The organism is Actinophytocola sp. NPDC049390, from assembly GCF_044466355.1.
Taxonomy (GTDB): domain Bacteria; phylum Actinomycetota; class Actinomycetes; order Mycobacteriales; family Pseudonocardiaceae; genus Actinophytocola.
The window spans coordinates 160,681-206,738 of record NZ_JBITMQ010000018.1; the positions used below are offsets into that span (position 1 = coordinate 160,681).

The window sequence follows — 46,058 nt, forward strand, 5'->3', positions numbered from 1 at the left end:
AGACCGCCGCGTCCAGTTTCGCGATGTTGGCGCGCCCGTTCACCTTCGCGCAGAACGGGGTCCGGTACACCGGGGGTGTGTCCGGGAGGCGGTAGCACTCCGGTGGCGGCGGCGCGGCGACGGACGGCGCGGTGGCCGACGGCGCGCCCCGGTCCGGCTGTCCCGGCTCCTCGGGCGCCGGCGACGGGACCCGCTCCGGCGTCCTCGGCGGCGCCCCGACCGGGACGACCGCGAGCTCGGCGGTCTCGGCGGGGTCGAGCACGCAGGTCAGGCCGGCGACGGGTGGCTCGGTCGGCGTGCCGTCCGCGGCGTACCCGGTGATCGCGACGGTCAGGTCGCCCGCGGCGAACGTCACCTGGCCCGCCGAGGGCGGGGTCACCGGCGGGGCGGTGACGGTGCCGCCCAGCACCACGGGGTCGGCGAGCGGCACCGGGTCGGACACCGCCGACCACCTCTCGGGGTGCACGTCGAGCCTGGTCACGGCCGTGACGCTGGCCGCGCCCGGCAGGCCGGCGAGCGCCGTGGCCGGGACCGTCACCGCAAGACCGACGTCGACGGGTTCGACCGGCGCACCGACCACGCCCGCGGCCGGGAGCGTCGCGGTGACCCGCAGCGTGACCGGGCCCGCCTCGCCGCACACGTAGTCGAGCGAGGTGTCGATCACCTGCGGTTCGCCGTGCAGCGGTTCCCGTTGCGCCCCGGCGTTGCCGGGCACGACCACGAGCGAGATCGCCACGCCCGCGATGACCAGCGCCCGTCGGTTCCGCCTCATGTACCCGCCTTTCGGGAGTGTGCGGGGCCTGCCCGGGTGGTTCACCGAGCAGGCCCCGCCGTTCTACGCGCCGGTCACCGTCATGCCGGGAGCACGATCAGCCCGGGGTCGACGACGAAGGTGCCCGCGAACCCGGCCGCCTCGCCCTGGCTGATCAGCCCGAGGCAGTCGTTGGCCGGGTCGACGTAGCTGACCGTCAGCGTCTGGTCCGCCAGTACTTCCAGTTCGTTCGTGTCGTTGTCGAAGGTGGCGTTCACGTAACCGGTGACCGTCGCCTCGCAGGACGGGCCCGAGATGTCCGCATCGATGTTGATGATGCGGCCGGTCGTGAGGCCGCCGCTGTGCGTGTCGCCGTGCAGCTCCCACGTGCCCTGGTGCGTCACCGTGAACGTGAGACCGAACGGGCCGGAGCAGTTGTTGAACTGCGTGCTGCCGGGCGGGAGCGTGGCGATCGGGTCCGGTACGGCGGGGCCGAGGTTCGCCGTACCCGCCGCCGACGCCGAATCGCAGGTCAGCTGGATTCCGGAGGCCGTGGTCAGTACCGTCACGCCTGCCTGGCCGGTGAAGTTCCCGCCCGTGCCACCGTCGTCCCGCGCGACGTTCCACGTCGCGGGCAGCGCCGAGGCGGTCCCAGCGATGACGGTCGTCGCGACCAGAGCCACCCCGGTGGCAATGGCGCCAATCAATCGTCCGCGCATGTGCTCGTTCCTTTCCGTGGGGATTACTACGGAAGGCAATTTCGGCTTTTCGAAGCCCTCGCACAAAAGACGTTACCTGCCAGTAACAGCTATCGCAATTGCCTGCCATAAAGGATCATGTCTATTTTTCTCCATTCTTCTGAATGAACAGTCCGGGTCAATTTTCTTGTCACTTCGTGATAATTCAGCGGGGCGCCATGTCGGTTATCACCCAATGTCCGCCCTCGCGTTTGGCGGTCACGGACAACTGCGCTGCCGCGGCGTTCGTGGTGTTCGTGTCGACACGGGTCGCGGACTGGTCGAGGAACACCAGCAGCCGGGCCCGGTCACCGTCCAGCGACTGCACGGCCGAATGGACGACACGGGTGGTGAGCACGAGTTTCTGGCCGGGCGCCTTGTCCCGCACCTCGGCGAACAACCTGTCGTAGGTCTCGAGCGCCTCGCCGCGGAGCACCGCGTCGGCGGCCTGCTCGGTCACCTCGGTCTTGTCGTAGGAATACGAGAAGATCTGGTTGAGCGCGCTCGTGACCGCGGCGCTCACCTCCGCGGTGCGGCCCGTGTCGACCAGCGCGCTGTTCTGCGCGGCACCGGCGGAACGCAGGTCGTTCGCGGCGACGAGCGCCCACGTCCCGGCACCGGTCAGCAGCGCGGCGAGCACGCCGAGCGCCACCACGACCCGGCGCGGCCGGAAGAACCCGGTCGGCTCCGGCGGACCGGGCTCCTCCTCCGGCGGGTCGACCTCGGTGTCGACCACGTCCTCCTCGTCGAGCTGTGCGGTCATCGTTCCCCCAACGGCACCTGGTCCAGGGCGGACAGCTTCCACTCACCGTCCACACGCGACATCCCGGCGACGAACCGGTTGCGTTTCGACGCGGGCGGCGAACCGTCCTTGGCGGTCGAGATCTCCACGGACACCAGCAACTTCGCCGCCCCGGCCCGGGTGTCCAGCTCGCTGACGGCCGCGTCGAGCACCCGGCCGGTGGCGACCGTGGCGTTGTCCGTCAATTGCCTGCGGACCGTGGCGTCGGTGGCGGCGAGCTCGTCGCGCAGCGCGCCGGTCGAGACCGCGAGCCACTTGTCGATGCCGCCGTCGACGTCGTGGTAGTCCAACGTGGTCAGCGTGGCCACGTGCGTGCGGCCCGCGGCCAGCACCTCGTCGCGGGCGGTGGCGTAGGCCAGCGAGTCGTCCCGCGACGCCTGCCACCAGGTCCAGCCACCCCACCCGGCGAACGCGAGCGCCAGCACGACGACACCGAGCATCACCTTCACTTGCCGAGCCACAACAACTCCTCCAGGTCGGAGACCAGCGCGAGGTCCGGCGCGCCGAGCGGGCCGGGCAGCCGGGCACCGCCACCGGGCACCGCGGGGGTCGGCACCCCGTTGTCCGGCACGTTCTGCGAGCCGCGGACCAGCCGTGGGTCGCCGTACGGGAGCGTGCACGCGGTCGAGAGGTCCAGCGGCGCGGGCGTGACGTCCTCGCCCGGCCGGTGCGGCGTGTCGTACCCGGACACGCACGGCATCGGGTCCCCGAAGTTGAGGACGATCGACAGGTTCCCGCTCTCCGGCGTGATCGACGTCGAGGTGGCGGCGACCGCCTTCGGCACGTTCACGAACAGCTGTCGCATGCCCGCGATCCGCGACTCGAAGATCTCCGACGTGGTCACCAGGTTCGCCACCAGCACCGACAGGCCCGGGTTGGTGTCGGTCAGCAGCGCGGACAGCTGGGTGGCGGCGGCGGGCGCGGCGCCGATCAGCTCACGCAGGTCGCCGTCGGCGTTCGCCAGCTCGTCCGCGAACAGCTTCGCGTTGCCCGCGAACGACCGCCAGGCGTCCGACGAGTCCAGCTGTGTGCGCAGCACGATCGCGCCGTCGTCGATCAGCTTCGTGGTCTGCGGCAGGTGCCTGCCCGCCTCGTCGGTGAACGAGATGGTCGAGTCGACCAGCAGGCTCAGGCTCGGACCGGTGTCGTTCATCGCCGTGTACAGCTCGTCGACCACCACGCGCAGCGACTCGGTCGGCACCGACCGGTTGAAGTCGGACAGGTTGCCGAGCAGCGTGGTGACCGGCATCGGCACGGTCGTCGACTCCTTCGGGATCACCGCCCCGTCCTCGAGGTACGGCCCGCCGTCACCGCGTGGCTGCAGGTCGACGTACTGCTCACCGATCGCGGACCGGTTCGCCACCACGGCCGAGCTGTCGACCGGGACACGGGGCGCGTCCTCGTCGAGCAGGAGGTCGGCCTCCATGCCGTCGTCGGTGAGCCGTAGCTCGCCGACCCGGCCGATCGCCACGCCGCGGTAGGTGACCTCGCTGTTGGTGAACAGGCCGCCGCCGTCGTCGAGCTGCAGCCGCACGGTGTATGTGCCACTGCCGAAGAGCCGGTCGAGCCCGGCGTAGTTGGCGCCGACGAACGCGACCGCCGCCAGCGCGAGCACCACGAACGCGAGCACCTGCACCCGCACCGTTCTCGTCAGCATCAGTTGCCCCCTTCCGGGATCGGCAGGGGCGGGAGCGGATCCGTGAACTCCGGATAGACCTGCATGGAGAAGAAGACGTTGATGTAGTCGCCCTTCGTCGCGTCGAGGACCGCGTCGGTGAACGGGAACGTGGGCAGGATCTCCAGTGCCCGAGGCAGGTCCTGGCCCGCGTCGGCGAGCCGGTTGAGCACCGGGGCGAGCGCCGTCAGGTCGGCGACCATGTCGTCGCGGCTGCGTTCGATCGTGTCGACGGCGACGTCCGAGAGCGTGTCGAGCGACTGCAGCATGGTGACGAGCGCGCTGCGCTGCTCGGTCAGCGCCCGCAGACCGGGCGTGAGGTCGGTGAGCGCGCCGCGGATCTGCTCGTTGCGGCCCGCGAGCGTGGCCGACAGCTGGTTGAGCCCGTCGAGCGCGGTCGTGATGTCCCCGCGGTGCGCGTCGAGGTGCGTCACCAGTTCGTCCACGTTGGCCAGGAAGGCCTTGATCTCCGGTTCGTTGCCGGACAACGCCTTGCTCAGCTCCTGGTTGATGGTCCGCAGCTGGCCGATGCCGCCGCCGTTGAGCAGCAGCGACAGCGCGCCGAAGACCTCCTCGACCTCGGTGTGCCGGTTCGTGCGGTCGGCGGTGATCACCGCGCCGTCGGCCAGCTTCTCCTGGTTGGTGCTGCCCACCGGGGCCGCCAGCTCGACGAACTTCTCGCCCAGCAGGCTCGACTGGCGCAGGCTCGCGGTCGCGTCGGACGGCAGCCGGACGTCACCGTTGACGGCGACCACGACCTGCGGCGTCCACCGGTCCGCACCGCCCAGTTCGATCGACTCGACCCGGCCGACGACCACGTCGTTGACCTTCACCGCGGCGTGCGGCACGAGGTCGAGCACGTCGGCGAACTCGACGGTGACGCGGTACGGGTGGTCGCCGAGGTCCGCGCCGCCGGGCAGCGGCAGGTCGTAGATGCCGCTCGTGCCGGTCGAGGTGCACCCGGCGAGCGCGAGCACCGCGGCACACGCGGCGAGGATGCGTTTCATGCCGCCCCCTCGCAGGCTCCGGGGCGCCGCGGTGCTCGGTCATTCGCTCCGCAAGCTCTGCTCATCGCGGACCCTCCAACGGCACGCCGTCCGTGAACGGCAGCGGTACGGCAGGTGCCTGCGGGTCGGCCAGGTACTCCAGCAGCAGCCCGCGGCCCTCCAGCGTGCCCGTCACCGGGTTGAACGCCTCCACCACGTTCGTCGCCGCGATCGGCACCACGTCGAGTGCCTCGGCGACCGACGCGCGGTTGTCCACCAGCAGCTGCGTCGTCCGCGCCAGCTTGTCCACATTGGACTTGATGGCGGCGCGGTTGTCGCGGATGAACGCCTGGATGTCGGCCAGCGCCCCCGCGAGCGTGTTCAGCGCGGTGGACAGCTCGTCGCGGTCGGCCGACAGGGTCCGCCACACCTGGTCGAGCTGGTTGTTCACGCCGCGGACCTGCTGGTCGTTGGTGGCGAGCATGGTCGTGAACTTCTGCAGCTCGTCGACCGTGCCGAACAGGTCACCCGCGGAGCCGGACAGCGTGCGCGCGGCCTCGGCGAAGTTGCGGACGCTCTCGTTGAACGCCTTGCCGTTGCCCTCCAGGTTCGCCGCACCCGTGTCGAGCAGCTCCGACAACGCGCCGTCCGAGTTCGCTCCGTCCGGGCCCAGCGCCGTGACCAGCGTGTTCAGGCTCGCGTACAGCTCGTCCAGCTCGACCGGGGTCGCGGTACGTTCCTCCGGGATCACGGCGCCGTCGGCGATCACCGGGCCGCCGCGGCTCAGGTCGGTGAGCTGCACGTACCGGTCGGACACGACGCTCGGCGCGACCACCACCGCCTTGGTGTCCGGGGACACGCCGACCTCGTCGTCCACGGTGAACACGACCTCGACCCGGGCCCCGCGCGGGGTCACCGACTCCACCGCGCCGACCCGCACACCGAGCACCTGCACGTCCGAGCCCGCGTACACGCCCACCGCACGGGAGAAGTACGCGGTGATCCGTTTCTGGTCGTCGCCGCCGAACACCCACCACAGCACGCCCGCGGTGACCACGCCGACCACCAGGCTCAGCGCGACGATCCGGCCGATGCGGCGACCCATCCTCGTCTCGGTCACCGGGGCCCCCCTTCCGGCAGCGGCGGCGGGAGGCACGGTTCGCGGTTCTCCGGAACCAGCCCGCAGACGTAGGTGTCGATCCAGCGCCCGCTGCCGGTCGTGTTGTTGATCAGCCGGAAGTACGGGCCCGCGAGCTTCAGGCCGCGGTCGAGCTGGTCGCCGTACTTCGTGAGCACGTCCGTGACCACGTCGAGCTGTTCGAGCGCCGGCGCGAGCTGCTCCTGGTTGTCCGCCACCAGACCGGACAGCTCCCGCGCGAGGTCCGTGGTGCCGGTGAGCAGCTTGTGGATCGCGTCCCGCCGGTTCGACAGCTCGGTCAGCAGCAGCTCCCCGTCGTCGAGGAGCTTGTCGAACTCCTCATTGGTGCCGGCGAGCGTCGAGGTGATCCGGCGGGTGTTGCCGAGCAGCTCGGCGAGCTGGTCGTCACGCGAGGAGATGGTGTGGGACAACGCGGTCAGACCGTCCAGTGCGGACTTCACGTGCTCCGGCGAGTCGGCGAACGTGTCGGAGATGGTGCGGAAGCTCTGCGCGAGCAGGTCGGTGTCGATGGCGCCCGCGGTGTCGGCGAGCCCCTCGAACGCCTGCGTCACGTCGTAGGGCGTGACCGTGCGGTCCAGCCCGATCCGCACGTCCGGGTCCTGCTCGCTGTCACCGGTCGGGTGCAGGGCGAGGAACTTGCGGCCCAGCAACGTCTTGATCTTGATGGCGGCGGTGCTGTGGTCGCCGACCCACGTGTCCTCGACGCGGAAGGTCACCAGCACCCGGTCCACATCCAGCCCGACGTCGGTCACCTCGCCGACCTTGATGCCCGCCACCCGCACCTCGTCGTCCGGGCGCAGCCCCGCGGCCTCGGAGAACTCCGCCTCGTACGTGGTGCCGTTGATGCCGGGCAGGTCGGGCCAGAAGTACACGAGCGCGGCGAGTCCGAGCAGCACCACGGTGCCGATGACACCGATCGGCCCCGGTCTGCGTTCACGGAAGGACTTCACGAGTCACACCTCGGCGCGTCGTTCTCGTAGTTCTGCTTCGGGAACTGCGGCACGACCGCCTCGCACAGGTAGAAGTTGAGCCACGACCCGTACGACGCGGTGCGGCCGACGGCCTCGAACTTGGCGGGGGTCGCGGTGAGGAACCGCTCCAGGTCCTCCTGCCCGGTGACCAGGTTCGACGCGAGCATCCCCAGCCCGGAGACGCTCTCCTTGAGCGGTTCCCGGGCCTGGTCGAGCAGCCCGGCCGTGGCGCCGGTCAGCTCGGCCATGCCCTCGATCGCGTCTCCGATCGCGGCCCGGTCGCCCGCGAGGCCCGACACCAGCCGCTGCAACGTGCCGACCAATGTGGACAGTGCGTCGCCCTGGCCGTTGATGTTGGCGAGCACCGAGTTCAGGTTCCTGATCACGTCGCCGATGACCTTGTCGCGGTTGGCGAGCGTGGTGGTGAGCGAACCGGTGTGCGCGAGCAGCGAGTCGACCGTGCCGCCCTCGCCCTGCAGGACCTGGACGATCTCGCCGGACAGCTCGTTGACGTCCTCCGGCGACAGCGCCTGGAACAGCGGCTTGAATCCGTTGAACAGGTCGGTCAGGTCGAGCGCCGGCCGGGTCCGGTCGAGCGGGATCTCGGCGCCTTCCGCCAGGAGCGCGCCGGAGAGCTTCTCGCCGCGTTCGAGCGCGATGTACCGCTGGCCGACCATGTTGCGGTACTTGATGGTCGCGGTGACGTCGGCGGGCAGCGCCTTGGACCTGTCGACCGAGAACGTGACGAGAGCCAGGTGACCGTCCACAACGGACATGCTGTCGACCTGGCCGACGCGGACGCCGTGGATGCGCACGTCGTCGCCCGGGTTGAGTGACGTGACGTCGGTGAACCGGGCCGAGTAGCTCAGCGTGTCACCGATGTTCGTGTTGCCGATCGACACGGCGAGCACGGCGGTCGCGACGCCGGTCACCAACACGAAGATCAGGCCCTTGATCAGTGGGGCGGCGAGTTTCCTCATCGCAGCGTCACCTCCGTGCCGCGGTAGAGCGGTCCGACGAGCACGCTGGACCAGCCCGGTACCTCACCGACCACCGGCGCCAGCAGCGTGCCGATCAGTTCCCGTTCCTGCGGCGAGTTCGGCAGCCCCAGGTCGCCGCCCGCCAGCAGCGGGTGTCCCGCGTCGCCGACGGGTGCGGCGACGACACCGCCCGTCGGCGCGACCCCGCTCGGGTAGCAGCGCGGACCGCCCGTCGCGTCGTACACCGGGTCGTCGCGCCCGGGCACGTACTTGCCGGGGTCCGGGGTGACGATCAGTTCGACGTGCATGCCCGGCTCCGCCGTGCCCTTGCCGAGCACCTTGTCCATTGAGGACGTGAGGTCGGTGAGCGCCTCCAGCGTGCACGGGAAGCTCGGCGAGTACTCGGCGGCGAGCTCCAGCGGCGCCCTGCTCGACGCGGCCAGCCTGATGAGGTTGTCCTTGTTGTTGCGCAGGAACAGCGTCACGTCCTGCGAGGACCGCGTGACCTGCGCGTACAGGTCGGTCAGCTGGACGCGCTGGTCGGCGACCGTGTTGAGGGTGACCGACGAGTCGGTGAGCGAGTCCAGCAGGTCGGGCGCGATGTCGCCGTACAGCTCGGTGACCTCCGCCAGGTCACGCAGGTCCTCGGTGAGCGTCGGCAGGTTGGGGTTGAACTCCTCCAGGTACGCGGCGGTGCTGACCATCGCCTGGCCCAGCTCCTCGCCGCGACCCTCCAGCGCCGTCGCGATCGCGGTGAGCGTGGTGGCGAGCTTCTCCGGCTGCACCGCCTTCAGCACCGGCATGAGGTCGTCGAACACGCGCTCCAGCTCGATCGCGTTCCGCGACCGGTCCTGGCGGATCACGTCGCCCTCGGCGAGCGGCGCCGCGTTCGAGCCGTCCGGAATGGACAGTTGCACGTACCGCTCACCGAACAGCGTCTTCGGGATCAGCAACGCCGTGACGTCCTTCGGAAGACGTTGCAGCGCCTCGGGTCTCATCGCCAGCTCGACCCGCGCGCCGTCCTGCCCGGCGTGCACCGCCCGGACGTCGCCGACGACCACGCCGCGCGCCTTGACCTCGGACGCCTTGTTGAGCTGGTTGCCGATCCGGTCGGCCTCGAGCGTCACGAGCACGTCGTCGGAGAACTCCTCCTGGTACACCTGCACGGCAAGCCAGGCGAGCACGGCCATGACGAGCAGGAACACGAGCCCCGCCGATCTCCTGACCACCTTGTTGGTCATGGCCGCTCCTCGCAGGCTCCGAGCGGCCACGGTGCCCGTTGATTCGCTCCGCAAGCTCCGCTCATCCCGCCACCTGCACCGTCGTGGTGGCGCCCCACAGCGCGAGGCTCAGGAACAGGTCGATCACGTTGACCGCGACCAGTGACGTGCGGACGGAACGACCGACCGCGACACCCACACCGGCGGGCCCACCGGTGGCGCGGAACCCGTAGTAGCAGTGCGCCAGCACCACGACCACGCTGAACACCAGCACCTTGCCGAACGAGTAGAGCACGTCGATCGGCGGTAAGAAGAGGTGGAAGTAGTGGTCATAGGTGCCCGCGGACTGGCCGAAGAACCAGATCGTCACCTGCCTGGACGCGATGTAGGAGGTCAGCAGGCCGATCGCGTACAGCGGGATGATCGCGAGGAACCCGGCGATGATCCGGGTGGTGACGAGGTACGGGATGCTCGGCACCCCCATGACCTCGAGCGCGTCGATCTCCTCGGAGATCCGCATGGCGCCCAGCTGTGCCGTGAACCCGCAGCCGACCGTGGCCGACAGCGCGATGCCGGCGACGAGCGGCGCGATCTCGCGGGTGTTGAAGTAGGCGGAGATGAACCCGGCGAGCGCGGGCGTGCCGACCTGGTTGAGCGCCGAGTAGCCCTGCAGGCCGACGACGACGCCGGTGAACGCGGTCATGCCGACCATCACGCCGATCGTGCCGCCGATGACCGCGAGCGCCCCGGAGCCGAAGCTGACCTCGGCCATCAGCCGCATGATCTCCCGGCCGTAGCGCCGGATCGCACGCGGGACCCATGCGATCGCCTTGAGGAAGAAGAAGATCTGGTCGCCGAGGACGTCGAGGAACGTGAACCGGCGGTCGACCGCCGTGAGCACCCGGTTCGGGGCCTTGGGTCTGTCGTCCAGGAGCGCCATGACTCACGCCCCCTTCGGCGGCACGACCTGCAGGTACAGCGTCGTGAGGATCAGGTTGAGCAGGAACAGGAGCAGGAACGTGATCACCACGGACTGGTTGACCGCGTCCCCGACGCCCTTCGGGCCGCGGCCCGGGTTGAGGCCGCGGTAGGAGGCGACCACACCGGCGACGAACCCGAAGATCACGGCCTTGATCTCGGAGATCCACAGGTCCGGCAGCTGTGCCAGCGCGGAGAAGCTCGCCAGGTAGGCACCCGGCGTGCCACCCTGCATGATCACGTTGAAGAAGTAGCCGCCGAGCACGCCGACCACGGACACGAGGCCGTTGAGGAACGCGGCGACCCCCATCGCGGCGAGCACCCGCGGCACGATCAGGCGCTGGACCGGGTTGACGCCCAGCACCTCCATCGCGTCGATCTCCTCGCGGATCGTGCGGGAGCCGAGGTCGGCGCACATGGCCGAACCGCCCGCCCCGGCGATGAGCAGCGCGGTCACCACCGGGCTGGCCTGCTGGATGATCGCGAGCACGCTCGCCGCACCAGTGAACGACTGCGCGCCGATCTGCTGGGTCAGCGAGCCGAGGTGCAGCGCGATGACCGCGCCGAACGGGATCGACACGAGTGCCGCGGGCAGCAGCGAGACGCTGGCGATGAACCAGAACTGGCCGATGAACTCGCGGAACTGGAAGGGCCGCTTCGGGATGCAGCGGACGACGTCGAGCCCGAGCGCGTAGAGCCTGCCGGTCTCCCGCATCGCGGCGGCGCCGGGGAAGGTGCTCCTCGTGCTCATCTCGTCGGTGTCCCGATGCCGTAGCGGAGCCGGTCCTCGACGTCCAGGCTGGACAGGATGCCGTGCCGCGCGGCGGGCGGCAGCGTGTGGATGATGCGCATGACGCGGTCCTTGCGGCGGCGCACCGCCTCCCGGTACGGCAGGCCGGGCGTCGGCCGCAGCTGCGGCACCACCCCGCGAACGTCCTCTGTGGACCCGTCGTGGTGCCCGGCGTCGGCGTGCGCCCGTTCCGCGGCCATCGTGGCCTCGTCCTTCTCCTCCGACATGCCGATCGGCCCGATGCGCGACCCGTTGAGGAACTGCTTGACCGCGGGCACCTCGCTCGTGAGCAGCACCTCGCGAGGTCCGAACATGACCAGCTCGCGGCGGAACAGCATGCCGATGTTGTCGGGCACGGTCCGCGCGAGGTTGATGTTGTGGGAGACGATCATGATGGTGGCGTCGACCTGCGCGTTGAGGTCGATGAGCAACTGGGAGATGTAGGAGGTGCGGACCGGGTCGAGCCCCGAGTCGGGCTCGTCGACCAGGATGATCTGGGGGTCCAGCACGAGCGCGCGGGCGAGCCCCGCGCGTTTGCGCATACCGCCGGAGATCTCACCGGGGAGTTTGCGTTCCGCACCCGCGAGACCGACCATGTCCATCTTGCCGAGGACGATGCCCTTGATTTCGGTCTCGCTCTTCTTGGTGTGCTCACGCAACGGGAAGGCGATGTTGTCGTAGAGGTTCATGGAACCGAACAACGCGCCGTCCTGGAACAGCACCCCGAATAACTTGCGGGTTTCGTAGAGCTGGTGTTCGGAACACCTGACCAGGTCGATCCCGTTGATGAGGATCTTACCCGAATCGGGTTTGAGCAACCCGATCAGGCACTTCAGGAAGACGGATTTCCCGGTACCCGACGGGCCGAGCATGACGCTCACCTCACCGGCGGGCAGCGTGAGCGTGACGTCGTGCCAGATCCGCTGGTTCCCGAAGGACTTGGAGAGGTCCTCGACCACGACCTCGACTCCCAACACACACCTCCATTGGTGCCAAGGCCGCTTATCTACTGGCGAGTACGCTAACGACGGCCACTCTGACAGGCAACAATCCGCTGATTTTTCTGATCGCCGTGACAATTACCGGCGGCGGATTTGTGGAGATGTGAGCGAAAACCTGACTACTCCGCCATTCGGCCCATTCCGATGAGCGAAACGGCGTTCATGCGGTCCACCTTACGGTCGCGGAGGAGATCGAGGAAGCGGGTACGCACCTGCGGAAGGAGGCTTTCCGGCAGCCCGTTCAGACGAATCCGCATGGCCGATCCCATGACGATTGCCCACGAGGTGGTGTCGTCGAGCGGCATGCTGTGTTCGAAGGTGACAACGCGGACGTCGTCGAGCCCGAGCCCGGTGAGCCAGTCGCGGAGCTTGCCGGGGGTGCTGATCCGCTCCGCGGGCCCACGCCCGAGCCGCGGCTTGGGGTCCCCGCCCGCCGCGACGACGGCGTCGCCGAGGATCTCGGGCACGGGCGAGATGGCGTGCTCGTCCCAGGTGGTGACGACGAACCGGCCGCCGGGCTTGACGAGGCTCGCGAGGCGCGCGGCGGCGGTGTCCATCTCCGGCAGGAAGAAGACCCCGAACACGCACTGGACGACGTCGTAGCCGGTGGTGGCCCACCCCGTGGCGTCGGCGTGGGTGAAGGTCAGCTGGGGCAGGTCACGCGCGTTCGCCCGCCCCTGCTCCAGGAGCCGTTCGGCGAGGTCGATGGCGTCGACGTGCCCGCCGGCCCCGACCGCACGGGCGGCGGGGATGGCGGAGGCCCCGGCACCACAACAGACGTCGAGCACCCGGTCCCCGGGCCGCAGCCCCGCCTCGGCGACGGTCGCCGCCCCGATCGGGTTCCAGAGCACCGGCCCCAGCACCGCGAACTCGTCCTGCCCGGCGTCGAACACGTCCCCAAGATCGCTCATACCCAGAACCTACGCGCACCGGGCGCTCGATGCCCTGCCAGAACAGCGGGCGCGACCTGGTCAGGCGCGTCGCTTGGGTCCTCAGTGGGCGAAGTGGCGCGTGCCCGTCAGGTAGACCGGCACGCCCGCCGCCTCCGCGGCCGCGATCACCTCGGCGTCGCGGACCGAGCCGCCCGGCTGGACGATCGCGCGGATGCCCGCCTCCATCAGCAGCTCCGGGCCGTCGGGGAACGGGAAGAACGCGTCCGACGCCGCCACCGAACCACGTGCGCGGTCACCGGCGCGTGCCACCGCCAGCTTGGCCGCGTCCACCCGGTTGACCTGGCCCATGCCGACACCGACCGTGGCGCCGTCCGCCGCGAGCACGATCGCGTTCGACTTGACCGCGCGGCACGTGCGCCACGCGAACGCCAGGTCGGCCAGCGTGGCGTCGTCGACCGGGGCGCCGGTCGCGAGGGTCCACTTCGCCGGGTCGTCGCCGGGTGCGTCGATGACGTCCTGCTGCTGCATCAGCAGACCGCCCGAGACGGGACGGAACTCGGGGCCACCGCGCGACGGTGGCTCGGCGACGAGGATCCGGATGTTCTTCTTGCGCGACAACACCTCCACCGCACCGTCCGCGAAGGACGGAGCGACGATGACCTCGGTGAACACCTCCGCCACCTGCTCGGCCATCTCGACCGACACCTCGCGGTTCGCCGCGATCACGCCACCGTAGGCGGACACCGGGTCGCACGCGTGCGCCTTGCGGTGCGCATCCGCGATGTCCGAAGTGGACACCGCGATGCCGCACGGGTTGTTGTGCTTGATGATCGCGACACACGGTGCCTCGTGGTCGTACGCGGACCGCCACGCGGCGTCCGAGTCGAGGTAGTTGTTGTACGACATCTCCTTGCCGTGCAACTGTTCCGCGGTCGCGAGCCCCGGGCGGCCGGACGTGTACAGCGCCGCCTTCTGGTGCGGGTTCTCCCCGTACCGCAGCACGTCGCGCCGTTGCCAGCTCGCACCGACCCAGGTCGGGAAGACGTCGTCGGCGGGCGCCAGCACGGACCCCATCCACGACGCCACCGCGATGTCGTAGGACGCCGTGTGGCGGTACGCGTCCGCGGCGAGGCCCTGCCGGTCGGCGAGCGTGAAACCGCCGCCCCGCACCGACTCCAGCACCCACTCGTAGCGCGCCGGGTCCACGACCACGGCCACGCTCGCGTGGTTCTTCGCCGCCGCGCGGACCATCGCCGGGCCCCCGATGTCGATCTGCTCGACGCACTCGTCCGGCGACGCACCCGACGCCACGGTCCGCGCGAACGGGTACAGGTTCACCACCAGCAGGTCGAACGGCTCGATGCCCAGCTCCTCCAGCTGCGCCACGTGCGACGGCAGCCGCACGTCCGCCAGCAGACCGGCGTGCACGCGCGGGTGCAGGGTCTTCACCCGCCCGTCGAACGACTCGGGGAACCCGGTCACCTGCTCGACGGGCGTCACCGGCACCCCGGCGTCCGCGATCACCTTCGCCGTGCCGCCGGTCGACACGATCTCCACGCCGGCCGCGTGCAGGCCCGCGGCCAGCTCCAGCAGACCCGACTTGTCCGAAACCCCGATGAGGGCCCGGCGAACCGGGCGCCGCTCGTCAGTCACGGGATGCTCACCTTTCGTCCGTGCACCGTGTACCCCTGGCGGGTCAGCAATGCGATCACGTCGACCAGCAGCCGACGCTCGACAACCTTGATGCGCTCGTGCAGCGCGTCGACGTCCTCGCCCGGCGTCACGCTCACCGCCTCCTGCGCGACGATCGGTCCGGTGTCCACACCCGCGTCGACGAGGTGCACCGTGCAGCCGGTGACCCGCACGCCGTACGCGACGGCGTCGGCGACCGCGTGCGCGCCCGGGAAGGCGGGCAGCAGCGCGGGATGGGTGTTGATCACCCGGCCGCCGAACGCGGCGAGGAACTCCGGTCCGAGGATCTTCATGAACCCGGCCGACACGACCAGGTCCGGCTCGTGGGCGGCGACCGCCTTGGTCAGCGCGCGGTCCCACGCGGTGCGGTCCGGGTGGTCCTTCAGCCGCACCACGAACCCCGGCACGCCCGCCCGCTCGGCCCGCGCCAGCCCTTCGATGCCCGGCCGGTCCGCGCCGACCGCGACCACACGCACGGGGAGGTCGGCCGCGTCGAGCACGGCCTGGAGGAGGGTGCCGGAACCGGAGACCAGCACGACGAGCCGCGCGGGCACGTCCGGTCTCACCGAGATGGACTCGCTCAGCGGTGGCTCCCAGTCATACCCGCAGCTTAGGCGGCCCGTGATCGCCGCCGAAAACCGGTCGCCCGGCACGTCCGGGGGACGTTGGGGAGTGGGCTGGCGCGGAGCGCGCCGTACCGGCTCCACCACGCGCTGGAGCTGTGGAACTTCGTCGCGGACAACGGCGCGACCGCGCTAGCCCTGCCCGGCGTGGCGGATCGCCGCGGTCGCGAGGAACGCGTCGAAGTAGGCGTCGGTGAACACCAGCGACACGACCGCGGCCCGGCTGCGGACGCCGAGCTTGGCGCGGATCGCGCGGACGTGGTCGTGCACGGTGTGCGGGGAGAGGAACAGTTCGGCCGCGATCTCGGCGTCCGACAACCCTCGGCACAGCAGCCTGGTCACCTCGATCTCGCGGACCGACAGGCCCGAGCCAGCGACCCGGGCGCCGAGCAGCTCGGCGGGGGTGGCCGCCGTCAGGGTGACCGCGACCCGGCCGGGCGCCAGCTCGATGCCGTGCGCGGAGATCCACCGGCCGTCGGCCGTGCGGATGACCGTCGAGAACCCGGGGTCGGCGGTCGCGAGCACCGCCAGGTGGTCGACGTGCCGGTACTGGCGGACGTCGGTGTCCGTCAGCTCCTGCCCCAGGCCGAGACCGTCGAGCCTGGCCTCGACGACCCGGCCGTCCTCGACGAGCAGCATCCCGCGCGTGGCCGGGCCCGCGACGCCGCGGTCCAGCGCCGCCACGACGCTGCCGCGCAGCACGGCCCCCGCGGTGGCGGCGACCGAGTCGAGCAGGGCCTCGTCGTCCGCCGTGAACATCCCCCCGCCCCGCCACAGCGACACGCCACCCCAGGTCACGGCCCCGTCGGGCAGGACGGCACGTACTTCGTCGGTGAACCCGAACGGCTCGACGACGCGGTCGAGCAGCGCGGGGTTCGTGTTCTTCAGGCGCAGCGCGCGGGCGGGTGCCCGGGTCGTGGCCATCCGCCGGAAGCTGTCGGTGTCGCCCGACAGCTCGACCTCGAAGAACGGGTGACAGCTCGCCGCCGGGAGCGCGGTGACCGCACCCGACCAGAACAGCCCGGTGTGCGGGTTCATGAGCAGCAGCGCCCCGGCGGACGCGCCCGGCACGGCCGCCATGACGGCGTCCAGGACGCGCGCCGCGGTGTCGGCCGGGTCGGCGCCGCTCGCACGGCCGACGGCGGTCCGCAGCCGGCGCGACAACGTGTCGACGTGCGCGAACGTCATCGGGTAATGCTAAGTCCGAATCCCCGGTTCCGGGGATGGTCGCCGGCCGGTCGTCGTCGCCATGCTCGGCGGCATGACACGACTCGCCCCCGCCGACACCCCCGTCTACAACCACGTCGACATGCTCTGCCGCATCCTGCTGTCCGGGGCCGACACGGGCGGGGCGTTCTCGCTCGTCGAGGAGCGCGCCGCGCTCGGCGCGATGACCCCGCGGCACGTCCACGCCCGCGAGGCCGAGACGTTCATCGTGCTCGACGGCGCGCTGGAGGGCTGGTGCGAGGGACGGACGACGCTGGTCGAGGCGGGCACGCTGATCCACCTGCCCGCGAGCAGGGAACACGCCTTCCGGATCGCGTCCGCGTCCGCGCACTTCTACACGCTGATCACCCCGGCCGGGTTCGAGAGCTTCTTCCGGGACTCGGGTGTCCTGCTGGCACAGCCGTTCGACGGTGACGTGCCGGTGCCTGGGCCGATGACGCCGGAGGCGGCCGCCCGGTTGCAGGAGCTGCTCGAACCGCTCGGCTGCACGATCACCGGGCCGCCGCCGTTCCCCCTCCCGGGCGACGACGCCTGACGGTCGTCAGTCGCGTGCGGCCTCGCCGGGCTCTTCGACCGCGTCGCCCGGGTCGGGCGGTTCCGCCGGGTCTTCTTCGGGTGCCTCGTCCGGTTCGGCGTCGGTTTCCTCTTCTGTTTCCTCGTTCGTGGCCTCCGCCGGGCTCGGGCCGGCTTCCCCGGTCGCCGCGGGTTCCGGATCGTCGTCGATCAGGCCGGGCAGCCGTGCCGCGGCCGGGCGTGGACCGCCGAACCACACGACCACCGCCGCCGGGACGGCCGTCCACAGCACCAGGGCGACCGACAGCGCCGCCGCCCGCATGCTGACCGGGTCGAACGGGCCGCGGCCCACGTGGCCGCCCGCGCTGCCGCCCAGCACCGCGAACGCGACGGCCACGACCCCCGACGCGACCGCGACCGCACGCAGCCTGGCCAGCGGGTCCTCGTCGACGTGCCGCAGTCGCCTGCCCACCAGGACACCCACCGCGAGCGGCAGGACGAACAACACGGGCCACCACGCGGCCGCGCCCTCGGGCAGTGCGGCGAGCAGCGGCAGCGCGGGCACCGGGCCGCCACCGAACTCCAGCGGGGACACCGAGACCGTGCCGATCGAGAACCCCGGCCCGGCCAGGAACGCGGTGGCGCCGATCATCGCGTTCGGGAGGTAGCCGAGCGACAGCAGCAGCACGCCGATCGCGTCGCCCGCGCCCTCCGGGAACAGGTCGCGAGCCGTCGGGACGGACGTGACCAGGCCGAACGTCAGCAGTGCGCCGCCGGCCGCCAGCAGCAACACGACCGCGAGCACGCCCGCGCGGAGACCGGCGACGGCGGCCTCGTCGGCGCGGAGGACCAGCACGTCGAGCAGGCCGCAGCGGCGTGCCACCCCGGCGGTGGCCGCCAGGGCGGACACCAGTGCCGGGTAGTACAGAGCGGACAGCGGGTCGGCGGTGACGTCGCCGCGGGACGACAGCCCGGCGAACAGCATGCCCGCGATCCCGTGTGCCGCCGCGACCAGCGCGATCAGCTTTCCCGCCTGGCCCGGTCTGCGCAGGTCCAGCCGTGCCGCCGCGGTGGCGGCGGCCTTCGCGGTGATCGCGGCGACGCCGATGGTCAGCAGCAGCGGCAGCACACCCAGTTCCAGCCCGAGGATCCGCACCGGCACCTGGTGCGCGGCGAGCCAGCCCGGCAGCGCGGCGCCGAGCACGCCACCGGGCGCGAACTGCCCGTTCGTGGCGATGCCGGTGACCAGCGCGAGCAGCACGGCGAGCGCGAGGTAGCCGGCGAGGACCGGGCCGAGCGCGGCCAGGACGAGGACGCGGACCCTGGCCAGGGACGGCATCTCGGCGGTCCTGGTGTCGGCGGGCAGGTGGGTGGCCGCACCCGGCTCTTTGGGTATGTCGAGGTCGGGGGCCATGGCGCCACTGTCACATGTGGACATGATCGGGTGGGCGCGCCACGCCGCCCGGTACCAGATCAGGTGACGGGCCCGGACACGACGATGGGGTGGCCGCCGGTTGGCGACCACCCCATCGAAAGAGCGTCTTGGCTCAGCCCTGCTGCGGGTACCCACCCGGCGGGGTGCCGGGCTGACCGGGCTGTTGGCCGGGCTGACCGAACTGGCCCTGCTGCGGCGCGAACGTGGTCTGCTGACCGGGAGGCGCACCGAACTGGCCGGGCTGGCCCGGCTGCTGCGGCGGCGGCGCCGGGAACTGGCCGGACGGCGGGAACCCGCCGGGCTGGCCGTACGGGTTCGGTGCCGGCATCTTGAGGATGCCCGCGTCGAACAGGTACGCGGCGACCGCGGCGATGCCCTGCAGGATGCCGAAGATCATCAGCAGGATCGTGCCGGTGCCCACGTCCGGGTCCGTGGAGAACGTGAAGAACAGGACCGTGAACATCGCTGCGACGGAGAACGCGGCGGGCGCGAGGCCCGGCTTCTTGTTGTCGCCCGGCAGCACCGCGGGCAGCGAGAACAGGCCGCCGAGCAGGAACAGCGCGGGCACCGTCGAACCGTTGGAGAAGAACCCGCTGTCCCCGCCGTCGAAGGCGTCCGCGAAGCCGACGAAGAAGTTGATCGCTCCGAGGCCGAGGACGGCCAGGTGGAGGATGGCCCCGAGGCCGAGTTTCATGCCGCCACCGGGCGGAGGCCCGTAGGGACCGGGTTGGTGCTGCTGCGGCCCTTGGCCCGGGAAACCACCCGGAGCTCCGCCTGGGAAGGTCATCGCGTTGCTCTCCTCAGCTCACTAGACGCGATTGATGTGGGACATTCTTCAACTCAGACCTTCCGACGGCCTTGAGAACGAGGCGGTTCCCCCGAATACCAGACCATCGTGGGGCCGGACGCTACACCAGCGTCCGGCCCCACGGTCAGTCGAGTCGCTGCGAGGTGTCTCAGGCCTTCGCGGCCACGAGCTGTCGTGCCAGCTCAGCCGTCTCGGACGGCGTCTTGCCGACCTTCACCCCGGCCGCCTCCAGCGCTTCCTTCTTGGCGTGCGCGGTGCCCGACGAACCGGACACGATCGCACCGGCGTGGCCCATCGTCTTGCCCTCGGGGGCGGTGAAGCCCGCGACGTAGCCGACGACCGGCTTGGTGACGTGCTCGGCGATGTAGGCCGCGGCGCGCTCCTCGGCGTCGCCGCCGATCTCGCCGATCATCACGATGACCTCGGTCTGCGGGTCGGACTCGAACGCGGCGAGCGCGTCGATGTGCGTGGTGCCGATGATCGGGTCACCGCCGATGCCGACCGCCGTCGAGAAACCGATGTCGGACAGCTCGTACATCATCTGGTAGGTCAGCGTGCCGGACTTCGACACCAGGCCGATGCGGCCGGGGCCGGTGATGTCGGCGGGGATGATGCCCGCGTTCGACTTGCCGGGGCTGATCACGCCGGGGCAGTTCGGGCCGACGATCCGGGTCTTGTTGCCGGTGGCGCAGGCGTGCGCCCAGAACGCGGCGGTGTCGTGCACCGGGATGCCCTCGGTGATCACGACGGCGAGCGGGATGCCCGCGTCGATGGCCTCGATGGCCGCGTCCTTCGCGAACTTCGGCGGCACGAACAGCACGGACACGTCCGCGCCGGTCTCGGCCATGGCCTCGGCGACCGTGCCGAACACCGGCAGGGTCAGGCCCTCCCTGACGTCGGAGAAGTCGGCCTTCTGGCCTGCCTTGCGGGCGTTGACGCCACCGACGACGTTCGCGCCGGAGGCGAGCATGCGGCGGGTGTGCTTGGTGCCCTCGGCGCCGGTCATGCCCTGGACGATGATCTTGCTGTCCTCGTTGAGAAAGATAGCCATGTCTGACTCAGGCCCCCTTCGAGGCAAGCTCAGCGGCCTTGCGCGCCGCGTTGTCCATGGTGTCGACCTGCTGGAGACCGGGCAGCGCGGCCTCGGTGAGGATGCGGCGGCCCTCCTCGGCGTTGTTGCCGTCCAGGCGCACCACGATCGGCTTGTTGACGGGCTCGCCGCGGGACTCCAGCAGTTGGAAGGCCTGCACGATGCCGTTGGCGACCGCGTCGCACGCGGTGATGCCGCCGAAGACGTTGACGAAGACCGACTTCACGTCGCCGTCGCCGAGGATGATCTCCAGGCCGTTGGCCATGACCTCGGCGGACGCGCCGCCGCCGATGTCGAGGAAGTTGGCGGGCTTCATGCCGCCGAACTCCTCGCCCGCGTAGGCGACCACGTCGAGGGTGGACATGACGAGACCGGCGCCGTTGCCGATGATGCCGACCTCGCCGTCGAGCTTGACGTAGTTGAGGTCCTTGGCCTTGGCCGCCGCCTCCAGCGGGTCCTCGGCGGCGATGTCGACGAGGTCGGCGTGGCCGGGGTGGCGGAAGGACGCGTTGTCGTCGAGCGTGACCTTGCCGTCCAGCGCGATGATCTTGTCCTGCGGGTCGCGGACCAGCGGGTTCACCTCGACGAGCGTGGCGTCCTCGCTGACGAAGGTCTCCCACAGCTTCACGACGACCTCGGCGGCCTGGTCGCGGATCGCCTCGGGGAAGTTGCCCGCGGTCAGGATCTCCGTGGCCTTGTCGAGGTCGACGCCCTTGAGCGCGTCGACGGGCACCTTGGCGAGCGCCTCGGGCCGCTCGACGGCCAGCTGCTCGATGTCCATGCCGCCCTCGGCGGACGCCATGGCGAGGAAGGTGCGGTTCGCGCGGTCGAGCAGGAAGGAGAAGTAGTACTCCTCCGCGATGTCCGACGCGGGCGTGACCAGGACGCGGCGCACGACGTGGCCCTTGATGTCCAGGCCCAGGATCCCCTCGGCCTTGGCCTTCGTGTCCTCGGGGTCGTCGGCGAGCTTGACGCCGCCCGCCTTGCCGCGGCCGCCGGTCTTCACCTGCGCCTTGACCACGACACGCTGACCGAGGTCGGCCGCGATGCGACTGGCGTCGTCGGCGGTGTCGGCGACGTCCCCGGGCAGAACCGGGACGCCGTGGGCCCCAAAGAGGTCCTTCGCCTGGTACTCGTACAGATCCACTACGACGGTCTCCTGTATCTCCGGCTCGGCTTGGGGAACGGCTGCGCAGAAGACCCTAGCGACCTGCGACGAAAGGGAGACGGGCGGCTTCCGTGAAGTCCCTCACTCAGTGCGGTCGGTCATAGCCATGACCGCGGCCGCGACGAGGGCGACCAGACAGGCGAGGGACAACCACGTGCCCTGGCCCGCGGTGGCGCCCTCGGCCCGGTCTCCGGTCATGGGCAGTTCGAGCAGGTGCACCCCGACCACCGCGGCACCGCCGAGCAACAGTGCGGCGGCCCGGCGCGGCCGCGAGAACGCCGCGACGGCGGCCGCCCCGGCGACGGCGGCGAACCCGATGAGCAGCCCCCACGAGGCGAACCGGAACTCGGAGAAGATCCCGGGCGCGGTGTAGTCGGGCGCGGCGATCATCGGTGCGGCGAACGCCCCGACCGCGAGCAGGACCGCCGCGCCGGCCGGGATGGCGATCCGCGTGTGCAGTGTCCGCTCGGTGAGGTCGACGTCGTCCCGTTCGGCTCCACCGGCCACCGCGGCGGTGACGGCGGCGATCCCGGCGAGCGCGATCGCGACGACGGCGAACCACGTCCCGGCGCCGACGCGCGCGTCGGCGGTGACGATCGGCACGTCGAAGGGGGTGTCGAGCAGTGTGGTGCCGGTGAACGCGGCGTCGAGGCTGGCGAACCCGACCACCACGATCGCCGCGAGCGAGACGACGAACGCGGGCCGCACGGCCCCCGCCCACCGCGTGAACAGGGCGGCACCGAGCACGACGGCGACGATCCCGGCGGGAATCAGCTGCCGGTTGGCGTAGCTCTCCAGCTGCGCCCCGCCCTCGACCACGACCAGTGCGCCGAGCGCGGCCGCGATCGCGGTGATTCCGGTGAGCACGCCGAGCACCCCGGTGCCGAGGTGCAGCGGGCTCGTCGCCAGCTCGAGGTCACCGTCGCGCTGGTCGAGCCGTGCCCGGTCACCCCGCACGACGAAGAGGACGGCGACGAGCACGGCCAGCGGCAGGAGCGTCCACAGCCCACCCCCGCGCTCGGCGTGCAACCAGTCGATCGAGGCGACGGCGAACACCTGCGGCAGGGCCAGCCAGGCGAGCGCGAGGAACAGCCCGAGCCCCATCCCGCGGGCGAGCGGCGGCCGTGAACTGCCCGCGACGGCCACACCGCCGACGAGCAGTGTCAGCGCGAGCAGGATGCCGCCGTACCGGACCAGGGTCGGACTGTCGACGAGGCCCTGCCCGACGAGGAAGGCGTTGTCGGACCGGAACGGCGGGAAGAACAGACCCGCGATGCTGACGGTGGCCGCCGCCAGTGCCCAGCCGATGGCCGCGCCGCGCCCGGCGGTGGACACACTCCGATCGAGCGCGGCGAAGTAGTCGGACGTCGGATCGGCCCCGGCCCGCCCGGCGGCGAGCACCCCGGCCACGAGCGCGACGAGATGCCCGCCGAGGAGCAGGTAGCTGCCGAACCCGGGCGCGAGCGTGCCGAGCGAGGTGGGCACGAGCACCTCGGGCCGCCCGGCCTGCACGGCGTCGAGGATGAACTGGCCGTCGACCAGGGCCAGCCCGGGCGCGAGCAGGGCGGCCCCGCCGAGCACACCGGCACCCACGATGGCCCGCCCGAACAGGACGAAGAGCACCGCCACCACGGGTGGCGCGAACGCGAGAACGCCGAGCAGGAAACCGCTGCCGAACCCGGGCGGCGGAGCGTCGTCGACAAGCCCCTGCCCGACCCCGACGACGGTGAGCACCGCACCGGCCAGCGCAACCAGCAAGGCGATCCGCAGCCGAAGCGGAGCAGCACCCCAGCCAAGCCGATCGACGTCCTGTGGTTCCCCACGCTCACGGCCTCCGGCCGAACCGAGCGTCGATCGAGTCCGCGCAGTCATTGTGTGAAGACGCTAGCAAGGCCCGCGGCCACGCACATGCCGCGCCCACGGTCGATCGGCGGGCGGCACGCCCAGGCAGAACCGTCGACCCCGCCGACCGCAGCCACACGTCCGCTCGCCGACCGGGCTGAACGATCAGGTCCGACCGAGCGAGGCAGCCCAAGCAGGCAGCGCAACCCACCCCGGCCGGACAAGCCGAGCACCTCGCGCAAGCCGAGCCACCCCACGCAACCGAAGCAAGCAGCGCAACCCGACCCATCCGCAGACCGAGCCAGTCAGCAAGCGGGCAGCGCAACCCGAGCCACCTGTCAGATCGGCCCACCGGGGGTGCCGACCCACCCCGGGCAAGCCCAGCCACCCGGCAGACCGAGCCAGCCCGCGAGCGGGCAGCGCAACCCAAGCCACCTGCCAGACCGGCCCACCCGGCAAACCCAGCCACCCGGCAAACCAAGCCAGCCAGCAAGCGGGCAGCGCAACCCAAGCCACCCGGGCGAGGGGAGCCCCTCGCGCAAGACGAGCCGCCCAGGGAACCCAAGCAAGCAGCGCAAGCCGAGCCACCCGGCAAACCGGCCCACCGCGCAGACCAGCAAGCAGCACAACCCAAGCCACCCGGGCAAACCGAGCTAGCAGCACGACCCGAGCCACCCCGGCAGACCGAACCACCCCGCCAGCCGACCAACCCCGCAGACCAGCAAGCAGCACAACCCAAGCCACCCAGGCAACCCAAGCCACCCGGGCAAGCCGGGCAACCTGCGCAAGCCGAGCCACCCGCACAAGCCAAGCCACCCGCACAAGCCAAGCCACCCGCACAAGCCAAGCCACCCGCACAAGCCAAGCCACCCGCGCAAGCCGAGCCACCTGGGCAACCCAGGCAGCCAGCGCAAGCCGCACCACCCGGGCAACCCAGGCAGCCAGCGCAAGCCGCACCACCCGGCAGACCGAGCCAGCAAGCAAGCTGGCAGCGCAACCCGAGCCACCCAGGCAGGCGCGCCATTCAGGCAGGACGGTCAGCCAGGCAGGGCGAGCAAGCCCGCGGCACAGACCAGACCGGAACCAGGCCCGGTGGCTCCCGAGGCCGGACGAGCGCAGGCCATGCGATCCCGCCTGGGCGGGCGGTCACACGGCAACCGGCTCGAGCGGAGCCGGTCATCCCGGGGTCGGGTCGGTTGCCGTGTGACCTCAAACCGAGGGGCGGACGTCCGCCCGGAGGTTGCCGACGTTGGGAAGCGGTCGGCTCTGGCCTGGGCGAGGCCCACCGCCCGCCAGCCTGCCGCCGGTGCTGTGCCCGCCACCTCTTGCCGGTTCCCCTCGGGGGTGCGCGCGTTGACGTTCTGTCCCTTTGTTCCCTTCTGTTGGGGCCGTGCGGACGGGGCTGGCCCGGGCTTGAGTTCGGTTACGAAGGGCGGCGTTGGAGGTTCGCGGACCCGGTTGGTTGTGTGGATATTTCGTGTCTTGGATCACACTGGGTTCGTAACTTATGGTTCACCTTCGGTCATTGCCGCTGGTTACCGGCGGTGTGCGCGCCACCCGTTTGGCCGACTCGGTTCGCGGAAGTTGCCCTCAGCGGTGCCCCTTCGTTATCGTCCCCCGGTCCGTTGTCACGGTCCGGTCACGAATTGGGCAGGACGGCAACCGAGAGGTTTAGTTGCCGAACAGCCGGGATCCCCCGCCCGGCGCCCACGCCGACAGCTCGGCCCCAACGAGCCAGGCGCATGTCGAGTCCGGACTCCCCGAAGACGGAAGGGCAGGCCTTGTCTCGACACCGCTCCCCCAGCGGCGACACACGGGAGTGCGCAGCGCTTGATGCTGCGCTTGCTGAACGCGACAGTTCCGCACGGATCCGTTCCGCTCAGCACCGCATGAACCCACCCTCGTCCGCCCTCCGTGGACGTGTGGTTGTCGCCGCGGTGGCCGTCGGTGCGTTCGCCGCCGCCGCTGCTGGTCAGACGCTCCAGGCGGCCGGGCAGTCCTCCCCGTCCGACGACATCGCACCCCTCGCCGACAGCAAGAACGCCTCCGCCCAGCTCGGCGGTGGCATCGGTGGCAGCTCATCCGCCGCCGCGCCAGAAGTCCTGATGGTGGCCAAGACGTCCGCCGCCCCGGTCGAGGCACAGAAGATCGCCTCCACCAACCAGATCGTGCAGGCCCGCGCCGCCGCCATCGCCGCGGCCAAGGCCGAGGCCGAGCGGCCCAAGTTCGTGCGGCCCGCCGACGGCTCCTTCACCTCCGGGTTCGGCGCCCGCTGGGGCACCACCCACTACGGCATCGACATCGCCAACAGCATCGGCACGCCGATCGTGTCCGCGGCCGACGGCGTGGTCATCGAGGCCGGCCCGGCCAGCGGCTTCGGCCTCTGGGTCCGCATCCTCCACGACGACGGCACGGTCACCGTCTACGGCCACATGCAGGACTACTCGGTCCGCGAGGGCGAGCGGGTCAAGGCGGGCGACCAGATCGCGCGCATGGGCAACCGCGGCCAGTCCACCGGACCACACCTGCACTTCGAGGTCTGGGACGCCGACGGCATCAAGATCAACCCGCGGACCTGGCTCCTCGAGCACGGCGTCTCTCTCTGACCCGGACCGGTGCCTGACGCCAGCCGGCGTCGCCACCGTGTGCGCGCACACGGCACGCCACCGCGCAGTCAGCCACTCAGAGGCGCCGGACGAAGAACGCTCCCGCGACGCGCCAGACGGTGCACATGCCGCCCCCTCTGTGACGAGCCGCGGCGCAGCCCGCGCAGCTTCCTCGACGCCCCTCCGGCCGGTGGAGGTCGAGCAGCGCCCGCCATGCGGCGACGAGCACGCGCAGCTCCTCCGAGTGCTCGGCACGCCGGTCGACCCCGTCCAGGTACCTGCCGATGTTCTCGGCGAGCACGCCGAACAACACCTCGTCCACATCTAGGACTCCCTGTCTCACCGAGCGGGACCTGGGTGGCCCCGCGTGGTGAGTAGTCAACCGGATGGCACCGACAGTTTCGCACATCCGTTCGACCGCGAGAAGCGGGATTCACTCGAAAGTGGATCAGAGTTTCTGGATGGGGAGGCTGCCGATCAGCATCAGGCGGACCGTGCCCGCGGTGCCGAAGTCGATCGTGGCGGTCGCGCGGGGGCCGACGCCGTCCGTGGCGACCACGGTGCCGAGGCCGTACTTGTCGTGGGTGACGCGGTCGCCGACGTCCAGCGAGAGCGCGGGGGTGTCCTTCCAGCCCTTCGCGGGCCCGAACGAGGACGTCGACGGCGAACGCTCACCGCCGAACGACCGGCGGCCCCAGCTCGAGGTGGGCGCGCTGGGCGCGCGCCGCCGCTCCGGCTGCACGCGCCGCCAGTCGACGAGGTCGGCCGGGATCTCGCCCAGGAACCGCGACTCCGGGTTCTCCATCGGCTGGCCCCAGGCGGACCGCACGATCGCCCGCGACAGGTACAGGCGCCGCTGCGCACGCGTGATGCCCACGTACGCCAGGCGCCGCTCCTCGGCCAGCTCGGTCGGGTCGCCGAGCGCCCGCATGTGCGGGAACACGCCGTCCTCCCAGCCGGTGCAGAACACGACCGGGTACTCGAGGCCCTTGGCGGTGTGCAGCGTCATCAGCGTGACCACGCCGGTGGCCTCGCTGTCCTCGTCCGGGATCTGGTCGGCGTCCGCCACGAGCGACACCCGCTCCAGGAACGCGGCGAGCGAACCCGGTTCGACGAGGCCGTCATCAGTGTTTCCGTTCGCTGAGGCGTCGGGGTCCTCCGGGGGCAGCTCGTGGGCGAACTCGCGGGCCACCGTGACCAGCTCGGTCAGGTTCTCCACCCGCGTCTCGTCCTGCGGGTCCTCCGAGGCCTCCAGCTCGGCGCGGTAGCCGGTGCGCTCCAGCACCGACTCCAGGATGTCCGCCGTCTCGTGCCCGTCCGTGACGAGCCCGCGCAGGTCGTCCATCAGCTCCACGAACCCCGCGATCGCGTTGCGCGACCGAGGGTTGAGCATGGGGACCTTGTCGTCCACCGCGTCACGCAGGGCCTCGTTGAACGAGATCCGCTGCCTGTCGGCGTGCGCGGACACGCACGCCTCGGCCCGGTCGCCGATGCCCCGCTTGGGCACGTTCAGGATCCGCCGCAGGCTGACCGCGTCCTCCGGGTTGGCGAGCACCCGCAGGTAGGCCAGCGCGTCACGGACCTCCTTGCGCTCGTAGAACCGCACGCCGCCGACCACCCGGTACGGCAGCCCCATGCGGACGAAGATCTCCTCGAACACGCGGGACTGGTTGTTGGTGCGGTAGAAGACGGCGACGTCGCTGTACTTGATCTCGCCGTCATCCATCAGCTTGTCGATCTCGCCCGCCACGAACGCGGCCTCATCGTGGTCGTTGTCGCCGACGTAGCCGACGATCTTCTCGCCGTCGCCCAGCGCGGTCCACAGCCGCTTGTCACGCCGGTTGGGGTTGCGGGAGATGACCGCGTTGGCCGCGGACAGGATCGTCTGCGTGGAGCGGTAGTTCTGCTCCAGCATGATCGTGGTGGCCTGCGGGTAGTCCCGCTCGAACTCCACGATGTTGCGGATGGTCGCGCCGCGGAACGCGTAGATCGACTGGTCCGCGTCGCCGACCACGCACAGCTCACCGGGCTCCACGCCGTCCGACGACGTGCCCACCAGCTCGCGGACCAGCGTGTACTGGGCGTGGTTGGTGTCCTGGTACTCGTCGACGAGCACGTGCCGGAACCGGCGGCGGTAGTACTCGGCGACGCCCGGGAACGTCTGCAGCAGCTCGACCGTGCGCATGATCAGGTCGTCGAAGTCGAACGCGTTGGCCAGCTGGAGGCGGCGCTGGTACTCGACGTACACCTCGGCCGTGCGGCGCTCGAAGTCGTTGGCCGCCTTGTCCTTCGCGGTCTCCGGGTCGACCAGCTCGTTCTTCAGGTTCGAGATGGCCGCGGCGAGCCCGCGCGGGGTGTAGCGCTTCGGGTCGATGTCCAGGTCGCGGGACACGAGCGTGATCAGCCTGCGTGTGTCGTCCGCGTCGTAGACCGAGAAGCTCGACTTCATGCCCAGCGTGGTGGCCTCGCGGCGCAGCACCCGCACGCACATGGAGTGGAACGTCGACACCCACATGGCGTTGGCGCGCCTGCCCACCAGCTCGACCACGCGCTCGCGCATCTCGGCGGCGGCCTTGTTGGTGAACGTGATCGCCATGATCTGGCCGGGGTGCACGTCCCGCTCGGCCAGCAGGTAGGCGATCCGTCTGGTCAGCACCCGTGTCTTGCCCGAGCCCGCGCCCGCGACGACGAGTAACGGCGAACCGGCGTGCTGCACGGCGCGTTGCTGCTGCTCGTTGAGGCCGTCGAGCAGCTCCGCCCCGGCCTTGCGCCGGGGTGGCGGGGACGTCTGAGAAGGCAATTCGAACAGAGTGCTCATTATGGGCCCAACGTTACCGGGCAGCACCGACAGCCGAGCGCGCGACAGCCCGGGCAAGTGGACAGAACGTGGGCGGGCGGTGCAGAATCGGCGTCGTGCGCCACCGCAGCTTCGAGTTTTTCTACGGGATCCGGACTCCGGCTCCCGTGGTTGCGTAGCGCGCGAACGAACCATCGAAGCCCCGGAGTCCTCGGACCCGGGGCTTTTTGCTCGGGGCCAAGGGGATTCCGCCACATGAGCGAGGAACACGACATGCCCCCCACCACCTCCACGGACGACGACAAGGCCGCCGGCGCGGCCACCGAAGCCACCACTGACATCGACGAGCTGCGCAAGGAGATCGACTGGCTGGACGCCGAGATCCTGCGGCTGGTCACCCGCAGGGCCGAGGTGTCGCGGACGATCGGCGCCGCCAGGATGGCCGCGGGCGGCACCCGCATCGTGGTCAACCGCGAGATGGACGTGCTCGCGCGCTACCGCGACCTGGGACCGGAAGGGCGCAAGATCGCGATGGCGCTGCTCGCGCTGGGCCGGGGACCGCTCGGCAGATAACCATTGCGAATCTCAGGGTTCCCACCGATCCGGTGGGAACCCGGACGCGGGCACACTGGAGGCATGGTCCTCAACCTGATCGCGGTCATCATCGCCATCGTGTCGGTCCTGGCGGCTCTCGGGCACGCCGGTTACCTCGCGATGCTCAACTCCGCCGCCGCCAAGCGGGCGGGTGGTGCGCCGATCGCGCAGTACGTCCGCAGCCGGTGGCCGATCGCCGGTGTCACGACCGCGGGCGCACTGCTCGCGTGGGCGCTGACGAGCGGCAGCGGGTTCGTCGACGTGCTGGCCATCCTGCTCGCGGCCGGGTCGGGCGGCACCGCGGTGAAGGCGCTGCAGTCGACGCAGGAGCGGTACCGCACCGGCGGCTGAGTGCCTGCGCGTGTCCATGTCACTCGATGGGGTGACACGTTCGGGACATGCGCACCCAGCCCCTCAAACCGACCGCAACCACTTACCCTGACGTGAGTGAGTACCGCGAAGGTTCGGTCGGCGCTTGTGGTGACCGCTCACCCCGACGACGTCGACTTCGGCGCCGGGGGCACGGTCGCGGTGTGGACGTCGGCCGGGATCGAGGTGTCCTACTGCGTCTGCACGTCCGGTGAGGCCAGCGGTGACGGGTCACCCGGCATGGCGGCGGTGCGGGAGGCCGAGCAGCGAGCGGCCGCGGCGCAGGTGGGCGTCACGGACCTGGTGTTCCTCGGCCACCCCGACGGGGCCGTGACGGCGTCGCTCGACCTGCGTCGCGACATCACCAGGGTGATCCGCCGGGTGCGCCCCGACCGGGTGCTCACCTGGTCGCCCGAGATCAACTGGGACTTCGTGCCCACCTCGCACCCGGACCACCGCGCGGTCGGCGAGGCCACGTTCGCGGCCGTCTACCCCGACGCGCGCAACCCGCACGCGCACCGGTCCCTGCTCGACGACGAGGGCCTCGAGCCGTGGGTGGTGCGTGAGCTGTGGCTCGCCGACGGGCCGACGCACCTGCGCAACCAGGCCGTCGACATCACCGACGCCTTCGACAAGAAGATGGCCGCGCTGCGCTCCCACGCGTCGCAGGCCGGGCCGACCGGCGACGCGATCGAGGAGGACCTCCGGCAGTACCACGCGGCCACGGCCGCGCGGTTCGGCCTGGGCGACGGCCGGCTGGCAGAGGCCTTCCAGGCGGTCGACACAAGCCGTTAGTGATCGTTTGGTCGCATCGCGTCACGAGCCGGAAGGAGGGAAGTCCCACAGTCATGACAGTCGGGGGTTGGCGCAGCCAGGAACAACATCACGGGCGGCACCGTCGGGGCGCGGCGGGTGCGATGTGGACGCCCGCGGTGCGCCCGACCGAATCCGCTCCGGCGCACGCGCGGTACGACGGGACACCCGCACCACCGGTGTGGCCGACGAGCGAGGCACCGAGGCGGCCCGGCCGCCCGGCGGACGAGCCCGCGGTGCCCCGGGCCCGCTCCGCCGCCGACGCACCGGCGTGGCCCGCGCCCCGGCACCGGGCGCCGGACTGGCCCGCCACCGTGTCGTCACGGTCGTCGTCACGGTCCTCGTCGCGCGGGCGCGCGGGAGACGCGCCGCCGAGCTTCCTGCGGGAGCCCATCGTGGCCGCGGAGGTGCCCGCGCCGCTGCGACGGGCGCGGCACGCGGCGAACCCCGTCGCGTCCCCCGACATGCTGGTCGACACGGTGCCCATGAGCCTGCCGCCGAAGCACGGCAAGGTCGACGGCGGCCCGCTGTCCAGTGCCGTCGTGTACCCGCTGCCGGAGGCGCCGGTGACCGGGCTGCGCAAGTTCGACCTCGGGACCGTGCCCGCCTCGGTCACCCCGCCGCGCACCTGGCGCAAGGCGGCGTGGTTCGCGGTCGGCACGTCCGCGGCCGTGGTGCTCGGCCTGACCGTCGCCACGAGCGAGCTGGTGAGCAGGCCCGTGAGCGACGAGTCGCTGATCGACGCGCTGCCCGCGTACCCGACGGGCCCGCTCACGCTGGGCGAGCTGCCGCACCCGGACGAGACGTCCGAGCGGCCGAGCACGGACCGGCCGACCACGAGCGGCGAGCGGAGCACGACGGACACCCCGTCGTCGACGACATCGGACAGCCCCGCACGGGACACCGTCATCGGCAGCACCAGCGGCGGGGAGTCGGTGGTGCCGACCGAGCCGCCGAGCGAGGACACGACCAGCGGTACGTCGGCCACGCCCCCGCAGCCGGACCGCGAAACCGTCGGCCGCGCCCCGGTCACCCCGACGGACCCGCAGGAGATGGGCGACCGCACCGAGGAGTACTTCGCGCTGGTCACGTCGGATCCGGCCGCGGCGTCCGCGTTGACCACCGGGAGCATGGCCCGCGAGGGCCAGGAGGGCATCGAGGAGCGCTACGGCGACGTCGAGCGCATCGAGGTCCAGTCGATCACCATCAACCGCAACGAGGCGGTCACCACGTCGCGGATGAAGGTGGTCCACAAGGACGGCCGGGAGACGATCGAGGAGCGACAGCTCACCTTCACGTGGGGCGGCGATCCGAAGATCACGGACGACGCGACTACGGGGTGATCCCGCTCATACTCCATTCGAGTGAAGATCGCTGGACGGTGCAACCCCGTTCGGGTGATCCACTCCAATTGACTGGCGCCGGGCATGCCGACCGGAGTACGAGTGGCCCCTAACGCTACGCACGGAGGCCATCACACAGTGGACCGTCTGACGACCGGTCGGCGGCATGCACGCGCCGGCTCGGTGACCGTCACGGAGCTGCTCGTCAGACAGGCGTCACCAGCCCGCTGCACCGACAGCTCCGCAGGCGAACGGGACGACATCACCGACACGATCCCGGTGGTGTCCGCGCCCGTGTCGCACCGCCGCCCACCCGTACGCGTCGCCCAGTTCGCCAAGATGGCGAGCATCGGCGTCGCGAGCGCGGTGTTGTGCGGCGCGGTCACCGTGTCCTCGATGATCTCCCACCAGCGGCGCGACCACGCCCAGCCCGCCGTGAGACCCATGGTGCAGATCACCGGCGACCAGGCGCTGCTGCCCGACCGTCTCGGCAGGACGGTGGCCGAGGCACCCACCCCGGCGCCGGCACCACCACCGGTCGTCGACGAGCCCGCCGCCGAGCCCAGGGACGGGTCCGTCGCCGAGTCCGTCGACGTCGCGACGCCGCCGGAGACCGGCACCACACCGCCACCGCCACCCTCGGCCGCGAAGCCGTCCGGTGGCACCTCCGCCAGCGCGGACACCGGCCACGACGCCCCGGCCCCGGCCGACGACCTGGCGCTGGTGCGCGCGTTCTACGAGAACCTGCCGGACGCACCCACCGCCGCGTTCCAGCTGCTGGCCCCGGACCTGTTGCACAGCGACCTCGGCGAGTTCCTGCGGTCCTGGTCCTATGTGGTCGCGATCGACTCCGTCGACGTCGTCGAGCGGGAGGACGGCGTGCTGGCCACGGTGCGCATGCGCCTGCTCGGCGGCGGTCACCTGCGGATCCAGCAACTGCTCACGGTCGCGGAGAGTCCTCGTCGGATCGTCGGGGTCCGACTGCTGTCAGCCCAACGGAACTGAACCGGTAACCTGCGACCCCCTGCTTATTCCGTCCGCAATACCAAGCACGTCGCGGCGTTCACGATGTGGTCCCTGTTCGTGCGCGCAGCGTGAACGCCTAGCCTGGTGCGGGTTGGCGCACGCGGGGCCAGACAGCCGTTCCCAAAAAATTCCCGGAGTCGGCATGTACACCGATCACCTGCAGGTAGGGGGGACTCGGCGCGATGACCGATGAAGGTCGCCTGGTCGCCGGCCGTTACCGCCTGGTTCACCGCATCGGAACCGGTGCGATGGGCGTCGTCTGGACGGCGCACGACGAGAGACTGAACCGCACCGTCGCCGTCAAGAGACTCCTCCTGTCCCCCGGCCTTCCGCCGGAGGAGCAGGCCGAGGCCGTCGCGAGATGCATGCGTGAGGGCCGCATCGCCGCCCGCCTGCACCACCCGAACGCGATCTCGGTGTTCGACGTGGTCGACGAGGACGGCGCGCCCTGCCTGATCATGGAGTACCTGCCGTCGAAGAGCCTCGCGATGGTCATGTCGGAGCGTGGCCCGCTCCCGGCCCGCGAGGTGGCCCGGATCGGCGCCCACGCGGCCGCCGCGCTGGCCGCCGCGCACGCGGCGGGCATCGTGCACCGCGACGTCAAGCCCGGCAACATCCTGCTCGGCGACGACGGCACGGTGAAGATCACCGACTTCGGCATCTCCCGCGCCAGCGACGACGTCACCGTCACCAAGACCGGCATGATCGCGGGCACCCCCGCCTACCTGGCGCCGGAGGCCGCGATCGGCAACGACCCGACGCCCGCGTCGGACGTGTTCTCGCTCGGCTCGACGCTGTACGCGGCCGTCGAGGGCGAACCGCCGTTCGGGCTGACGGAGAACACGCTGCAGCTGCTGCACGCGGTGGCCGCGGGCCGGATCAACCCGCCGCAGCTCGCGGGCCCGTTGACCGACGTGCTGGTGACCATGCTGGCGGCCGACCCGGAGCAGCGGCCGTCGACGTCGCGGACCAGGGACCTGCTGGGCTCGGTCGCCATGGGCGAGGTGCCGGACATCCCCGTGGCGATGGGGCCGGGCACCCGCCGCACCGAGCTGATCGACGACTACGAGGACTACGACGACTACGGCGACGCCGCCACGCAGATGGTCGGCGCCGACGACCGGACGCGTGCCGTGCGGTCGGCTCGGGTGGCCGCGCCTCCGCCGCCGCCGAGGAAGTCCCGCGCGCCGATCGTGGTCGGCGCCGGGCTGGCGCTGGTGGCCGTGATCGCCGCGGTGGCGTTCCTCATGGCGGGCCGGGACAACGAGGAGACGCCCAACACCGACCCGAAGAAGTCGAACGTGACGGAGTCGAGCGAGGTCCTGACCACGTCGGAGGTCACGACGACGACGGAACCGACGACCTCCGAGGAGGAGCCGGAGCCGACGACGGAGGAGACGACGACGGAGCGGACGACCACGGAGCGGACTACCACGACCACCACGACCACCACGACGACGACCACCACGACCACCACGACCGAGGAGCCGACGAGCAGCACGACGACGTCGACGGAGCCGTCGATTCCTCCGGGTGGAGAGGTGCGTTGATGGTCCACGCTCGTGGGGTCAGGCCATGACGTCGGAGGGGGCGCTCGTCGCGGGGCGGTACCTGCTGGGCCGCCAGATCGGCAGCGGCGCGATGGGCATCGTGTGGCAGGCGCACGACGACCGCCTGCACCGCACGGTCGCGGTCAAGCAGCTGCTGCTGCAGCCCGGTCTCTCCGCCGCTCAGGCCGAGGAGGCGCGGCGAAGATGCATGCGGGAAGGGCGGATCGCGGCACGTCTGACGCATCCCAACGCCATCACGGTCTACGACGTCGCGGAGCACGACGGCGACCCGTGGCTGATCATGGAGTACCTGCCGTCGAAGAGTCTCGCGGCGGTGCTGACGGAAAAGGGCACACTGCCGCCCACCGAGGTCGCGCGGATCGGCGCGCAGGTGGCGTCGGCGCTGGTCGCCGCCCACGCCGCGGGCATCGTGCACCGCGACATCAAGCCGGCGAACGTCCTGCTCGGCGAGGACGGCACGGTCAAGATCACGGACTTCGGCATCTCCCGCGCGACCGGCGACGTGACCGTCACCGCGACCGGCATGCTGGCCGGTACCCCCGCGTACCTGGCACCCGAGGTCGCGAAGGGCGAGGACCCCAAGCCCGCGGCGGACGTCTTCTCGCTGGGCTCGACCCTGTACACGGCGGTCGAGGGCCATTCCCCGTTCGGGTTGAGTGAGAACACCCTCGCGCTGCTGTACGCGGTGGCGGCGGGCAAGATCACCCCGCCCCGGCAGGCGGGGCCGCTGACCGCGTTGCTGATGCAGCTGCTGCGGGTGGAGCCGTCGGAACGCCCGTCGTTGACGGTGACGAGGGACGGCCTGCTGGCGGTGGCCGAGGGCAGGCAGCCGACGCTGTCCGCCGCGGCCGCGCCGACGGACCGGATCGCGGGCAACCGCCTCCCCGCGCGTCCGCCTGCCCCCGCGACCCCGCCGCGCTGGCCGACGCCACCACCGCCGCCGGTGCAGCAGCCGCCCGCCCAGGACGGGACACGGCTGGACGTGAACCCGTTCGCGGAGCCGCTGCCGAGCGGGCCGATCATGCGCGAGCCGGTGCCGACGCCACCGCCCCACCCGGCCGCGACGGGTCAGGCCGGTGGCTCGCGGACGCGGTCGATCGTGCTGACCGTGCTGGCGATCGTGGCGGCGGCGCTGGTCGGGATCCTGGTGGCGAGCCTGCTGTCGGCCGGTAACGACGACAACGGTGCCGCGCCGCCCACGGACCCCACCCAGACCACGGAGACCTCGCAGACCACGCCCACCGAGACGACCACGTCGTCGGAGTCGTACGAGGAGCCGACGTCGGAGGACTACCAGGACCTGGTCCGGGACTACTACGGGCTGCTGCCGGGCGACACGGAGTCCGCGTGGGCGTTGATGACGGACTCGGGGCACGAGAAGTCGGGCGGGAAGCGCTCGTACGAGCGCTTCTGGAACAGCGTCCGCGAGGTGACCGTCCTGTCCCTGTCCTCGAACGGCAACGAGGTCGAGGCGACGCTCAAGTTCGTGACGAAGAGGAACAAGCAGTCCACGGAGTCGTACCGGCTGAAGGTCGTCGACAAGGACGGCGAACTGATGATCGACGACTACGAGAAGCTGGGCCGCCCGGGCGACGACGACGAGGACGACTGACCCGAGACGCTGGCCGCGCGCGAGGGCCGTGACCGTTCAGTTTTGCTAACACGTTCTTGTGCTTCTATTTGCTTGTCCTACCGGGCGGCCGAGGGCACCGTTGCTGTCGTGATCAGTGGTGGTGGCGCGACCCTCGTGCGCATGGGGTTGCTGGCGTTGTTCTGGGGCTCCAGCTTTCTCTGGATCAAGATGGGCCTCGCGGGCTTCACGCCCGTGCAGATGACCTTCATCCGCGTGCTGCTCGGCGCGGCCGTGCTGGTGGTGCTGTGTTACGCCGGCGGCAACCGGCTGCCCCGCGACCGGCGGCTCTGGGGGCACCTCGTCGTCGCCGCGCTGATCGGGAACGCGATCCCGTTCACGCTGTTCGGGATCGGCGAGCAGACCGTCGACTCCGGGGTCGCGGGCGTGCTCAACGCGACCACCCCGCTGTGGGTGCTGATGATCGCGATCGTGCTGCGGGTCGAGCGGAACCTGTCGGCCACCAAGGTCGGCGGTCTCGTGCTCGGGTTCCTCGGCACGCTGCTGATCTTCTCGCCGTGGGAGGCGGAGATCGCGGGCACCGGCGCGCTGCTGATCCTCGTCGCCGCGATCTGCTACGCGATCAGCTTCGCCTACATCGGACGGTTCGTGTCCGGGCGCGGGGTCGCGCCGATCGCACTGTCCGCGTCGCAGATCCTCTCCGCCACCGGGCTCATGGCGCTCGCGATGCCCGTGCAGGGCCTTGACCCGGTCCACCTGCGGTGGGACGCGGTCATCGCGATCGCGATCCTCGGGATCTTCGGTACCGGCTTCGCGTTCGCGCTCAACTACCGGCTGATCACCGACGAGGGCCCGACCAACGCGGCCAGCGTCGGGTACCTGCTGCCGGTCGTCTCGGTGCTGCTCGGCGCGCTGTTCCTCGACGAGCCGCTGACCGCGCACGTGATCGCGGGCATGGTGGTCGTGCTCGCCGGGGTGGCGCTGACCAGGGTGCGGCGCCGCGCGGCGGTGGAGCCCGCGGCGCCGACCCCGGTCGCGGCGGTCAGCCGACCTTAGGCCACGGGACGTCCGGCAACGCGTTGAGCAGAGGCACCAGCAGTGCCTCCTCGCGGTCCAGGTGCGCGGTCAGCTCGGCGTCGAGCCGGTCGAAGTCGGCGGGCGCCGGGTCCTCCTGCGCCGCCAGCACCGACAGCTCGCCGCGCAGCCGCGCCACCTTCACGTGCTCGGCCCGCAGCTGTTCGAGTGCGGGGCCCAGCTCCGGGAAACGCTGGCCCAGGAACGAGAACACGGCGTAGTCCTCGCCCATGTGGTGGCGTTCCAGGCCGACGCAGAACGCGAGGCAGTTGCCGCGCAGGTCGTCGGTGAACTCGACGGCCGCGCCCGACCGCAGCGCCGCCAGTTCCGCGCGGAACCAGCCGTGCAACGCCACCAGTTCGTCGCCCGCGGCGCGGACCCGCACCACGTCCTGGTCCTCCGGGTGCAGCACGACGACCGGGAGGACCCGGCTGGTCTGCCGCTGGTAGTCGGCGTATCCGGGGGCCTCGGCGAGCACCACCTCGAAGAGCCGGTCGCGTTCCCCCCGCGACGGCGGGCACGGCGACGGCCGTACGGCGGCCGTCGACCGTGACCCTCGGGTTGGCGACCAGGTTGTGGTACCAGGCCGGATGCCGCGGCGCCCCGCCCGCGGACGCCACGACGAGCAACGTGTCACCGTCGGGCACCGCGCCGACCTCGACGGTGTGGGACCGGCCGCTGCGCGCGCCGGTCGTGGTCAACGAAATGATCAATGTCCTCTTTCCTCGATGGATAGGCGAAAAACGGGCACAGGCGTGCGCGCGGCGTCTCCCGATCGCCAGGAAAGGAGAGAGGTCGAGAAGGGGACTGACCGCGCGGGCGTCAGCGGTCAGGCGGCGCCGATGGTGTGGTTGGCCACGGACATCATCCCCTTGAGATTGGGTGCTCGCCCACCCTCGCCCTTGTGCTGGCGAGGCCACGCGGCACCCGGCCATTGAACCAGCCGCGTCGGGAGATGGTCCAGACCGCATGGCCGACCGCGACTCCACAACCGCCTGACCAGCGAAAACGCCCCGCCCAGTACGTAACCGAACCCCCACCCCATCCCGGGGGCCACCCGCCATGCCAGCCTACCGGCACCCACCGACAGGGGGTCGGATGTCGATCTTGGTTGTGGACAACCGGACCGGCTGTGGACAACTGCCGGGTTGTGGATCTTCATCCGGTGGGGGTGTCGGTGGGGTGCCGTAGGCTGGATCACCGGGGGCCGGAGGCCGCCCTACGGCAACGGTTCCTGCAGTTCGGTGACCCAGTCCGCGCGGTCGCCCATCGCTTCCAGGTACACCTCGCGGTTGTAGCCCGCCGACGTGTGACCGTTCTCCTCGATCCACTTCGCGAGCGTCTGGACCGTGGACAGGACGTTGTCCATGTCGCCGTGGTGGACGATCGTCGCCGCGCGTTCGATGCCCGGCAGGTCCACGACCTGCGCGCCCTCGACCGCTTCGACGTTGACCGGGCAGGCCGCGTGCACGATCACGCCGCCGTCCTGGCCGTCCTCGTAGTACGCGATGCCCGGGCCGACCGGCTCGACGCCCGCGGCCTTCAGGTGACCGAACAGCTCGTCGTACAGCGGCCCGATCACCGGGCCGATCGCGCCCGGTTCGAAGCTCGTGGCGACGCCGCTGACCTCCGCGACCCGCACCGGCGGCACCTTCTTGACCTGCACGTCCTGGACTGGCATGACGCCCTCCGTCTCGATCGAACGGAGCCTCGCCTCGACCGCGGCCAGCCGTGCCCGGTCCGCCGCCACCCTGCTCTGCAGCTCGGCGTGCCGCAGCCGCAGCATGCCGCGCAGCTCGTCGATCCCGACCTTCTCGTCGATGATCGACGCGACCTGTTCCAGTGTGAAACCCAGGTCCTTCAGGGCGACGATGCGGTTCAGGCGCGACATCTGCGCGGCCTCGTACCCGCGGTACCCGGTGAACGGGTCCACGCGCGCGGGCCGCAGCAGGCCGATCGCGTCGTAGTGCCGCAGCATGCGGACCGACACCCGGCCGTGTCTGGCGAAGTCTCCGATGGTGAACATGACGGGCCCAGGTCTATGGCCTCACACCGTGTCAGGGTCAATGACGATGTTCGCTCCGCGAGCTCCGCTCAGACAAGCCGTCGATCCGACGCCCACCGCGACAGCTCGTAGCGGTTCGACAGCTGCGTCTTGCGCAGGACGCTGGACACGTGCGTCTCCACCGTCTTCACCGAGATGAACAGCTCGGCCGCGATCTCCTTGTACGCGTAGCCACGCGCGAGCAGCCGCAGCACGTCGCGTTCGCGCGGGGTCAGCAGGTCCAGCTCCGGGTCGGAGATCGGCGCCGCGCCGGGCCGGTCGGCGAACGCGTCCAGCACGAAACCCGCCAGGCGCGGGCTGAACACCGCGTCGCCTTCGGACACCCGGACGACCGCGCGGACCAGCTCGTGGCTGGAGATCGTCTTCGTCACGTAGCCGCGGGCACCGGCACGGATGACCGCGATGACGTCCTCGGCCGCGTCGGACACCGACAGCGCCAGGAACACGACCTCGGGGTTGTCCGGCCGCGCGCGGCGCAGCACCTCGGCGCCGCCGCCGTCGGGCATGTGCACGTCCAGCAGCACCACGTCCGGCTTCTTGTGCGCGATCCCGGCGACCGCCTCGCCGACCGTGCCCGCCTCGCCGACCACCTCGACGTCGTCGGTGATGGAGTCCAGCTCCGCCCGCACACCGGCACGGAACAGGCCGTGGTCGTCCACCAGGAACACCCGTACGGGCTTCTCCGCCATCACTGACAACCCCTCTACGAAGCGACCGACACTCGCGGCATGCGCAGGTGCACCTCCGTGCCCTCGCCGGGCGCGGTCCGCAGGCGCAGCTCACCGCCGTTGCGCTCCATCCTGCCCCGGATGGAGTCCGCGAGGCCATGCCGGTCCGACGGAACGGTCTGCGGGTCGAAGCCCTTGCCCCGGTCCCGCACGAAGATCTCCACGGTGTCCGGCTCGACCTCGGCGTACACGCTGACCTCGCCGACACCGGCGTGCTTCGCGGCGTTCACCACCGCCTCGCGGGCCGCGTACACCAGCCCGGTCAGCCGCTCGTCGAGCTGGCAGTCGCCGACCACGACGTGCTGGACCTTGATCGCGAACTGGTCCTCGACCTCGCCGCTCGCCCGCTCGATCGCCTCGGACAGCGACGTCGCCTCCGGTGTGCCGCCCGCGCCACCGGCCTGTGCCCCCTCGACGGGACGGCCCTTGCCGTACCCCGACGGGCCGTACAACCAGCCGCGCAGCTGTCGTTCCTGGCCGCGTGCCAGGCGCAGCACCTCGCGGGGCGCCTCGGCCTGCTTCTGGATCAGCGCAAGCGTTTGCAGCACGGAGTCGTGCAGGTGAGCGGCGATCTCGGCGCGTTCCTCGGTGCGGATGCGCTGCGTGCGCTCCTCACCGAGGTCGCGGACCAGCCGCAGCCAGAACGGCACGGTCAGGACGGCGACACCGACCAGGGCGGCCAGCACGGCGAGCAGCGCGAACTGCATCTGGTCGAGGTTCACGCTGCGGGCCAGGAACACGGCGATACCCGTGATGACCAGCACCGCGCCGGTCAGCACGCGCACCAGCGCGGACCGGCCGCCGGTGCCGACGACCGCGCCGACCACGCCGGAGCGGGTCCAGCGGCGCCGCTGCTGCTCGTCGGCCTCCCGCCAGACCAGCGCGGCACCGACCAGGGTGACCGCGAGCCCGCCCGCGACCCAGCCGTTGACCATCCCCGACAGCGCGCCGACACCGACCGCGAGGCCGATGCCCATCGCGAGCAGGCCGCGGGCCTGCTGCTTCTCCTTGACCGAGACCTCGGCCTGCTTGGGTTCGTTGCGGACCTGCGGGACGAACACCCACAGCAGGCCGTACACGAGCACACCCGCGCCGCCGAACGACGCGAGCACCGCGAACGCCATCCGGGTCCACAGGACGCCGATGCCGAGGTGGTCGGCGAGCCCGCCCGCGACCCCCGCGACGGCACGACCGGACCGCCGGCGACGCATCTTGATCTCGTCGTCGGCCTGGTCCCGTGTCACGCGCTCGAGGTCCGCGTCCACCACCGGCTCTCGTGTCTCGGCCTGCACACTCACTGTGCCATCGTCACACGTGCACGCGCGCTCTCCATCCGGGAAAAACCCGGACCGTGCGGTTCAGGGTCTTTCCCGGATGTGCCGAACCGGGGTGCCGACGCATTCTTGTCATCGTGAGTGCGACACAGGGACAGCACGGCGCGATGCGCGCCGAGGACACGGTCAAGGACTTCTGGGCGACCAGGCCGCGGCGACCGCGCCGTGGCCGCAAGTTCGCCGGCGTCGCGGCGGGCGTGGCCAACCGGTACCGGATCGATCCGGTGCTGGTGCGGGTCGGGTTCGTCGTGGCCGCCGTCTACGGCGGCGCGGGGATCCTGTTCTACCTGCTCGGCTGGCTGTTCCTGCCCGAGGAGGACGACGAGGCGGCGCCCGCGGAGGCGCTGATCGGCAAGGGCCGCAGCTCCACCTCCGCCGGGTTCACCATCCTGCTGTGCATCCTGCTGGTGCCGATGCTGGGCTGGTTCTTCGGCGGCGGGCCGCTCGGCACGTTCCCGGCGTGGCTGAGCCTCGTGGTGATCGGCGGGTTGCTGTTCCTGTTGCACCAGAGCCGTGGACACCTCACCCCGGTGCGCACGTCGGCCGCCTCGGCGACGCCACCGCCCGGACCCGCGCCGACGCCGGAGGCCCCGATGCCGACCACACCGATGACGGCCGCCACCACGCAGGCCGACGTGCCGCTCCCGCCGCCCGTGGGCGCACCGGTCGACGCGCCGCCGCCGGTCGAGGAGCGCACCACGCCGCCCGCGTGGGACCCGCTCGGTGCCGCGCCGTTCGCGTGGGACCTGCCGGAACCCGCCACGCCCGAGCCGGAGACACCGCCGGAGCCGCCGGTGAAGCGGCGCAAGTCGCGGATCGGCACGATGACGGTCGGGCTGGCCCTGGTGGCCGCGGCGGGCATGTCGTTCGCGATGGGCGGGTGGATCACGCCGCAGCACATCGTCGGCGTGGTGCTGGCCATCCTCGGTCTCGGCATGGTGGCGGGCGCGTTCCTGCGCGGCGGCCGCGGCCTGATCGCGCTGGCGGTGCCGCTGTCGGTGGCGGGGCTGGCGCTGACGGTCGTCACGCCGGGCGAGTACCACGGCATCGGGGACCTGACCGCGCGGCCGACGACGGTGGCGCAGGTGGAAGGCTCCTACGAGCGGTCGGTGGGCAACGTGACCGTGGACCTGACGGCGCTGACCCCGCTGCCCGGCGAGGAGACCGAGGTCGTGGAGATCAACGCACGCACCGGCGCGGGCAACGTCGAGGTGTTCGTGCCGAAGACAGCCGACGTGATCGTGACGTGCGAGACCGAACGCGGCAACCTGGAGTGCCTCGGCCAGGAGCGGTCGGGCTTCGACAAGAAGATCGAGGACTTCAAAAGCCTCGGCGACGGCCCCGGTGGGCTGCTCATCGAGCTGGACGCCGAGGTGAACACGGGGAACGTGGAGGTGCACCGTGGCTGAGCGTGACCAGGAGACGCGCCGGGGCTTCCCGGACCTGCTGACCGGCCTCGCGGGCCTCGGAACGCTGCTGGTGGCGGCCTTCGTGCTCACCGACGGCGCGTTCGAGATCCCCAACCCGACGTGGCTGCTGGCGGGCGGCGCCCTGCTGGTGGGCATCCTGCTGCTGGCCTCGTCCCTGCGCGGCAAGCGCTAGAGACGCGAAAGGCGCCCCTCCTCGCGGGGGGCGCCTTTCGCGTTCTCTCACTCCCACTCGATGGTGCCCGGGGGCTTGGACGTCACGTCCAGCACTACCCGGTTGACCTCCGGGACCTCGTTGGTGATGCGGGTCGAGATGCGTTCCAGCACGTCGTACGGGAGGCGGGTCCAGTCGGCGGTCATGGCGTCCTCAGAGGACACCGGGCGCAGGACCACCGGGTGGCCGTACGTGCGGAAGTCGCCCTGGACGCCGACGCTGTGGACGTCCGCCAGCAGCACCACCGGGCACTGCCAGATGTCGCGGTCCAGCCCCGCCGCGGTCAGCTCCTCGCGGGCGATCGAGTCGGCCGCCCGCAGGATCTCCAGCCGCTCGGCGGTGACCGCGCCGATGATCCGGATGCCCAGCCCCGGCCCGGGGAACGGCTGGCGGTGCACGATCGTCTCCGGCAGGCCCAGTTCGAGACCGACCCGGCGGACCTCGTCCTTGAACAGCTCACGCAGCGGCTCGACCAGCTCGAACTGCAGATCCTCCGGCAGACCGCCGACGTTGTGGTGGCTCTTGATGTTCGCGGCGCCGGTGCCGCCGCCGGACTCGACCACGTCCGGGTACAACGTGCCCTGCACCAGGAAGCGGTAGTCGCCCTGTGCCTTCAGGTCGCGTTCCGCCTGCTCGAACACGCGGATGAACTCGCGGCCGATGATCTTGCGCTTCTGCTCGGGGTCGGTGACGCCGTCGAGCGCCGCCAAGAACCGCTCGCGGGCGTCGACGGTCACCAGGTTGATCCCGGTCGCGGCGACGTAGTCGCGTTCCACCTGGGCGCGCTCGCCGGCGCGGAGCAGGCCGTGGTCCACGAACACACAGGTCAGGCGGTCACCGATGGCCCGCTGCACCAGCGCGGCCGCGACCGCCGAGTCGACGCCGCCGGACAGCGCGCAGATCGCCCTGCCGTCACCGATCTGCTCGCGGATCTTCGCGACCTGTTCCGCCACGATGGACGCGATCGTCCACTGCGGCCGGATGCCCGCGACCTCGTGCAGGAACCGGCGCAGCACCTCCTGCCCGTGCGGTGAGTGCGCCACCTCCGGGTGGTACTGCACGCCCGCGAACCGGCGTCCGGTGTCCTCGAACGCCGCGACCACCGCGCCCGCGGACGTGGCGGTCACGTCGAAACCGGGCGGTGCCTTCGTGACCGAGTCGCCGTGGGACATCCACACCGGGTGCCGGGCGGGCAGGTCGGTGTGCAGGACACCGCCCTGCGACGACAGGTCGGTCCGGCCGAACTCGCGTGCCCCGGTGTGCTCGACCGTCCCGCCGAGTGCCTGCGCCATCGCCTGGAAGCCGTAGCAGATGCCGAACACCGGCACCCCGGTCTCGAACAGCTTCGGGTCCACCGCGGGCGCGCCCTCGGAGTACACGCTCGACGGCCCGCCGGACAGCACGATGGCCTGCGGGTCCTTCTCGAGCATCTCCGTCACCGACGCGGTGTGCGGAACCACTTCTGAGTACACCTGGGCCTCCCGCACGCGACGGGCGATGAGCTGCGCGTACTGGGCACCGAAGTCGACGACGAGCACTGGCCGGTGGAAGTTGTCGGTCACGGCCACAGCATCGCATGCGCCCTGCCGGGACCATGGAACTACGGTGGGGGTATGAACGCGACCGAGCAGCACCTGCCCACCCCGCGTCCTGCCTGGATCGCGGGCCGCGCGGAGCAGAGTGACCAGACCCTCGCCGTGCACCACCCGTTCGACGGCGACGAGATCGCGACCGTCTGCGTGCCCAGCGCTGATCAGGTCGAACGTGCGGTCGCCGCGGCTGTCGACGTCCAGCTGAAGTTCCGGACCACGCCCGCGCACGTCCGGGCGGCCGCGCTCGACCACGTGTCGCGCCAGCTGGCGGCGCGGTCGGACGAGATCGCCGAGATGATCACCGCGGAGAACGGGAAACCACTCCGTTGGGCGACGCTCGAGGTGAACCGGGCGGTGTCGACGTTCCGGTTCGCCGCCGAGGAGGCCCGCCGCTTCTCGGGTGAGCTGCAGCGGCTGGACACCGACCCGAACGCGGAGGGCCGCCTCGCGGTGGTGCGCCGGGTGCCGCGCGGCCCCGTGCTGGGCATCGCGCCGTTCAACTTCCCGCTGAACCTGGTGGCGCACAAGATCGCGCCCGCGCTCGCCGTCGGCGCGCCGATCATCGTGAAGCCCGCGCCGCGCACGCCGCTGTCGGCGCTGCTCCTGGGTGAGCTGCTCGCCGAGACCGACCTGCCGGAGGGCTCGTGGTCGGTGCTTGCGGTCGGCAACGAGGAGACGATGGCGCTGGTCAAGGACCCGCGGCTGCCGGTGGTGTCGTTCACCGGCTCCGGCCCGGTCGGCTGGTCGCTGATGGACGCGGCGCCCCGCAAGCAGGTCGTGCTGGAGCTGGGCGGCAACGGCGCGGCGGTCGTCTGCGCGGACTGGCCGGACCTGGACTTCGCGGCCAAACGCATCGCCACGTTCTCCAACTACCAGGCGGGCCAGTCGTGCATCGCGGTGCAGCGCGTGATCGTGGAACGCGCGGCCGCGGACGCCTTCCTGCCGAAGCTGCTGGACGCGATCGGCGCGCTGCGCACCGGCGACCCGCACGACCCGGACGTCGAGGTCGGCCCGCTGGTCGACGAGGCGGCCGCCGAGCGCGTCGAGAAGTGGGTCAACGAGGCCGTGTCCGCGGGCGCGAAGCTCCTCGCGGGCGGCAAGCGCCACGGCGCGACGGTCGAGCCGACCGTGCTGTCCGAGGTGCCCTTCGAGGCGAACGTGTGGGCCGAGGAGGTCTTCGGCCCGGTCCTGTCGGTGTCCGTGGTCGAGGACGTGGACGAGGCGTTCGCGCAGGTCAACGACTCGAAGTACGGGCTGCAGGCTGGGCTGTTCACCCATGACGTGCAGGTGGCGTTCCGGGCACGCGCCGAGCTGGAGGTGGGCGGCGTGATCGTCGGCGACGTGCCGTCGTTCCGCGCCGACCAGATGCCCTACGGCGGTGTGAAGGGCTCCGGTTTCGGCCGCGAGGGCATCCGTTCGGCGATGGCGGACCTGACCGAGGAGCGCGTCATGGTGCTCACCGGGCTGGAGTTCTAGAGCCAATGCCGTTCAGTTAGGGCGGTGGGTGGGTTGTCAAGGCGGCTGAGATAGGCAACGGGGTTCCTGCTAGAACAGCGTCGACCAAGATCGATGT

The 46,058-nt window shown here is 71.2% G+C and carries 42 protein-coding genes and 1 pseudogene (1 of these 43 running past the window's edge); 13 read left to right on the forward strand and 30 right to left on the reverse strand.

Annotation, left to right across the window (positions count from 1 at the left end):
- From ACIBVP_RS38890 to ACIBVP_RS38970, 17 genes are all read right to left on the reverse strand, one after another.
- Positions 1 to 772: the 5' portion of a DUF6801 domain-containing protein gene (locus tag ACIBVP_RS38890; protein ID WP_396111507.1), read on the reverse strand. It extends 626 nt beyond the left edge of the window; the window shows 772 of its 1,398 coding nt (coding positions 1–772); it begins with the start codon at positions 770 to 772; its stop codon lies off the left edge, out of view.
- An 80-nt stretch (positions 773 to 852) separates the two neighbouring features.
- Entirely contained in the window at positions 853 to 1,470 is a 618-nt protein-coding gene (locus tag ACIBVP_RS38895) for a hypothetical protein (protein ID WP_396111508.1), read from the reverse strand.
- Positions 1,471 to 1,654: 184 nt separating this feature from the next.
- Complete coding sequence (locus tag ACIBVP_RS38900; protein WP_396111509.1) at positions 1,655 to 2,251, reverse strand: hypothetical protein; 597 nt, start codon at positions 2,249 to 2,251, stop codon at positions 1,655 to 1,657.
- On the reverse strand, positions 2,248 to 2,751 hold the full coding sequence (locus tag ACIBVP_RS38905) for a hypothetical protein (protein ID WP_396111510.1): 504 nt from the start codon (positions 2,749 to 2,751) through the stop codon (positions 2,248 to 2,250). Before ACIBVP_RS38905 ends, ACIBVP_RS38900 begins: the two co-directional genes overlap by 4 nt.
- Positions 2,736 to 3,947, reverse strand: a complete 1,212-nt coding sequence (locus ACIBVP_RS38910) for an MCE family protein (protein WP_396111511.1) — start codon at positions 3,945 to 3,947, stop codon at positions 2,736 to 2,738. Before ACIBVP_RS38910 ends, ACIBVP_RS38905 begins: the two co-directional genes overlap by 16 nt.
- Positions 3,947 to 4,972, reverse strand: coding sequence for an MCE family protein (locus tag ACIBVP_RS38915; protein ID WP_396111512.1), 1,026 nt, complete (start codon positions 4,970 to 4,972; stop codon positions 3,947 to 3,949). Before ACIBVP_RS38915 ends, ACIBVP_RS38910 begins: the two co-directional genes overlap by 1 nt.
- A gap of 61 nt (positions 4,973 to 5,033) precedes the next feature.
- Entirely contained in the window at positions 5,034 to 6,056 is a 1,023-nt protein-coding gene (locus ACIBVP_RS38920) for an MCE family protein (protein WP_396111561.1), read from the reverse strand.
- An 11-nt stretch (positions 6,057 to 6,067) separates the two neighbouring features.
- On the reverse strand, positions 6,068 to 7,060 hold the full coding sequence (locus tag ACIBVP_RS38925; RefSeq protein ID WP_396111513.1) for an MCE family protein: 993 nt from the start codon (positions 7,058 to 7,060) through the stop codon (positions 6,068 to 6,070).
- A complete protein-coding gene (locus ACIBVP_RS38930) occupies positions 7,057 to 8,061 on the reverse strand; it encodes an MCE family protein (RefSeq protein ID WP_396111514.1) in 1,005 nt (334 codons plus the stop codon). Before ACIBVP_RS38930 ends, ACIBVP_RS38925 begins: the two co-directional genes overlap by 4 nt.
- Positions 8,058 to 9,302 (reverse strand): MCE family protein, encoded by a 1,245-nt coding sequence (locus ACIBVP_RS38935; protein ID WP_396111516.1) that lies wholly within the window; start codon positions 9,300 to 9,302, stop codon positions 8,058 to 8,060. Before ACIBVP_RS38935 ends, ACIBVP_RS38930 begins: the two co-directional genes overlap by 4 nt.
- A gap of 61 nt (positions 9,303 to 9,363) precedes the next feature.
- On the reverse strand, positions 9,364 to 10,221 hold the full coding sequence (locus ACIBVP_RS38940; protein WP_396111517.1) for an MlaE family ABC transporter permease: 858 nt from the start codon (positions 10,219 to 10,221) through the stop codon (positions 9,364 to 9,366).
- A 3-nt stretch (positions 10,222 to 10,224) separates the two neighbouring features.
- Positions 10,225 to 11,010: an MlaE family ABC transporter permease gene (locus ACIBVP_RS38945; RefSeq protein WP_396111518.1), complete on the reverse strand. Its 786-nt coding sequence runs from the start codon at positions 11,008 to 11,010 to the stop codon at positions 10,225 to 10,227.
- A complete protein-coding gene (locus tag ACIBVP_RS38950; RefSeq protein WP_396111562.1) occupies positions 11,007 to 12,023 on the reverse strand; it encodes an ABC transporter ATP-binding protein in 1,017 nt (338 codons plus the stop codon). The genes ACIBVP_RS38945 and ACIBVP_RS38950 overlap by 4 nt, the downstream gene beginning before the upstream one ends.
- Positions 12,024 to 12,169: 146 nt before the next feature.
- On the reverse strand, positions 12,170 to 12,961 hold the full coding sequence (locus tag ACIBVP_RS38955) for a class I SAM-dependent methyltransferase (protein WP_396111519.1): 792 nt from the start codon (positions 12,959 to 12,961) through the stop codon (positions 12,170 to 12,172).
- 81 nt (positions 12,962 to 13,042) lie between these two features.
- Positions 13,043 to 14,596 (reverse strand): bifunctional phosphoribosylaminoimidazolecarboxamide formyltransferase/IMP cyclohydrolase, encoded by a 1,554-nt coding sequence (gene purH / locus ACIBVP_RS38960; RefSeq protein WP_396111520.1) that lies wholly within the window; start codon positions 14,594 to 14,596, stop codon positions 13,043 to 13,045.
- Complete coding sequence (gene purN, locus ACIBVP_RS38965) at positions 14,593 to 15,201, reverse strand: phosphoribosylglycinamide formyltransferase (RefSeq protein ID WP_396111521.1); 609 nt, start codon at positions 15,199 to 15,201, stop codon at positions 14,593 to 14,595. Before purN ends, purH begins: the two co-directional genes overlap by 4 nt.
- 189 nt (positions 15,202 to 15,390) lie before the next feature.
- Positions 15,391 to 16,446, reverse strand: a complete 1,056-nt coding sequence (locus ACIBVP_RS38970; RefSeq protein WP_396111522.1) for a response regulator transcription factor — start codon at positions 16,444 to 16,446, stop codon at positions 15,391 to 15,393.
- 73 nt (positions 16,447 to 16,519) lie between these two features.
- On the opposite strand from ACIBVP_RS38970, the gene ACIBVP_RS38975 reads away from it, so the two are divergent.
- Positions 16,520 to 17,020, forward strand: a complete 501-nt coding sequence (locus tag ACIBVP_RS38975) for a cupin domain-containing protein (RefSeq protein ID WP_396111524.1) — start codon at positions 16,520 to 16,522, stop codon at positions 17,018 to 17,020.
- A 6-nt stretch (positions 17,021 to 17,026) separates the two neighbouring features.
- Here the strand turns inward: ACIBVP_RS38975 and ACIBVP_RS38980 are convergent, their stop codons facing one another.
- From ACIBVP_RS38980 to ACIBVP_RS39000, 5 genes are all read right to left on the reverse strand, one after another.
- The gene (locus ACIBVP_RS38980; protein ID WP_396111525.1) at positions 17,027 to 18,412 is read right to left on the reverse strand and encodes a DUF6350 family protein; all 1,386 of its coding nucleotides are present in this window, start codon (positions 18,410 to 18,412) and stop codon (positions 17,027 to 17,029) included.
- Positions 18,413 to 18,545: 133 nt separating this feature from the next.
- On the reverse strand, positions 18,546 to 19,127 hold the full coding sequence (locus tag ACIBVP_RS38985; RefSeq protein WP_396111526.1) for a DUF5336 domain-containing protein: 582 nt from the start codon (positions 19,125 to 19,127) through the stop codon (positions 18,546 to 18,548).
- A 262-nt stretch (positions 19,128 to 19,389) separates the two neighbouring features.
- Positions 19,390 to 20,292, reverse strand: coding sequence for a succinate--CoA ligase subunit alpha (sucD, locus tag ACIBVP_RS38990; RefSeq protein ID WP_396111527.1), 903 nt, complete (start codon positions 20,290 to 20,292; stop codon positions 19,390 to 19,392).
- 7 nt (positions 20,293 to 20,299) lie between these two features.
- Positions 20,300 to 21,478: an ADP-forming succinate--CoA ligase subunit beta gene (sucC, locus tag ACIBVP_RS38995; protein WP_396111528.1), complete on the reverse strand. Its 1,179-nt coding sequence runs from the start codon at positions 21,476 to 21,478 to the stop codon at positions 20,300 to 20,302.
- A 102-nt stretch (positions 21,479 to 21,580) separates the two neighbouring features.
- A complete protein-coding gene (locus ACIBVP_RS39000) occupies positions 21,581 to 23,257 on the reverse strand; it encodes a hypothetical protein (RefSeq protein ID WP_396111529.1) in 1,677 nt (558 codons plus the stop codon).
- 2,006 nt (positions 23,258 to 25,263) lie between these two features.
- Here ACIBVP_RS39000 and ACIBVP_RS39005 point away from each other — a divergent pair.
- Positions 25,264 to 25,947, forward strand: coding sequence for a M23 family metallopeptidase (locus tag ACIBVP_RS39005; protein WP_396111530.1), 684 nt, complete (start codon positions 25,264 to 25,266; stop codon positions 25,945 to 25,947).
- A 76-nt stretch (positions 25,948 to 26,023) separates the two neighbouring features.
- On the opposite strand, the gene ACIBVP_RS39010 is transcribed toward ACIBVP_RS39005, so the two are convergent.
- Positions 26,024 to 26,290 carry a hypothetical protein gene (locus ACIBVP_RS39010; RefSeq protein WP_396111531.1) on the reverse strand — a complete coding sequence of 89 codons (267 nt, stop codon included), beginning with the start codon at positions 26,288 to 26,290 and terminating at the stop codon, positions 26,024 to 26,026.
- A gap of 105 nt (positions 26,291 to 26,395) precedes the next feature.
- A complete protein-coding gene (pcrA, locus tag ACIBVP_RS39015) occupies positions 26,396 to 28,765 on the reverse strand; it encodes a DNA helicase PcrA (RefSeq protein WP_396111532.1) in 2,370 nt (789 codons plus the stop codon).
- Positions 28,766 to 29,017: 252 nt separating this feature from the next.
- Here pcrA and ACIBVP_RS39020 point away from each other — a divergent pair, with 252 nt between their 5' ends.
- The 8 genes from ACIBVP_RS39020 (at position 29,018) to ACIBVP_RS39055 (ending at position 37,107) form a co-directional block, all read left to right on the forward strand.
- Positions 29,018 to 29,317: a chorismate mutase gene (locus ACIBVP_RS39020; protein ID WP_396111533.1), complete on the forward strand. Its 300-nt coding sequence runs from the start codon at positions 29,018 to 29,020 to the stop codon at positions 29,315 to 29,317.
- Between the two features lie 63 nt (positions 29,318 to 29,380).
- Positions 29,381 to 29,689: a hypothetical protein gene (locus tag ACIBVP_RS39025; protein WP_396111534.1), complete on the forward strand. Its 309-nt coding sequence runs from the start codon at positions 29,381 to 29,383 to the stop codon at positions 29,687 to 29,689.
- A 96-nt stretch (positions 29,690 to 29,785) separates the two neighbouring features.
- Complete coding sequence (locus tag ACIBVP_RS39030; protein ID WP_396111535.1) at positions 29,786 to 30,502, forward strand: PIG-L deacetylase family protein; 717 nt, start codon at positions 29,786 to 29,788, stop codon at positions 30,500 to 30,502.
- Between the two features lie 53 nt (positions 30,503 to 30,555).
- Positions 30,556 to 31,863 (forward strand): hypothetical protein, encoded by a 1,308-nt coding sequence (locus ACIBVP_RS39035; RefSeq protein WP_396111537.1) that lies wholly within the window; start codon positions 30,556 to 30,558, stop codon positions 31,861 to 31,863.
- A gap of 138 nt (positions 31,864 to 32,001) precedes the next feature.
- Complete coding sequence (locus ACIBVP_RS39040) at positions 32,002 to 32,868, forward strand: hypothetical protein (protein WP_396111538.1); 867 nt, start codon at positions 32,002 to 32,004, stop codon at positions 32,866 to 32,868.
- Positions 32,869 to 33,071: 203 nt separating this feature from the next.
- The gene (locus tag ACIBVP_RS39045; RefSeq protein WP_396111539.1) at positions 33,072 to 34,439 is read left to right on the forward strand and encodes a serine/threonine-protein kinase; all 1,368 of its coding nucleotides are present in this window, start codon (positions 33,072 to 33,074) and stop codon (positions 34,437 to 34,439) included.
- Between the two features lie 25 nt (positions 34,440 to 34,464).
- Entirely contained in the window at positions 34,465 to 36,072 is a 1,608-nt protein-coding gene (locus tag ACIBVP_RS39050) for a serine/threonine-protein kinase (protein WP_396111540.1), read from the forward strand.
- 141 nt (positions 36,073 to 36,213) lie between these two features.
- Complete coding sequence (locus ACIBVP_RS39055) at positions 36,214 to 37,107, forward strand: DMT family transporter (protein ID WP_396111563.1); 894 nt, start codon at positions 36,214 to 36,216, stop codon at positions 37,105 to 37,107.
- Here the strand turns inward: ACIBVP_RS39055 and ACIBVP_RS39060 are convergent.
- From ACIBVP_RS39060 to ACIBVP_RS39080, 5 genes and pseudogenes are all read right to left on the reverse strand, one after another.
- Complete coding sequence (locus ACIBVP_RS39060; protein ID WP_396111541.1) at positions 37,094 to 37,603, reverse strand: hemerythrin domain-containing protein; 510 nt, start codon at positions 37,601 to 37,603, stop codon at positions 37,094 to 37,096. The two genes, ACIBVP_RS39055 and ACIBVP_RS39060, sit on opposite strands and share 14 nt — an antisense overlap.
- Positions 37,604 to 37,697: 94 nt before the next feature.
- A pseudogene (locus ACIBVP_RS39065) lies at positions 37,698 to 38,189 on the reverse strand (nitroreductase/quinone reductase family protein); the annotation flags it as partial.
- A gap of 155 nt (positions 38,190 to 38,344) precedes the next feature.
- Complete coding sequence (locus ACIBVP_RS39070) at positions 38,345 to 39,151, reverse strand: MerR family transcriptional regulator (RefSeq protein WP_396111542.1); 807 nt, start codon at positions 39,149 to 39,151, stop codon at positions 38,345 to 38,347.
- A gap of 68 nt (positions 39,152 to 39,219) precedes the next feature.
- Entirely contained in the window at positions 39,220 to 39,879 is a 660-nt protein-coding gene (locus tag ACIBVP_RS39075; RefSeq protein WP_396111543.1) for a response regulator, read from the reverse strand.
- A 14-nt stretch (positions 39,880 to 39,893) separates the two neighbouring features.
- Complete coding sequence (locus ACIBVP_RS39080) at positions 39,894 to 41,129, reverse strand: PspC domain-containing protein (protein ID WP_396111564.1); 1,236 nt, start codon at positions 41,127 to 41,129, stop codon at positions 39,894 to 39,896.
- A 200-nt stretch (positions 41,130 to 41,329) separates the two neighbouring features.
- Here ACIBVP_RS39080 and ACIBVP_RS39085 point away from each other — a divergent pair, with 200 nt between their 5' ends.
- Both ACIBVP_RS39085 and ACIBVP_RS39090 read left to right on the forward strand, forming a co-directional pair.
- The gene (locus ACIBVP_RS39085) at positions 41,330 to 42,661 is read left to right on the forward strand and encodes a PspC domain-containing protein (protein ID WP_396111544.1); all 1,332 of its coding nucleotides are present in this window, start codon (positions 41,330 to 41,332) and stop codon (positions 42,659 to 42,661) included.
- Positions 42,654 to 42,854 carry a hypothetical protein gene (locus tag ACIBVP_RS39090; protein ID WP_396111546.1) on the forward strand — a complete coding sequence of 67 codons (201 nt, stop codon included), beginning with the start codon at positions 42,654 to 42,656 and terminating at the stop codon, positions 42,852 to 42,854. The genes ACIBVP_RS39085 and ACIBVP_RS39090 overlap by 8 nt, the downstream gene beginning before the upstream one ends.
- Before the next feature lie 47 nt (positions 42,855 to 42,901).
- Here ACIBVP_RS39090 and guaA read toward each other — a convergent pair whose 3' ends face one another.
- Complete coding sequence (gene guaA / locus ACIBVP_RS39095) at positions 42,902 to 44,455, reverse strand: glutamine-hydrolyzing GMP synthase (RefSeq protein ID WP_396111547.1); 1,554 nt, start codon at positions 44,453 to 44,455, stop codon at positions 42,902 to 42,904.
- A 51-nt stretch (positions 44,456 to 44,506) separates the two neighbouring features.
- On the opposite strand from guaA, the gene ACIBVP_RS39100 reads away from it, so the two are divergent.
- On the forward strand, positions 44,507 to 45,961 hold the full coding sequence (locus ACIBVP_RS39100; protein WP_396111548.1) for an aldehyde dehydrogenase family protein: 1,455 nt from the start codon (positions 44,507 to 44,509) through the stop codon (positions 45,959 to 45,961).
- Positions 45,962 to 46,058: the final 97 nt, after the last annotated feature.

Coding starts and splice junctions, on each gene's coding strand:
- ACIBVP_RS38895 (WP_396111508.1), bottom strand. CDS start 1,470: ATGCGCGGACGATTGATTGGCGCCATTGCCACCGGGGTGGCTCTGGTC.
- ACIBVP_RS38900 (WP_396111509.1), bottom strand. CDS start 2,251: ATGACCGCACAGCTCGACGAGGAGGACGTGGTCGACACCGAGGTCGAC.
- ACIBVP_RS38910 (WP_396111511.1), bottom strand. CDS start 3,947: ATGCTGACGAGAACGGTGCGGGTGCAGGTGCTCGCGTTCGTGGTGCTC.
- ACIBVP_RS38915 (WP_396111512.1), bottom strand. CDS start 4,972: ATGAAACGCATCCTCGCCGCGTGTGCCGCGGTGCTCGCGCTCGCCGGG.
- ACIBVP_RS38920 (WP_396111561.1), bottom strand. CDS start 6,056: ATGGGTCGCCGCATCGGCCGGATCGTCGCGCTGAGCCTGGTGGTCGGC.
- ACIBVP_RS38930 (WP_396111514.1), bottom strand. CDS start 8,061: ATGAGGAAACTCGCCGCCCCACTGATCAAGGGCCTGATCTTCGTGTTG.
- ACIBVP_RS38935 (WP_396111516.1), bottom strand. CDS start 9,302: ATGACCAACAAGGTGGTCAGGAGATCGGCGGGGCTCGTGTTCCTGCTC.
- ACIBVP_RS38940 (WP_396111517.1), bottom strand. CDS start 10,221: ATGGCGCTCCTGGACGACAGACCCAAGGCCCCGAACCGGGTGCTCACG.
- ACIBVP_RS38945 (WP_396111518.1), bottom strand. CDS start 11,010: ATGAGCACGAGGAGCACCTTCCCCGGCGCCGCCGCGATGCGGGAGACC.
- ACIBVP_RS38955 (WP_396111519.1), bottom strand. CDS start 12,961: ATGAGCGATCTTGGGGACGTGTTCGACGCCGGGCAGGACGAGTTCGCG.
- ACIBVP_RS38970 (WP_396111522.1), bottom strand. CDS start 16,446: ATGACGTTCGCGCACGTCGACACGTTGTCGCGCCGGCTGCGGACCGCC.
- ACIBVP_RS38975 (WP_396111524.1), top strand. CDS start 16,520: ATGACACGACTCGCCCCCGCCGACACCCCCGTCTACAACCACGTCGAC.
- ACIBVP_RS38980 (WP_396111525.1), bottom strand. CDS start 18,412: ATGGCCCCCGACCTCGACATACCCAAAGAGCCGGGTGCGGCCACCCAC.
- ACIBVP_RS38985 (WP_396111526.1), bottom strand. CDS start 19,127: ATGAAACTCGGCCTCGGGGCCATCCTCCACCTGGCCGTCCTCGGCCTC.
- sucD (WP_396111527.1), bottom strand. CDS start 20,292: ATGGCTATCTTTCTCAACGAGGACAGCAAGATCATCGTCCAGGGCATG.
- pcrA (WP_396111532.1), bottom strand. CDS start 28,765: ATGAGCACTCTGTTCGAATTGCCTTCTCAGACGTCCCCGCCACCCCGG.
- ACIBVP_RS39020 (WP_396111533.1), top strand. CDS start 29,018: ATGCCCCCCACCACCTCCACGGACGACGACAAGGCCGCCGGCGCGGCC.
- ACIBVP_RS39025 (WP_396111534.1), top strand. CDS start 29,381: ATGGTCCTCAACCTGATCGCGGTCATCATCGCCATCGTGTCGGTCCTG.
- ACIBVP_RS39035 (WP_396111537.1), top strand. CDS start 30,556: ATGACAGTCGGGGGTTGGCGCAGCCAGGAACAACATCACGGGCGGCAC.
- ACIBVP_RS39045 (WP_396111539.1), top strand. CDS start 33,072: ATGACCGATGAAGGTCGCCTGGTCGCCGGCCGTTACCGCCTGGTTCAC.
- ACIBVP_RS39050 (WP_396111540.1), top strand. CDS start 34,465: ATGACGTCGGAGGGGGCGCTCGTCGCGGGGCGGTACCTGCTGGGCCGC.
- ACIBVP_RS39055 (WP_396111563.1), top strand. CDS start 36,214: ATGGGGTTGCTGGCGTTGTTCTGGGGCTCCAGCTTTCTCTGGATCAAG.
- ACIBVP_RS39070 (WP_396111542.1), bottom strand. CDS start 39,151: ATGTTCACCATCGGAGACTTCGCCAGACACGGCCGGGTGTCGGTCCGC.
- ACIBVP_RS39075 (WP_396111543.1), bottom strand. CDS start 39,879: ATGGCGGAGAAGCCCGTACGGGTGTTCCTGGTGGACGACCACGGCCTG.
- ACIBVP_RS39080 (WP_396111564.1), bottom strand. CDS start 41,129: ATGCGTCGCCGGCGGTCCGGTCGTGCCGTCGCGGGGGTCGCGGGCGGG.
- ACIBVP_RS39100 (WP_396111548.1), top strand. CDS start 44,507: ATGAACGCGACCGAGCAGCACCTGCCCACCCCGCGTCCTGCCTGGATC.